This is a genomic window from Flavobacterium sp. 270, assembly GCF_004368785.1.
Classification (GTDB): domain Bacteria; phylum Bacteroidota; class Bacteroidia; order Flavobacteriales; family Flavobacteriaceae; genus Flavobacterium.
Genome location: NZ_SODM01000001.1, coordinates 692056 through 749726 on the forward strand (window position 1 = coordinate 692056; position 57671 = coordinate 749726).

The 57671-nt window shown below is 34.2% G+C and carries 48 protein-coding genes (2 of these 48 only partly in view); 10 read left to right on the top strand and 38 right to left on the bottom strand.

What is annotated here, in order from left to right; translation table 11 throughout:
- Positions 1–398, bottom strand: partial view of a beta-galactosidase GalA gene (galA, locus tag EV144_RS02950; protein ID WP_134146025.1) — the start only. 2422 nt of this gene lie to the left of the window's left edge; only the first 398 of its 2820 coding nucleotides appear in the window; it begins with the start codon at positions 396–398; the stop codon falls past the left edge of the window.
- Between the two features lie 206 nt (positions 399–604).
- Between galA and EV144_RS02955 the strand changes: the two genes are divergently transcribed.
- Positions 605–985, top strand: coding sequence for a hypothetical protein (locus tag EV144_RS02955; protein WP_134146027.1), 381 nt, complete (start codon positions 605–607; stop codon positions 983–985).
- Between the two features lie 325 nt (positions 986–1310).
- Here the strand turns inward: EV144_RS02955 and EV144_RS02960 are convergent, their stop codons facing one another.
- Positions 1311–1796: a TlpA family protein disulfide reductase gene (locus tag EV144_RS02960; protein ID WP_134146029.1), complete on the bottom strand. Its 486-nt coding sequence runs from the start codon at positions 1794–1796 to the stop codon at positions 1311–1313.
- Positions 1797–2072: 276 nt separating this feature from the next.
- On the opposite strand from EV144_RS02960, the gene EV144_RS02965 reads away from it, so the two are divergent.
- Both EV144_RS02965 and EV144_RS02970 read left to right on the top strand, forming a co-directional pair.
- Positions 2073–2375, top strand: a complete 303-nt coding sequence (locus tag EV144_RS02965) for an ArsR/SmtB family transcription factor (protein WP_134146031.1) — start codon at positions 2073–2075, stop codon at positions 2373–2375.
- A 7-nt stretch (positions 2376–2382) separates the two neighbouring features.
- Positions 2383–3489, top strand: a complete 1107-nt coding sequence (locus EV144_RS02970; RefSeq protein ID WP_134146033.1) for an NADH:flavin oxidoreductase — start codon at positions 2383–2385, stop codon at positions 3487–3489.
- Between the two features lie 136 nt (positions 3490–3625).
- On the opposite strand, the gene EV144_RS02975 is transcribed toward EV144_RS02970, so the two are convergent.
- The 7 genes from EV144_RS02975 to EV144_RS03005 all read right to left on the bottom strand — a co-directional run bounded on the left by EV144_RS02975 (position 3626) and on the right by EV144_RS03005 (position 14316).
- Positions 3626–4135 carry a hypothetical protein gene (locus tag EV144_RS02975; RefSeq protein WP_134146035.1) on the bottom strand — a complete coding sequence of 170 codons (510 nt, stop codon included), beginning with the start codon at positions 4133–4135 and terminating at the stop codon, positions 3626–3628.
- 106 nt (positions 4136–4241) lie between these two features.
- Complete coding sequence (locus EV144_RS02980; RefSeq protein WP_134146037.1) at positions 4242–5360, bottom strand: acyltransferase family protein; 1119 nt, start codon at positions 5358–5360, stop codon at positions 4242–4244.
- 208 nt (positions 5361–5568) lie between these two features.
- Positions 5569–6216 carry a DUF1349 domain-containing protein gene (locus EV144_RS02985; protein ID WP_134146038.1) on the bottom strand — a complete coding sequence of 216 codons (648 nt, stop codon included), beginning with the start codon at positions 6214–6216 and terminating at the stop codon, positions 5569–5571.
- Between the two features lie 283 nt (positions 6217–6499).
- Entirely contained in the window at positions 6500–8716 is a 2217-nt protein-coding gene (locus EV144_RS02990) for a glycoside hydrolase family 3 C-terminal domain-containing protein (RefSeq protein ID WP_134146040.1), read from the bottom strand.
- 204 nt (positions 8717–8920) lie between these two features.
- Positions 8921–10564 (bottom strand): DUF6377 domain-containing protein, encoded by a 1644-nt coding sequence (locus EV144_RS02995; RefSeq protein ID WP_134146042.1) that lies wholly within the window; start codon positions 10562–10564, stop codon positions 8921–8923.
- 339 nt (positions 10565–10903) lie between these two features.
- Positions 10904–13165 carry an acyl-CoA dehydrogenase gene (locus EV144_RS03000; protein WP_134146044.1) on the bottom strand — a complete coding sequence of 754 codons (2262 nt, stop codon included), beginning with the start codon at positions 13163–13165 and terminating at the stop codon, positions 10904–10906.
- A 233-nt stretch (positions 13166–13398) separates the two neighbouring features.
- Positions 13399–14316: an EamA family transporter gene (locus EV144_RS03005; protein ID WP_134146046.1), complete on the bottom strand. Its 918-nt coding sequence runs from the start codon at positions 14314–14316 to the stop codon at positions 13399–13401.
- 104 nt (positions 14317–14420) lie between these two features.
- Between EV144_RS03005 and EV144_RS03010 the strand changes: the two genes are divergently transcribed.
- A complete protein-coding gene (locus EV144_RS03010; RefSeq protein ID WP_134146048.1) occupies positions 14421–15851 on the top strand; it encodes a PLP-dependent aminotransferase family protein in 1431 nt (476 codons plus the stop codon).
- 318 nt (positions 15852–16169) lie between these two features.
- On the opposite strand, the gene EV144_RS03015 is transcribed toward EV144_RS03010, so the two are convergent.
- The 5 genes from EV144_RS03015 to aspA form a co-directional block, all read right to left on the bottom strand.
- Positions 16170–17117, bottom strand: coding sequence for a bestrophin family protein (locus EV144_RS03015; RefSeq protein WP_134146050.1), 948 nt, complete (start codon positions 17115–17117; stop codon positions 16170–16172).
- Positions 17118–17266: 149 nt separating this feature from the next.
- Complete coding sequence (locus EV144_RS03025) at positions 17267–17989, bottom strand: hypothetical protein (protein ID WP_134146052.1); 723 nt, start codon at positions 17987–17989, stop codon at positions 17267–17269.
- A gap of 77 nt (positions 17990–18066) precedes the next feature.
- On the bottom strand, positions 18067–19455 hold the full coding sequence (locus tag EV144_RS03030; protein WP_134146054.1) for a sensor histidine kinase: 1389 nt from the start codon (positions 19453–19455) through the stop codon (positions 18067–18069).
- Between the two features lies 1 nt (position 19456).
- Positions 19457–20131: a response regulator transcription factor gene (locus EV144_RS03035; protein WP_134146056.1), complete on the bottom strand. Its 675-nt coding sequence runs from the start codon at positions 20129–20131 to the stop codon at positions 19457–19459.
- 207 nt (positions 20132–20338) lie between these two features.
- Positions 20339–21748, bottom strand: a complete 1410-nt coding sequence (gene aspA / locus EV144_RS03040) for an aspartate ammonia-lyase (protein ID WP_134146058.1) — start codon at positions 21746–21748, stop codon at positions 20339–20341.
- A 267-nt stretch (positions 21749–22015) separates the two neighbouring features.
- Here aspA and EV144_RS03045 point away from each other — a divergent pair, with 267 nt between their 5' ends.
- Positions 22016–22594 (top strand): pentapeptide repeat-containing protein, encoded by a 579-nt coding sequence (locus tag EV144_RS03045; RefSeq protein WP_134146060.1) that lies wholly within the window; start codon positions 22016–22018, stop codon positions 22592–22594.
- Between the two features lie 179 nt (positions 22595–22773).
- Here the strand turns inward: EV144_RS03045 and EV144_RS03050 are convergent, their stop codons facing one another.
- The 4 genes from EV144_RS03050 to glyA form a co-directional block, all read right to left on the bottom strand.
- Positions 22774–23277, bottom strand: a complete 504-nt coding sequence (locus tag EV144_RS03050; protein WP_134146062.1) for a GNAT family N-acetyltransferase — start codon at positions 23275–23277, stop codon at positions 22774–22776.
- Between the two features lie 21 nt (positions 23278–23298).
- The gene (locus EV144_RS03055) at positions 23299–24342 is read right to left on the bottom strand and encodes a GMP reductase (protein ID WP_134146064.1); all 1044 of its coding nucleotides are present in this window, start codon (positions 24340–24342) and stop codon (positions 23299–23301) included.
- Between the two features lie 292 nt (positions 24343–24634).
- Positions 24635–25228 (bottom strand): tRNA-(ms[2]io[6]A)-hydroxylase, encoded by a 594-nt coding sequence (locus EV144_RS03060; RefSeq protein WP_134146066.1) that lies wholly within the window; start codon positions 25226–25228, stop codon positions 24635–24637.
- 133 nt (positions 25229–25361) lie between these two features.
- The gene (gene glyA, locus EV144_RS03065; RefSeq protein WP_134146067.1) at positions 25362–26636 is read right to left on the bottom strand and encodes a serine hydroxymethyltransferase; all 1275 of its coding nucleotides are present in this window, start codon (positions 26634–26636) and stop codon (positions 25362–25364) included.
- A 108-nt stretch (positions 26637–26744) separates the two neighbouring features.
- On the opposite strand from glyA, the gene fahA reads away from it, so the two are divergent.
- Entirely contained in the window at positions 26745–28028 is a 1284-nt protein-coding gene (gene fahA, locus EV144_RS03070) for a fumarylacetoacetase (RefSeq protein ID WP_134146069.1), read from the top strand.
- Positions 28029–28353: 325 nt separating this feature from the next.
- Here the strand turns inward: fahA and EV144_RS03075 are convergent, their stop codons facing one another.
- Positions 28354–29394, bottom strand: coding sequence for an agmatine/peptidylarginine deiminase (locus EV144_RS03075; RefSeq protein WP_134146071.1), 1041 nt, complete (start codon positions 29392–29394; stop codon positions 28354–28356).
- Positions 29395–29580: 186 nt separating this feature from the next.
- Here EV144_RS03075 and EV144_RS03080 point away from each other — a divergent pair, with 186 nt between their 5' ends.
- Both EV144_RS03080 and EV144_RS03085 read left to right on the top strand, forming a co-directional pair.
- Positions 29581–31095, top strand: coding sequence for a choice-of-anchor I family protein (locus EV144_RS03080; protein ID WP_134146073.1), 1515 nt, complete (start codon positions 29581–29583; stop codon positions 31093–31095).
- A gap of 201 nt (positions 31096–31296) precedes the next feature.
- Positions 31297–32562 carry an OmpA family protein gene (locus EV144_RS03085; protein ID WP_134146075.1) on the top strand — a complete coding sequence of 422 codons (1266 nt, stop codon included), beginning with the start codon at positions 31297–31299 and terminating at the stop codon, positions 32560–32562.
- Between the two features lie 114 nt (positions 32563–32676).
- Here the strand turns inward: EV144_RS03085 and EV144_RS03090 are convergent, their stop codons facing one another.
- The 6 genes from EV144_RS03090 to clpB all read right to left on the bottom strand — a co-directional run bounded on the left by EV144_RS03090 (position 32677) and on the right by clpB (position 39964).
- The gene (locus EV144_RS03090; RefSeq protein ID WP_134146077.1) at positions 32677–33564 is read right to left on the bottom strand and encodes a carbon-nitrogen hydrolase; all 888 of its coding nucleotides are present in this window, start codon (positions 33562–33564) and stop codon (positions 32677–32679) included.
- 196 nt (positions 33565–33760) lie between these two features.
- A complete protein-coding gene (locus EV144_RS03095; RefSeq protein ID WP_134146079.1) occupies positions 33761–34171 on the bottom strand; it encodes a hypothetical protein in 411 nt (136 codons plus the stop codon).
- A 188-nt stretch (positions 34172–34359) separates the two neighbouring features.
- Positions 34360–35238: a DUF808 domain-containing protein gene (locus EV144_RS03100; protein WP_134146081.1), complete on the bottom strand. Its 879-nt coding sequence runs from the start codon at positions 35236–35238 to the stop codon at positions 34360–34362.
- Positions 35239–35680: 442 nt separating this feature from the next.
- Complete coding sequence (locus tag EV144_RS03105; protein ID WP_134146083.1) at positions 35681–36715, bottom strand: hypothetical protein; 1035 nt, start codon at positions 36713–36715, stop codon at positions 35681–35683.
- 20 nt (positions 36716–36735) lie between these two features.
- Positions 36736–37227, bottom strand: coding sequence for a T9SS type A sorting domain-containing protein (locus EV144_RS03110; RefSeq protein ID WP_134146085.1), 492 nt, complete (start codon positions 37225–37227; stop codon positions 36736–36738).
- A gap of 136 nt (positions 37228–37363) precedes the next feature.
- Entirely contained in the window at positions 37364–39964 is a 2601-nt protein-coding gene (gene clpB / locus EV144_RS03115) for an ATP-dependent chaperone ClpB (protein WP_134146087.1), read from the bottom strand.
- Positions 39965–40173: 209 nt separating this feature from the next.
- Between clpB and ytxJ the strand changes: the two genes are divergently transcribed.
- Positions 40174–40563, top strand: a complete 390-nt coding sequence (gene ytxJ / locus EV144_RS03120) for a bacillithiol system redox-active protein YtxJ (protein ID WP_134146089.1) — start codon at positions 40174–40176, stop codon at positions 40561–40563.
- Between the two features lie 188 nt (positions 40564–40751).
- Here ytxJ and EV144_RS03125 read toward each other — a convergent pair whose 3' ends face one another.
- Positions 40752–41927: a hypothetical protein gene (locus tag EV144_RS03125; RefSeq protein ID WP_134146091.1), complete on the bottom strand. Its 1176-nt coding sequence runs from the start codon at positions 41925–41927 to the stop codon at positions 40752–40754.
- Positions 41924–42919, bottom strand: coding sequence for a DUF2157 domain-containing protein (locus tag EV144_RS03130; protein WP_134146093.1), 996 nt, complete (start codon positions 42917–42919; stop codon positions 41924–41926). Before EV144_RS03130 ends, EV144_RS03125 begins: the two co-directional genes overlap by 4 nt.
- Positions 42920–43165: 246 nt before the next feature.
- Here EV144_RS03130 and EV144_RS03135 point away from each other — a divergent pair, with 246 nt between their 5' ends.
- On the top strand, positions 43166–44482 hold the full coding sequence (locus EV144_RS03135; protein WP_134146095.1) for a polysaccharide lyase family 1 protein: 1317 nt from the start codon (positions 43166–43168) through the stop codon (positions 44480–44482).
- A 62-nt stretch (positions 44483–44544) separates the two neighbouring features.
- Here EV144_RS03135 and argH read toward each other — a convergent pair whose 3' ends face one another.
- The 11 genes from argH to EV144_RS03190 all read right to left on the bottom strand — a co-directional run.
- A complete protein-coding gene (argH, locus tag EV144_RS03140; protein WP_134146097.1) occupies positions 44545–45831 on the bottom strand; it encodes an argininosuccinate lyase in 1287 nt (428 codons plus the stop codon).
- A 191-nt stretch (positions 45832–46022) separates the two neighbouring features.
- Positions 46023–47093 (bottom strand): M20 family metallo-hydrolase, encoded by a 1071-nt coding sequence (locus EV144_RS03145; protein WP_134146099.1) that lies wholly within the window; start codon positions 47091–47093, stop codon positions 46023–46025.
- Between the two features lie 257 nt (positions 47094–47350).
- Positions 47351–48124 carry an acetylglutamate kinase gene (gene argB / locus EV144_RS03150; protein WP_134146101.1) on the bottom strand — a complete coding sequence of 258 codons (774 nt, stop codon included), beginning with the start codon at positions 48122–48124 and terminating at the stop codon, positions 47351–47353.
- 101 nt (positions 48125–48225) lie between these two features.
- Positions 48226–49179 carry an N-acetylornithine carbamoyltransferase gene (locus tag EV144_RS03155; RefSeq protein ID WP_134146103.1) on the bottom strand — a complete coding sequence of 318 codons (954 nt, stop codon included), beginning with the start codon at positions 49177–49179 and terminating at the stop codon, positions 48226–48228.
- A 76-nt stretch (positions 49180–49255) separates the two neighbouring features.
- Positions 49256–50017, bottom strand: coding sequence for a glutamate 5-kinase (proB, locus tag EV144_RS03160; RefSeq protein WP_134146105.1), 762 nt, complete (start codon positions 50015–50017; stop codon positions 49256–49258).
- A gap of 82 nt (positions 50018–50099) precedes the next feature.
- On the bottom strand, positions 50100–51296 hold the full coding sequence (locus EV144_RS03165) for a glutamate-5-semialdehyde dehydrogenase (RefSeq protein WP_134146107.1): 1197 nt from the start codon (positions 51294–51296) through the stop codon (positions 50100–50102).
- 101 nt (positions 51297–51397) lie between these two features.
- Complete coding sequence (locus EV144_RS03170; RefSeq protein WP_134146109.1) at positions 51398–52537, bottom strand: aspartate aminotransferase family protein; 1140 nt, start codon at positions 52535–52537, stop codon at positions 51398–51400.
- Between the two features lie 82 nt (positions 52538–52619).
- The gene (gene argC, locus EV144_RS03175; protein WP_134146111.1) at positions 52620–53597 is read right to left on the bottom strand and encodes an N-acetyl-gamma-glutamyl-phosphate reductase; all 978 of its coding nucleotides are present in this window, start codon (positions 53595–53597) and stop codon (positions 52620–52622) included.
- A complete protein-coding gene (locus tag EV144_RS03180) occupies positions 53590–54783 on the bottom strand; it encodes an argininosuccinate synthase (RefSeq protein ID WP_134146114.1) in 1194 nt (397 codons plus the stop codon). Before EV144_RS03180 ends, argC begins: the two co-directional genes overlap by 8 nt.
- 62 nt (positions 54784–54845) lie before the next feature.
- Complete coding sequence (locus tag EV144_RS03185; protein WP_134146116.1) at positions 54846–55481, bottom strand: GNAT family N-acetyltransferase; 636 nt, start codon at positions 55479–55481, stop codon at positions 54846–54848.
- 545 nt (positions 55482–56026) lie between these two features.
- A protein-coding gene (locus EV144_RS03190; protein ID WP_134146118.1) for a M1 family metallopeptidase crosses the window boundary here: on the bottom strand, positions 56027–57671 show its 3' portion. It continues 626 nt past the right edge of the window; only the last 1645 of its 2271 coding nucleotides appear in the window; its start codon lies off the right edge, out of view; the stop codon is at positions 56027–56029.

Here is a 57671-nt window from a genome sequence, read left to right on the forward strand (position 1 = left end):
CCCAAATCGCTTTCCGGAATTGTTATTTTCTTTCTGTACCAGCCAATGCTTTTTTCTGGAAAGTTTTTGCCAGCGGTTTTAAAGCCGTGGCTGAAACTTGCGCTTTCGCTAAAAGACTGCTCAACAGCCCAATCGTGCGGTAAATCTAGTTTTCGCCAGGCGCGGTCGTCAAATCCTGGTGCTGCGGGACCGTCTGCAAAACCTGTTTTGGCTAAATAAGAGAAATAGCCTTCGGCATGACCAAAGTCTTTTTGAGTATCGTACAAATGACCTAACGAAAAACGCCAGTCTTTGTCTATTACTATCTTTTCTCTTTCTGGTTTATTTTGAGCGAAAGAAAAACAAGACATTAAAAAAATACAATAAAGCAATATTCCTTTGGTACAAACAGTTTTCATAAGTATAGTGGTAGTTAGTCAGGCATAAAAGTATTGCTTTTTGCCAAGCGATATTAATAGTATTTTATCAATCTATGATGAAACACTTATACAACTGGCAGAAAACAGGGTCTAAAATTTAGAATGATTCTATTGGCTTTAAATTTTATAATTCAGTTGCTTTTGCTGTAACTTTATATAAAAATTAAACAAAAAACAACGCTATCATGAGTACTATTATAAACGAAAATAGGCTTCATAGTACATTCAAAAACATTGACAATAAGATACACAAGCTTAATGATCAAAAGATTACTGCTTTCTTTGAATCTCTTGGTTTATTAGAAAGAGAAGATGTCCCTAAGGACTTTCTTAATTGGGAGAACATTATAATTGTGGTTCCGGACCGTCATGTGTCTCAGGAACTAAAGTATTACAAATATACGATTTCGAGGATTTCATTTGTCACAAATCCGTATTCAACCGGAATACATATCTATGATCAAAAAGAATGGAAGAATGCCACACAGAACAAAACGCAATTCCAGATAAGAGAAATGCTTAAAACGCAATTTGGAGGTGTTAAGAAGACACCGAATGAGGAGTAAAATCTAAATTTCAATAAAGAAATTCCAAATTCCAAAGAAGCGGAAATTTTTAAAAATAAAATTCCAAATTCCAAACTGTACTTTTAGTATAATTGGGATTTGGAATTTTTTGTTTTTTACGTGATGTTGTCATGTATACGCAATTTATTCTGTATCGTCTACGCAACGTAACCACGATTTTGTCATCCTGAGCGGAGTCGAAGGCGCTCCAATTGGCACGGACTTCGACTCCGCTCAGCCTGACAATACACTAAAAGTATATTTATATTTTTTTTTAAAACCAAATTACTTGGAATTTGGAATTTTAAAAAATTGGAATTTCCTTTTAAAGTAAACTTTGAACTTTATCTTCCAACGCTTTTCCGTGAATGTTTTTTGCTACGATAATTCCGTTTTTATCGATTAAAAAATTAAGCGGAACAGACTGCAGCATATAATCGCCCACTACAGGAGATTTCCAGTATTTTAGATCGCTTACGTTTACCCACGGCAATTTACCTTTTGCAACTGCACCAAGCCAAAGCGGTTTTTTTGTATCCATCGAAATGGCATAAATCGAAAATTTATCTGGATTAGCGTTATATAGTTTTAATAATGTCGGCTGTTCTTTTATGCAGGGTGCACACCAAGATGCCCAAAAATCTACCAAAACCAATGAACCTCTTAGAGATGAAAGTACAACATTGTTTCCTTTTGTGTCCGGAAGTTCTATTTCTGGCGCAATGTCTCCGATTTCTGTTCCTATTGTTTGGGCTTTTGTATTGGTTATTATACCACACACGAATGCTAAAATGAGTAAAGTTTTTTTCATAATTGATTAAGTTTATTTATTTGGAGCTTTCAATCTCGCAAAGACCCTAAGAGAATTAAACCATATAAGTGATATAAGATAATTTAAGCTTTTCTAAAATGAACTTATATCACTTATATGGTTAAAAAACTTTGCAAGATTATTCTAAAAGCAAATATAAATTTTCTTTGATAAAATTCCTCGTCTTTACCTCTAACTCTTCTACTCCAGTCATAAATTTTTCACAAAAACATATCGGGAAATTGGCATATCGGGAAAAGTCGATATATTTGCACCATGGAACAAATAGAAATCTTTAAGGCACTGTCTAATAAAGCCAGGCTACAAATGCTGGAATGGCTCAAAGAACCCGAAATACATTTTCCTGATCAAGGCAAACATGCCGGATTTGAACACGGAGTTTGTGTTGGACAGATACAAGAAAAAGCAGGCCTGACGCAATCGACAGTTTCTGAATACTTGTCGATTTTACAGCGTGCTGGTTTTATAGAATCCAAACGCGTTGGACAATGGACATACTACAAACGCAACGAAGGTGCCTTTGAAGCACTCAGTAAATTAATTCAAACTAATTTGTAAATTACTTATGAGTACAAAAAACCTGTTTTCGACCTTTAACTTAAAAACGTTAAATCTAAAAAACCGAATCGTAATGGCGCCTATGACGCGCTCTTTTTCTCCAAACGGAGTTCCAACTGACACTGTTGCTGAATATTATCAAAAAAGAGCTGAAGGTGAAGTTGGTTTAATATTATCTGAAGGAACTGTTATCGACAGACGTTCTTCTTCAAACGATGCTAATGTGCCTCATTTTCATGGCGATGATGCCTTAAAAGGATGGCAGAAAGTAATAAATGAAGTTCATGCTGCAGGCGGACAAATGGGACCACAAATCTGGCACATGGGGATTATGGACAATCATCATTCTGGATGGGTGCCGCCAGTTCCTTTTGAAGGGCCGTCTGGATTAAACCGACCGGATTTTAGAAATGGTATTACAATGTCTGAGAAAGATATTGAAGAGACTATTCTTGCATTCGGAAAAGCTGCTGCTGATGCCAAAAGATTGGGTTTTGATACTGTAGAAATTCACGGTGCGCACGGTTATTTGATCGATCAGTTTTTTAGAGCTGAAACTAATCTTCGTGATGATGTATATGGCGGAAAAACTTTGCCGGAACGTAATCGTTTTGCTATTGAAGTAATTAAAGAAGTTAGAAGACAAGTTGGAAATGATTTTGCAGTTATCATGCGTTTTTCTCAATTTAAACCTTCTGATTATAATTATAAACTGGCTAAAAATCCGCAGGAATTAGAAGCGTGGCTTACGCCTCTTGTTGATGCTGGTGTAGATATTATTCACGCTTCTCAAAGACGTTTCTGGGAACCTGAATTTGAAGGTTCTGATTTGAATTTTGCCGGATGGGCTAAAAAAGTTACGGGAGCGCCAACTATTACCGTGGGTTCTGTTGGTCTTTCCAGCGATTTCTTTGGTGCTTTTTCAGGAGAAAGTTCAGAACCTGCATCGTTAGACGAATTGACCAGACGTTTCGACAGAGGTGATTTTGATTTAGTTGCTGTTGGAAGACCTCTTTTATCAGATCCAAATTGGACTGCTAAAATTAAAGCTGGAAAAATGGATGAATTAAAAGGTTTTTCTAAAGAAGCTTTGGCAGAATTGGTTGTGAAATAAATTATTTTTATATAAAATAGAAAGGGATGGAAAATTGTTTTTTCATCCCTTTTTTTTATTTTTTTTCTCGCAGATTTGGCAGATTTTGCGGGATTTTCTATATAAACAACAAACGATAAACTATAAATAAAAATGATTACAAATCGTCTTCATCTTCATCTCCATATTGAAGAAAATCATTTGGATCAAACGGAATATCTTCGTCTGGATCTTTGTCGTGAGCGTGTACTCCAGGCGGATTGAATAAGCCCCAATTGTCTTTTATATAGCTCCATTTATCAAATCCGGCAACCCAGTCTATAAATAAAAACCGAAATTCTTCGATTGTGTTTCGTAATAATTCGATATAATCTTTATCGCGGATTCCTTTTTCAAAACGAAGACTTCCCACCTGTACGTATAATTCTTTGGCTGCTTTTCTAATTAATGTTGCATTTTCCATTCGAAGATCGTATAAATCTACGCCTTCTGCCCCTGCTATTTTAGCTGGAATAATCATAGCGTTTTCCAACATAAACTTAACTACAGTTTCCTGCAAAAATTCATTTTCTAATGGAACAATCTGAACTAGACCTTGTGTAAGCTGAAATATTTGTTCTGCCTTCTGAAAAATAGGCATTTTATGGATTTCTTCTAATGGTGACATTCTTATATTTTTTAACGCCATAAATTTAAATTAAAAAAGAGATGAAAAAATAAATTTTCATCCCTTTTAACATTTGCAACTTATAAAATTACAAACTCTAAAAAAATCATGGCGCCGAAACGGGTTTCTGCTTTTGAAATTTTTTCTGAAGCCAATTACGAACTGGCTCATCGTATAATTTAAGACATAAAAATGCAAGTACAATACTAGCGACTAAGACTCCAATTCCGACTAAATAACCGTCTTGTAACGATACTTTATTATCGACAACCCAAGCGGTAAACCAATAAATAAGCGGATAATGCGTAATGTAAATTGGATACGAAATATCGCCTAACATTTTGCAAATTTTTAGCGATACGGGATTTTTAATTTCTCCTCCTGCTCCAATGGAAACAATTAACGGAAATAATAAAATAATACAAACAGATTCGTAAATACCATTCATCCATAAACTGTTTTCGTCGCCAATTCTTGGTACGCACAAAATGATAAAGATCAATAAACTGCAAACCCAAAAAGCGCCTTTTATGTGAATAAGTTTTCCTAAACGCGAAAGTAAAACTCCGGCAAAAAACGGATATAATAAACGTGTAAACCCGACATTAAGTTGTTCAAAGTTTAAAGACCAGCCGCCAATTACATCTCCTTTTGGGCCAAAAACGGTGTAATTGATAAGCAATCCTGCAAAAATCACAACGAATACCGCCATTACTTTATTTGAGAATTTGCGAAAGAATAAAGCGTATAAAATATTCGCAATATATTCGAAAAACAACGACCAGGCCGGACCGTTTAGCGGATGCATTTCGCCCCAACCTCTAATTTCTGCTGATGGTGTTAAGGGAATCAGCGTAAAGCCAACAAACATTACTAATATTAATTTCCAAACGGGCATCGTCGCAATCTGCGGAAATAAAATATCGGAAGCCTGAAAATAATACAACGCCGCGCCAATAATCATTCCCATGATTACCATCGGCTGCAAACGGATTAAACGTCTTTTGTAAAACTCCCATTGTGTCATTTTTCCCCAGCGGTCGTCGTAGGCATACGCCACAACAAAACCAGATAATATAAAAAAGAAATCTACAGCCAGATAACCGTGATTGATGATTTGTACAAAGCGGTTGCCGCCTGAAAAAGTTTCAAAGACGTGAAACGCAACAACCAAAATCGCTGCAACGCCGCGTAATCCGTCTAGAATTTCGTAATGTTTTTTCATAGGTTATAAGTTGTGAGTTTTTAGTTTTTAGTTTTTAGTTTTTAGTCCTAAGTACTTAGTCATTAGTTTTTTAGTCATAGTTGTGTAATATTAAGCAAATATATTTTTAGTCATTAAAAATATACTAAAGGTTTATTATTATGATTTACATCTAGTAAAATCTCATAACTAAGTACTTAGGACTAAAAAACTAAGAACTAAAAAAACTCTATTGATGATTCTTAAGCCACTCTGCTCTTCTTTGGTCTGGTAAATGTTTTACGGTGAAGTTTTCGAATTTAGCTTCAAAGCCTTTTCCGTCTGGTGATGCGGCCATTAAACCAACCATAACGGGCGTATTGTCTTGCAGCGGTGCATTTCTGGTCAGGATATAGTTTTTGTCATCATAAGAGAAAAACACTTCTAAGGCATCTAATCTTCTAACTACTTTTATCCATACAAAAGGCGGTGCTTTTTCTAATGTTGTTACACTCCAATCACTTTTGTCGTGCGTTACAACGGTACTGATATTAAATTTTCCGTCAACAAATTCAACACCAGTTTTGATGTAGTTTTTTTCATCAACGCGAATCATTAATCCCATTTGATCAAAACGAGCGATGTAATTTCCGGTCAGTTTTACTTTGGCTTCAAATTCACCGCCGTAATTGGCGTAATAAAACGGAGCATCGTCAACCGTAAATCCGTAATGTGAGATTCGCCAGTAATCGCTGTTTGCCGTAACATTCATAATCAAAGCATTGTTTTTAATTTCCCATTTTTCAGGTTCATTAAACCATTGCATTTTATCCAGGCTTTGCGCCGAAAGATTTTGAAACAAGAAAAGAGCAAAAGCGCTTATTACAATTTTTTTCATAGCTATATTTTTTTCTACCATTAAGATATTAAGTTAATTAAGTATTTAGCTTAAGCTTAACTATTTTAGAAAGTTAAGTTTCATTAAGCTTTACAGTATAATTGTTCTAATTTCTTTATGGCTTATTTTTGTTTAAACTCTAAACTTAATTCCCTTCAGCTTTAATCCAAACCCAAAGCTTAATTAACTTAATGCCTTAATGGTAAAAAAAAAACTAAAAATAAAGCTGCAACTTTTTATCATTGCAGCTCTACAAACCAACCAAGTTTAGAAATAATAAAAACTATTTTAGTGAAAAACTCACTTTAGATTTTATGTCTGTAGAAGACGCTCCAATAATGGCTTCAAAGTCTCCAGGTTCTGCAACCCATTCGTGTTTTTTATCATCAAAAAAGCTAAGAGCCGTTTTATCAACCGTAATGGTTACTGTTTTTTCTTCTCCCGCTTTTAGCGAAACTTTTTCAAATCCTTTTAATTCTTTTATCGGACGCGGCAATGATGATTTTAAATCGCTGATGTAAAGTTGTACAACTTCAGATCCGTCACGCGTTCCTGTATTTTTAACGGTTACAGAAAATGAAATCTGATCTGCAGCTGTAATTTGTTTTTTGTCTGCCGTTACTTTTCCGTATTGAAAAGTAGTGTAGCTTAATCCGTGACCAAAAGAAAATAATGGTTTGATTTTTTGTTTGTCTGCCCAACGGTATCCAACAAAAATTCCTTCTTTGTAAACTACTTCATCTCCACCAGGGAAATCTCCTAAAGCATGTGCTCCGTTATCATTTAATTTTACCGGGAAAGTAAAAGATAATTTTCCAGAAGGATTAACATCTCCAACCAAAACAGCTGCTAAAGCGTTTCCAGCTTCTGTACCTAAAAACCATCCTTGTACTACACCCGGAACTTCTTTTATCCAAGGCATTGAAACTGCATTTCCAGAAATATTTACAAAAACAATGTTTTTATTTACTTTAGCTAATTCAGAAATTAATTTATCCTGATTGTAAGGAAGTCCAAGTTCTGTACGATCATGCCCTTCATCATCCTGATTTGGACTTTTATTTAAACCTCCGATAAAAAGAACAATATCTGCATCTTTAGCCACTTTTAAAGCTTCTGCAGTTAATTCTGCCGGAGAACGTTTTTCTTCTAAACTTACTTTTGCAATAACTCCGTTATAGTTACTTGTTGGGTCTCCAACATAACCGCGAGCGTAAGTAATCTGCGCCTCATTTCCGATTCTTTTCTTTAAACCTTCAAGCGGTGTAATCTCGTATCTTGCTTTAAGAGAAGAACTTCCTCCTCCTACTGTCATCATTTTAATCGCATTTTCTCCAATTACTGCAATCTTTTTAGTTTTAGAAAGATTGATTGGCAGAATATTATTGTTGTTTTGAAGCAATACAATTCCTTCTTCAGCAATTTTTCTTCCAGCATCTGCATGTTCTTTTGTTCCAAAAGATCCAAAAGGTCTGTTTTTATCCATTGTAGTCAAAAAAGCCAAACGTAAAACACGACGCACTTTTTCGTCTAATTCTTTAGTTCCAACTTCACCTTTTTCGATCATGGTAGAATACGGTTTTGCTAAATAATAGTTATCATAAGCATTACTTGTTCCCCAAGAAAGACCGTTTGTCCAAGAACCAAATTCCATGTCTAAACCATTGTGAATCGCTTGTTTTGTATCGTGAACTCCACCCCAGTCTGAAACTACAACACCTTTGAAACCCCATTCTCCGCGAAGAATATCATTCAATAAAAATTCGTTGTGGCAGCATTGTTGTCCTTTGTATTTATTATAAGAACCCATAATTGCCCAAGCGTCTCCTTCTTGTACAGCAGCTTTAAATGCAGGCAGGTAAATCTCGTACAAAGCACGATCATCAACTACTACATTTACGGTATTACGATTAGTTTCCTGATTGTTTAATGCAAAGTGTTTTACACAGGCAGCTACGCCGTTAGACTGTACACCTTTTATGTAAGGAACTACCATTTTTGAAGTCAAAAACGGATCTTCTCCCATATATTCGAAGTTACGACCGTTTAATGGCGATCTGTAAATATTAACTCCAGGTCCTAATAATACGTTTTTGTTACGGTAACGTGCTTCTTCTCCGATAGATTTTCCATAAAGAGAAGCCAATTCTTTGTTCCAGGTTGCAGAAAGTGCCGTAAGTGCAGGAAATGCGATACAAGAATCGTTTGTCCATCCAGCCTGATCCCATTCGTCCCATTTTACTTCCGTACGAATTCCGTGTGGTCCGTCGGTCATCCAGTTTTCCGGAATTCCTAAACGCTTCACACCCGGTGAGCTAAATTTTGACTGCGCATGAATTATAGCAATTTTTTCTGCCGTAGTCATTTTAGAAAGTGCATCTTCTACACGTTCGTTAATAGGTTTTTTATCATCAAGATAAACTGGAACTTTATTTTGGGCGTTCATCCCAACAGCACCCAACAAAAGTAAAACAACAATTGTTTTAACGTTTTTAAACATAATACATATTATTAAACCATTCTATTTACAATAAAGATACTTTGGTCAGGAGTACCTTTTAATAATATTGTAAAACTAAAACGTTATAGTACACGTTAGATTTTTGAACGGAAAAAAGTAGTAGTTTAAAAAATTAAAATATTGATTATTAATTATTTAACAAAAAATATAGGCTGAAAAAAGTAGTGATTTTAAAATAAAAAACTATGATTTTAATGAAATTAAACCAATTTTAATTACCATTTCTTCAAAATCATTTCTAGAAACTGCAGCTTTATTTCTTGCCCGGGTTCTATAATTGTAAATTGTGCTCAAAGAGTATCTTAAAAATGCCGCAATTTTTACACTGTCTGTAATTCCGAGTCGGATTAAAGCAAAAATTCGAAGTTCAGTATTTAACAATTCACCTTGTTTCAGCACAATTTGTTCTTCCTTAATTAAGAGTGCATTGAAATCTTTCACGAAAGTGGGATATAAATTCAAAAAGATAATATCGAAGTTTTTATACAATTCTTCCAATTCATTATCAACCAAAGTAGTCGATTTGAGCATTTTGTAAATCTCGTCGAATTGTTTTGCCGTTGCTTTTTTGTTTAAGATAATACGATAGTTTTCTAATTTATTGATGTAAGTCGAGCAAAGGCTGAAAAAATGCGCAATATATTCTTCTTTTACGTGATTAGATTCTGATAATTGCGAGTTTCTTTCCTGCAATTGCAGATTGGTTTCGGTAATATCTTTGTTTAATTCGGCTAATTTCTGGCTGGTTTCATACAATTCTGTTCTTATTCTCGAAACTCTTTTCATTTGTTTGTAAACGTAAACAATCGCCACAATCAAGAATAAAGAAAGCAGACTGATACACAACAGATAAAGCTGTAATTCGGTTTTTCTTTGGGCTTCGCGCTCTAAATAAACGGTATTGATTATCGAATAGACTTCTGACATTAAAAGCGTACGGAACTGGACATTGCAATAAAGCGCGTCTTCGATTGCCGATTGCGTGAGTTTATACGCCATATCGACATCACCGATTTCATAATAAACAGAAGCTAATTCCTGTAATGATGCATTGTCTTTGTTGGCGTTTTTTAAATCGGAAGTTGCCGAAAGTGCATAGTATTTCTTTTTTAATTCTAATTGATTTGTCGCTTCGTAAATTTTCCCTAAAAGATAGGTAATCATCGCATATTGCGGATTATCGTCTTTGGTAACTTTCAATAAACCGATTAATTCTTTTTGGGTATTTTCGTATTTTCTATGATAAATATCCTGCTGAATTCTATTGATTTTATAATCTAATGTTTTGGGATTTAATATCGTAAGAAGCGAATCTCTATACTTTCCAATTTGATTTCTGTCTTCTTTATTATCACTGTTGGCCGCATAATGTTCGAAAAACTCTCTGTAGGAAACATAATAATTGGCAAGTAGTGTTGGGTTTAATTTCTTTTTGTTGATGCTTTTTAGAATGGCTTCAGATTCCCGGTATTTTCCCGATGTCGAATAAAGCGTAACCAACTGTAATTGTGCCAAATTAAATAAATCGCTGTTTTGAAGTTCGTCGGCGATTTTGATGTTCTTTTTTACATATCGAATGGCAGAATCTGAATTGAATTTTTGGTATTCAAAATACAGGGTTTTGTTGTAATTGTATTCTTGTTCTTTGGTAAGATTTTCGGATTTTATTTTCTTGAAATTTAAAATACGTTCTTCTTTAAGCCTTACATAATGTGGCTTATTTTTCAATGCATCGTTTAATTTTGATATAATAGTATCTGGACTGTCCGATGCGAAAATTGGAAAGTTGATTAGAGTAAGAAAGCAAAAGAGTAATATTCTTTTCAAGTTAAAATAAATTTGAGAACAACAAATATAAAAAAGGTTCTGAGTTTTTGAGTTGCTAAGGTTCTGAGTTTTTTGTCGCGAATTAATTATCTCCAATCTTGTCATTTCGACGAAGGAGAAATCTCCGCGAGAAACTCTACAAAGATTGACGATTTGCTTGTCGAGCTGCTTACGGAGATTTCTCCTTCGTCGAAATGACAAACTGCATTTAAAAACTTTGCGCCTTTGCGTCTTTGCGAGATTCTTTAACCGCAAAGTTCGCAAAGAAATATTGCCACAGATTAAAGGATTTTCACGGATTTTTTTAATCCTTTTAATCCTTTAATCTGTGGTAAAAAATTAAGCCGTAGCAATCGGTGCCGAAATACAACTCTCCGGAATATCAAATGCATTTACAAGTGCAACAGCATCTGGACGAATATCCCAGCAAAGCTGATTAACCATTTTACGAATTGCTTTTGTTTTTACTGCTTCCATGTAGCCGTCTTCGAGATACCAGGCTTTGTTTTTTTCGATTTGCGCAAGCGCATATAATTGATTTAATCTTTTTAATACCGATTTTACTTCCTGATCTTCAACAGTTTCTATTGCTTTTTGAAATTGTTCTAAAACAATTCTTTCTAAATACGCCTGCGAAACATCAATCATTTGGTGCTGTACGACATTAAAAGCGTCGTAAGGTTCTAAACCGCCGTCAACCAGTTTTTTGATACGTTTAGCAGCCGATGCTAAAATTGTTTTTTCTCTGTGAATGAAGGCCTGAAGATGAAATTCTGAATCTAATAAATGTTCATCATCTGTTTTACGGGTTGCAATTGGGTTTTTCTCTGCAATGGCTGTTTTCGCATTTTCGTAAACATAATTGATAATTCCAAGCGAACCCATTTCTCCGAATGCTTTTCTAAATTCAGACAAACGGTTTTTGGCTGTTAATTGCATTAAAACCGTGTTGTCACCTTCAAAAGTCGTGTAGATTTCAGTGTCATTTTTTAACGCATCGATTCTGTTTTCAGATAGATATCCTTTTCCTCCGCACGCTTCGCGGCATTCTTGCAGAATGTCTCTCGTGCTCCATGTTGAATAGGATTTCATTCCGGCAGCTAAAGCTTCGATTTCCTGCATTTCTGCTTCGGTTCTGTTTAAAAATCTGCTAGTTAGATATTGTAATGCAAAATGAACAGCATACGTTTTTGCTAAATGTGGCAATAACCTGCGTTGGTGCATTCTGTAATTTAAAATCGGAACTTCAGATCCGCCTTCCGGGCCAAATTGTCTTCTTTGATCGCTGTAGCGAATGGCAATTGTAAGTCCAGATTTCGCTGCTGCCAAAGCCGAACGCGGAATCCCGATTCTACCGCCAACCAAAGTGCCTAACATGGTAAAAAAGCGTCTGTTATCACTCGGAATCGGGCTTTCAAATTCTCCTTTATCGTTTACAGAAGCAAAACGATCGAGCATATTTTCTTTCGGAATTTTAACCTGATCAAAACTAATTGTTCCGTTATCTACGCCGTTTAATCCCATTTTATGACCGCAGTCGCCAATGGTAACGCCGTCTAAAACATTTCCGTTTGTGTCGCGCAACGGTACTATAAAAGCATTTACGCCATAATCGTGATCATCAATAACCAATTTAGCAAAAACAGTCGCCATTTGTCCGTGTACGGCTGCGTTTCCAATATATTCTTTCTGCGCCATTTTGTGTGGCGTGTGTATGGTAAAAGTCTGATCGTTATGGTGGTAAGTTGCTGTAGTTTCTAAACCTTTTACGTTTGAACCGTGATGTGTTTCGGTCATCGCAAAACAACCCGGAATTTTTAGCGAACCAATATCTTTTAGATATTTTGCATAATGTTTTTCGGTTCCAAGCGATTGTACGCTCATTCCCCAAAGCCCAAACTGAACACCAAATTTGATTACCAAACTCAAATCATGGTAACTCAAAGTTTCCATAATCGCAAAATAATCAGCTATGTTTTCTCCTCCGCCATATTGCTTTGGATACGCCATATTTCCGAGATTTTCTTCGGCTAAAATTTTACACCAATTGTAAACGGTTTGACGGTAAACATTTATATCTGTAGAAGTTTCGTACGCAAATTCAGGTCTGGAAATAACCGATTTTACTTTTTTGATAATCGGAGCTTGTTTTCCGTCCAGAAGTTCGGTTATTTTCTGAATATCAAAATTTGAATTTGTCTGCGAACTTGCGGTAAACGATTCGGCTTTGGATTTGAAATTCTGAATTACTTCTTCGCCTAAAATTCCAAGATCATTTTCTAATTTTAAAAAATCGGCTTGAGACACATAAATATCAGAGTCTTTTTCTGAAAGTGCTCCGGCAAGTTCAAAAATCGTTTTTATTGAAGGTTTATTTTGAATGGTTTTCTCAATATCGGATTTCCACTGCGCGAGTTCATTTCGCGAAGGCGGATTTGAAATGTCTATTTTAGAAAACAGATATTCCTGATCTTCTGGGGAAATTCCGGTTTTGGAAACTATAAATTCTTTTAAAGTAGCGAGTTCTTTCTGAGTCAAAAGATCATCAGACCACACTAAATAAAATAACGGTATAAAGGCTTGAAGTTTGGTATTTTTCATAAAATATAGATTCGGTTGTAGTTTATTTTGCCACGAATTACACAAATTTCACTAATTTTTTTTCAATATTGTCTTTAAACTAATTCGTGAAATTTGTGTAATTCGTGGCAAACTCTTTTTCAGTTTTTCGCATAAAAAAACAGGAATGAAAAATAATCATTCCTGTTTTAATAACCTGTTAAGATTCTCGTAATTTTATAATTCTAAACCAATAAAAAATATGAAAATTACTTTTATTGACAATCCTTAGACGACAGGCTATATTTTTGTTTTATTGCCAAAAGATGATGCGAATTAAAAACCAAAACGGCAATAAAAATAATGCTGTACGCTGCAATTTGAAGTCCGCTTATATTTTCGTGATAAACGAAATTGGCCAGACCAAAAGCAATCATTGGGTTTATGTTTAAAAGCATTCCGACTGTTGAAGAATTGATTCCCGAAAGTGCATATAAATTCAAGAATAAAGGAAAAATAGTAAACAATACCGCGATGGTTTCTATACAGAAATAAAACTTAAATTCTGTTGGAACCGGCCCGCTGTAAACCGGATAAAAAGGCAGTAAAACTATCGCTGCCAATGTTATATGAAAAGTTAGTATGATAAATTTATCAAAACCTTTGTTTACACGCTGGCTTACTAAATAGGATGCATAAGTTAAACCGATTATGATACTGAAAAACATATCCATAATATCAGAATAAGACAAAAGTAAACAACCAGAAATACTTAGCCCGACAGAAATCCATTGTATTTTGGTAAGTTTTTCATGCAATAGAAAATAAGCCAGTAAAGTTGTTAAAATCGGGCATACTAAATACGCCAGCGAAGTTGCTTTTACGCTGATATGGTTCATTACATAAATAAACGTAAACCAGTTTGCCATTAGAAAAAAGCTTCCTCCAAAATTTAATAAAAGTGTTTTCTTTTTTTCTGTTTTTGATAATGCTTTAAAGGTTTCGATGGTTTCTTTTATCCTTTTTCTTTTAAAGGTAAAAGCAATTAACAACATCAAAATGCTGCAACTGAAAACGCGGTAAAACAGAATATCTAAGGATGGATATTCGTGAATTGGTTTTAGCACAAGGCTAAAAAATCCCCAAATGGTGTAAGCTGTAATTGCTGCCAGATAATACTTTGTTGTTTTCACGGGTTTCCTTTTTTGATTGGTTTTTCTGATTAAGCAAATTTCTTAAAAATAAAACAGCAATACAGATACAGTTTTTGTAAATTGCAGCATAACAGTTTTTTTTTATGAAAAATTCCAATTACTTGTATCTGCAGTTTGCAGACCGTATAGAAAAACAGATAAAATCGGGCGTTTTAAACGTTGGCGACAAACTGCCTTCTATTCGCGAAGTCTGTGCAGAAACGGGCTACAGCATGAGTACAGTAAGTAAAGCGTATTATGAAATCGAAAGCCGATCGCTGATAGAATCACGACCACAATCGGGTTATTACGTGAGTAATATTTCGGCGAGACGTCTTGAAATCTGTTCTTCGAGCAGTCCGATTTTGAGTGTTGCCAATATCGATCGTCAGGATTTAATAGATCGGGTTTACGGTAATATGACCGATCAAAATATTACAATGTTGTCTTTGGGTTTTCCTTCTAATGAGTTACTGCCGATTGCGAAACTGAATAAGGGAATGATTCAGGCGATGCGATCTTTGCCTAACAGCGGTACCAGTTATGAGCAGGTACAAGGAAATTTAAATTTAAGAAAAGAGATTGCAAGATGGTCTTTTTCGTGGGGAGGATCGCTTACAGAAAGTGATATTATTACAATGCCCGGCTGTACAAGTGCGATTTCGCATTGTTTGATGACTTTGACCAAACCGGGCGATACCATTATTACAGAAAGTCCTGCGTATTTTGGTATTTTGCAACTGGCCAAATCTTTGGGTCTTTACATCATGGAATTGCCGACTAATATGACAACGGGAATTGAACTAGAAGCGCTAAAAAAAGCACTTTCTACTAAGAAGATAAAGGCTTGTCTTTTAATGAGTAATTTCAGCAATCCGTCGGGAAGTATGATGCCTGTTGAGCATAAAATTGAAGTCGTTAAGTTGATGGAATTTTATAATGTACCGCTTATTGAAGACGATATTCACGGCGATTTGTATTTTGGCTCAAGCCGGCCAACCAATTGTAAAACGTATGACGAAAGCGGGATTGTACTTTGCTGCAGTTCGGTTTCTAAAACTTTGGCGCCGGGATATCGCGTGGGCTGGGTTTCGCCGGGAAAATTTAAAAAAGAAATTCTTCGAAATAAAATTTACCATTCGCTCTCCTCGCCTACTATTACGCACGAAGTTGTGGGCGATTTCCTGAAAAACGGACGTTATGAAAATCATCTTAGGAAAATTCGCCAAATCTTAAATCATAATTGCAATAATTACATTAATACGGTTTTAGAATCTTTCCCGAAAGGGACAAAAGTGAGTCAGCCTCAGGGCGGTTTTTTCCTTTGGGTAGAATTGGATAAAAGAATTGATACGGCTGCTTTTTATCATTTGGCGATGAAACATCATATTAGTATTGCGCCGGGCAGGATTTTTTCGCTGCAAGATCAATTTTCAAATTGTATGCGCTTGAGTTTTGGTTTGCCGTGGACGAATGAATTGAGAGAATCTATTCGAACTTTGGGTAGATTGGCTGAGAAGCAGTTGGTTAGTTAAATTCGCGATTTTGTCATTGCGAGGAACGAAGCAATCTCACTAGAAACTCCACAAAGAAAATCGCCAATCCTTGTCAGGCTTAGCGGAGTCGAAGCCACGTGCCAATTGGAGCGTCCTTCGACTCCGCTCAGGATGACAATATTGTGATTACGATACTTAGACTTACTGCTGTGCGCCTTGAAGTAACCACTCTAATAATTACAAAAAGTTTGATTTTGCAAATGAGATTGCTTCGTTCCTCGCAATCACAAAAAAAAAGGCCGGACAACCTAACCATTTGTTGTCCGACCCAGCAATTAGAAACCAAAAATTAATTACTTAAAGTACATAATAAGCGTCGTTATCGACTTTTTTCGGCTCTTCTTTCAACTGAAATTCATTTAAAATATCAAATTCACTTTGATATTCATTCAGCATCTGCTTGATATTTTTCTCAATTGTATTGGCAATTGTTGTAACTGGTGTATCTGTTGCTCTGTTTTCAAACGGATCCTGCAAGTGAATTGCCATTCTTTCGATCAAAAAGAATGCGGCGGCAATTGCTGTAATTAACGGAATTGCAAACCAGCTTAATACACTTGTTAACCCAAACGGAAGTAATAAAATAAACAAACACAACGTCAAACGAATGTACATGCTGTATGTAGTTGGGAAAATCGTGTTCTTAATTCTTTCACATTTACCCATTTCGTCACACAATCTAGACAATGTATTATCAATTTCTACTTGTTGGTACATATTGATATGTTTACTGTTTTTAGCATTTCTAAGGTCGCGCGCGTGCAGCATTAAAATGGCATTGGGTACGTTTTGATGATTTTTTATAAATCGAATTTCATCTTCGCTTACCAAACCATTAAGTGGTTTTATAGGATCTTTACCTCTTAACGACTGTCCTAAACTATAACACCATGCAATTTGTCTTTTGGCAAAATTCTCTTTGAATTCGCTTGCTTCAACAGAAAAATCCGGATCTTTATAAAAGGTCAATACCTGACGGATTAATGTTCTGGAATCGTTTACAATTGCGCCCCAGACAATTCTGGCTTCCCACCATCTGTCGTAAGCCTGATTAGATTTAAAGGCTAATAATAAGGAAATAATGGTTCCAATCATGGTTGGAATCGCAATTGGAATATCTACGGGAAGGTTGATAAAATAATAATGAAAAATTTCGAATAGTACGGTATAAGCCAATACCAGAGCAATTTCTACTTTAATTTTCCCGAGAACGTACTTCATTGGAATTCTTTTCTTTAATAACATATTTTCGGTTTTAAATTAATTTTTTTTTAAAGTTCTTAGTTCTTAGTCGCTAGTAAGTAGTCTTGTTGTAAAAACAGGCATAAAATTAAATCCTAATAAACTAAAGACTAAGGACTAACAACTAAGGACTAACAACTAAGGACTAAAGACTAAGCCAGTTCTTCATACAATGAAAGCACCGGAAGCCCCAGCATCTCATTAACGTTTTGTTTTTTTACTTTTTTAAATTTGATTTTTTCGCCTTTACGGGTTTCTACAACCATATCTATATTATGTTTGGCGATAGCTTCTGATAAATAAGGCTGTGCATTTTCGTAATCATCATCAAAATTGGGTGTCTGACTTACGATTTCGAAAGAAAAATGATCACTCAAAAATTGCTGTACATCTTTTACATGCATATTTACATTGGCATTTTCGATATAAAGTGCTTTATTAAAAACTTCTTTATTGGTTTCTGTGCTCAAATGCAAAATCGGGCATTTTTGATTTCCTGCCAATTGCACTACATATTGATGGATTTTTTTGGTTTCTTGCTTATATGAAGGTGTAAGAATCACCAATTTTGCAGTAAAAACCTCAATAATACGTTTAAAAATAGGTGCCGAAACTCCATATTGGTTGTGTACCTTTATTTTTAAATTGGGTGTGTGGTCGATGATATATCTGCATGTTTCCAGAACTTCGGTCTGACTTGCCGTAAGTCCGGTTCTGATTTCACGTAAAAAACTTGATGATGAAAAAGTGTCTGGAGCTTCTGAAACTATCATTAAGATAATTTCTGACTCAGAATCTTTTGCCTGATTGATCGCAGATTTTACAGCCGAAATTGTATCCTCTTTTAAAGTCGTAGGTATAAGAAAATTTTTCATATGTATAATTGTTTAGTTTATACATGCAAAATAACTGCGCCTACATTAATGCGGTCTTAATCTAAAATTAGAATTTTCTAAGATTCAACATTAAAATTTTTAATGTTTGTTTTTTTAAAGACAATAGTAACAATGGTGCCTTTGTTTTGTTCAGATTGTACCTGAATTTCTCCGTCATGCATCCTGATAATTTTTGATGCTAAAGGCAATCCTAAACCATAACCAATATATCTGGCGGCTACTTTTCCTCTAAAGAAAGGCTCATACAAATGCGGAATATCTTCGGGAGGAATCCCAATTCCGATATCGTTAATCGTAATCTTAATAATATCGCTATTAGCAGAAAGCGTTACGAAAACTTCATTGTTATCAGAGTACTTTACACCGTTTGTTATAATATTATTTATAGCAAGTTCTAACAATGGCTTATTACAAGGCAGTAAAAACAGGTTGGAATCTTTTGGTGCGAAGTTTAATTTAATGCTTACACGGTTATCCGGATAAATTTTATCCAGATCCGATTTTACATCCATCAGCAATTCATCGATTCGGGCAATATCAGAAACCTGTTTTTTACCATCGTAACCCGTTTGAGTTAATTTTAATAAACTCTCGGTTAAGTTTCCTAATCTTGAAGCCTGACTGTAAATATTTTCTAAAGACTGCACATATTCTGAAACTTCACGCTCTTTGAGAAGCATAATTTCAGACTCGGCAATAATAGTGGTAATTGGCGTTTTTAATTCGTGCGAAGCATTATTAATGAAGTTTGCCTGAATCTCGAATGAAGTTTCTAAACGATCCAGCATATCATTAAAAGTATTGGTAAGATCTGAAATTTCATCAGAATTCTTAACCTCTGGCAATCTGTTATGTAAATTAGAAGCCCGGATTCTATTTACTTCTTTTGTAATTCTAACTACAGGATTAATAACTCGTTTCGCCAAAAATCGTCCTAAAAAGAACGCCAGAAAAACAAACCCAATACCGCCAAACAGCATTATTTTTACAATATAAACCGTGGTATCTGTTCCTTTTCTGTCTCTTGCTCCTACAATTACAATATATTCCTGAGTGCCTTCTTTAAAAATCTGTCCTAAATAATATTTATTATCGATTTCATAAGAATCTTTTCCGGTGTTTAAAATATTGGTATAAAACTCATTCGGAAGATTCAGATTTGTATTATAATCAAAACTATTATGGCTGTTAATTTTAAGTACAAATTCCTGTTCTTCAATAAGTTCTTCAAGTCCGTCTTTTTTAAGCGCTTTGTAATACTTAATTTTTTCGGGATCTTTTTGAAGATGAATAGAAGCCACAATTTTTGCTCTGTCATCCAGTCTTTTCAAGAAATGATAACGGTTATTTTCTCTAAACAAGAAAAAAACAATCACACACAATAGCGAAGTACTAAAGGTGGAAAGCGCAACATAATTAAACGTAATTTTTTTTCTAATATCCATACTATGTTTTTATAACATAACCCAGTCCCTTCATGGTATGAATAAGTTTGACTGAAAAAGGTTTATCTATTTTTCTTCTTAAATACGTAATATATACATCGACAACGTTGGTGTTCATATCAAAATTAATATCCCACACATTGTCTAAGATTTGATCTCGGGAAACAATATTACCGCTGTTTTTAGCCAGATAATACAATAGTTTAAATTCTTTAGCCGTTAGAATAATCGATTCACCATCACGTTTTACCGTTTTGGCGCGTCCGTTTATTTCTAAATCTCCAACAACAATCGTATCAATTTTTTCTGTTTCCTGATGTGCTCTTCGGTGCAATGCATTTACTCTCGCATCAAGTTCTCCAAACTTAAAAGGCTTAACCAAATAATCATCGGCACCCGAATTAAGACCCGTTACAATATTTTCTGAAGTTCCCAAAGCCGTTAAAAGCAAAATCGGAACAAAGTTTTTACTCGCGCGAAGTCTTCTGCAGATTTCAATTCCGTTTATGTCCGGTAACATTACATCCAAGACCACAACATCAAAATTATAATTATGAATCATCTCCAATGCCGTTGTGCCATCGAGAGCCACACTAACTTCGTTGTTGTTTTCTGCAAACCCTTTTCTTAAAATTGAAAGCAAGTTTGGTTCGTCTTCGACTATAAGTAATTTCATTTGCAAAAAGTTGTATATACAACAAAAATAAGCATTGAAATCTATATAAGTATTACATATTATAGAATTATTATCAATTTTTGAAGAATAAAAAAAGCAGCCGTTTATAGCTGCTTTTTACCTATTTATAAAAGGTTATAATTTTTATTCTTTAATTTTTAAAATTGAAAACTAGGTTTGAATCAAAAAGAGACAACTATAATTACTTTATTTAGTAATAAACTTAGGATTAATTAAATTCTCTAAAGAATAAATTTCGTCCCATTTTTCCTGAGTAATCAATTTTCTTTCTTTTACCACAATATCATGTACACTTTTATTGGTTTTAAGCGCTTCGCCGGCAACACTTGCACTTTCTTCGTAACCTAAAATTGGATTTAGCTGTGTTACAATTCCGATGCTGTTCATTACCAGATTATAACAATGATCGACATTTGCCGTAATTCCAACAATACATTTATCAATTAAAGTCTGAATGGCATTAGAAAGATAATCGAGCGAAGTAAACATTGCAAAAGCAATAACAGGTTCCATTACATTCAACTGCAATTGTCCTGCTTCTGCCGCCATTGTAACGGTTAAATCCTGACCAATTACATAAAAACAAGTTTGGTTGACAACCTCTGGAATTACCGGATTTACTTTTCCCGGCATAATCGAAGAACCCGGCTGACGCGCAGGCAGATTGATTTCGTTGAAACCCGTTCTTGGCCCAGAACTCAATAATCGTAAATCATTGCAGATCTTAGAAATTTTAACTGCAGAACGTTTTAATGTTCCCATAATCTGTACATAAGCGCCTGTGTCTACCGTTGCTTCAATTAAATCTGGAGAAAGCGTAAGCGGAATACCAACTTCTTTTGCCAAATAGGCCACACAAATTTCTGGATAGCCTTGCGGTGCATTTACTTTTGTACCAATTGCAGTTGCGCCCATATTGATTTCTAACAACAATTCCTGAGCATTTTTCAAACGAATAATATCTTCGCCAATTGTTGTGGCGTAAGCTTTAAATTCTTGCCCTAAAGTCATCGGAACTGCATCTTGCAATTGGGTTCTTCCCATTTTCAGCACTTCTTTAAACTCTTCTCCTTTTTTCGCAAAAGCGACTTCAAGTCCAGCAAGCGTTTTAATAAAAGTTTCCATTTTTAAATAAAGCGCAATTCTAAAAGCCGACGGGTAAGCATCGTTTGTAGACTGTGAACAATTTACATGATTGTTTGGATGCAGAAAATTATATTCTCCTTTCTTATGACCTAAATATTCGAGACCAATATTAGCAATTACTTCATTAGCATTCATATTTACAGAAGTTCCCGCGCCACCCTGAATCAAATCGCTTACAAATTCCTTGTCAAATTTACCCGCAATAACCTGATCGCTTCCGTAGCAGATTGCTTCTGCAAGTTTTGCGTCTAGTGCACCACAATCTTTATTGGCTAAAGCAGCAGCTTTTTTTACATACCCTAAAGCTTTGATAAATAATGGTTCTTTGGAAATTGGAATTCCGGTAATATTGAAATTTTCTACAGCTCTAAAAGTTTGAATTCCGTAATATAAATGATTGGGAATCTCTAATTCTCCTAAAAAATCATGCTCTTTTCTTGTTGCTTCCATATGATAAAATGGTTGTATTTAATTTGAAAAACTGATGTAAAGCTACATCAAATAAATAGTATGAAGAAAGAAAATAGACCGAAAAAATCAGGAGGTTTTTAGGCCTGATTTGAGATCAAAAATGAATATTTTTTGCGTTTTACAATAATGCAATAAATGGTTAACTTTGCGCTATTAAAAAAAGCTTTCCATATATTGTGCTATTATTAAAATTCAGCAAAAGCTAAATTTGTAATAAATTTATTTATAGACACCTCAAAAATTATTTTGAAAAAAAAATCAGAATATTTTCTCGATAAAGAATACGACTCCTTTGTTTACGGGAGAGACGATCTTAATTTTAAAGATTTTGAATGTTGTATTTTTAATAATTGTAATTTTTCTGCCTGTACTTTTCTAGCCGTTACTTTTATCGACTGTGTTTTTAATGATTGCATTTTTAATGAAGCCAAAATTAACTATGTAGCGTTTAGAACAGCCACTTTTAATCGCTGCGAAATCAAAGAAGTCAATTTTGCAATGTGTGATAAATTGATTTTTGAAGTTAATTTTAATAACTGCATTTTGGATTTTTCTAAGTTCTATACTTTAAAAATTAAAGGCACAATTTTTACCAATTGCAGTATAATTGCCGTAGATTTTATGGCAGCAGATCTTACCAATGTTGTTTTTGAAAACTGCTATTTGTATCGTTCTGAGTTTGATAAAGCAATCGCCAATAAAGCCGATTTTAAAACAAGTTTTAATTACACAATTGATCCTTCTAAAACGAAACTTAAAAAGGCTGTTTTTTCTTTGAATGAAGTAAAAGGCTTATTGTTTAAGCATGGGATTATGGTAAGTTAAAATAAAAAAAACACAAAGTTTGTCATTGCGAGGAACGAAACAACCGTACTAGCAATAACACAAAGTTGATTTTGTAAATGTGATTGCTTCGTTCCTCGCAATGACAAAAATGGCGAGTTTCTTACGGAGATTTCTCCTTCGTCGAAATGACAAAATTGTAGAAATTTAGCAACGAAAAGCTAATTTTGTATATGCTTCTCCATCACATAATCCTCCATCAAATAACCATTTCCAATTTCGATATTAACTTCCTCAATAATTTTAAAACCTATTTTCTCATAGAAATTCAATGCTTTATTAAAGCGATTTACATTTAATAAAAGTGAAGTCGAATTGTTTTCTAAAGCTAATTCTCCAATCTTTTCAAAAGCCATTTTTCCAATTCCTTTGCCTTGCGTTTCTGGTAAAAGATATATTTTATGGATTTTTGTTGTCGTTTCTTTGTTGTAATTATGTTCAATTCCGATAAATCCTAAAACAGCATTTTCATCAGAAATCAAATAAAATAATTGTTCTCTTTTTTGAAATTGAGCTGTAAGCGCTTCATCAGAATAAATCATTTCGAGCATGTATTTTAATTGCTCTTCCGTCAAAATTTCGCCGTAAGTAATCGGCCAGGTTTTATACGTTATATCCTGAATCGTTTTAATATCGCTTACTGTAGCTTCTGAAATTGTAATCATAATTATGCTGAAATATTCTTTTTATTTATTGGTAAAAATTTGATTTTCTTGCTCGCTTACGCGGATGAAAGTTGTTCGTTTAGTCAATTCTTTTAATCTTGAAGCGCCAACATAGGTACAAGTGCTTCGCAAACCGCCCAAAATATCCAAAATAGTATTGATAACATTTCCCTTAAACGGAACCTGAACTGTTTTGCCTTCGCTTGCTCTGTATTCTGCTACACCTCCAACGTGTTTGTCCATTGCGGTTGTAGAACTCATTCCGTAAAATTGTCTGAATTTCTGACCGTTAATTTCGATCAATTCTCCGCCGCTTTCAGTGTGTCCGGCAAGCATTCCTCCTAACATCACAAAATCTGCGCCTGCGCCAAAAGCTTTGGCAACATCGCCCGGAGTTACGCAGCCACCATCGCTGATAATATGTCCGCCTAAACCGTGCGCTGCATCGGCACATTCTATAATAGCAGATAATTGTGGATAACCAACGCCTGTTTTTACTCGTGTTGTACAAACAGATCCAGGACCAATTCCAACTTTTACAATATCGGCTCCGGCCAAAAGTAATTCTTCGACCATTTCGCCAGTAACGACATTTCCTGCAATGATCACTTTGTCTGGATATTGTTTACGGGTTTGTTTTAAAAACTGTACAAAATGTTCTGAATAACCGTTTGCAACATCAATACAAATGAATCTTAGTAACGGATTTGCATTTATAATTTCTGCAATTTTTAAAGAATCTTCACTTCCTGTTCCTGTGCTAATTGCAATATAATTGTAAAATTCCGGATCGACTTTCTGTAGAAAATCATTCCATTCTTTTGGAGTATAATGTTTATGAATCGCCGTAAAAAGCTTTTCTTTTGCCAGAACTTCTGCCATTTCAAAAGTGCCGACTGTATCCATATTGGCTGCCATAATCGGAATTCCTGTCCACGAAGCGGAACTGTGCAGAAATTTAAAATTTTGTTCTAAAGTGACCTCTGATCTACTTTTTAAAGTTGATCTTTTTGGTCTAATCATTACGTCTTTAAATCCTAATTTCAAATCTGTTTCTATTCTCATGGCGTTACATTTTGATTACTCTCAAATGTAGGGATTTTAGATTTTAGAATGTTGATTTTAGATTTTAGATTTTAGATTTTAGATTTTTTTTCCACAGAGAAACACAAAGATTTCATAGAGATTCGCAAAGTTATAAAACTAGATTTTCTAATTGGAGCGCGTTTCGACTTCGCTCAACGTGAAAGACGTGAAACCTGTATTTTGACTTCGCTCAACGTGACATGTCAAGCTGAGCGGAGTCGAAGCTAACTTGAAACCTGAAACTTGAAACAAAAGAAACTTGAAAAAAAACCTATCCGTGAATAGTTTCTCCTTTTCCGTAATTTGTAATGATTGATTCTTCGAAAGCTAACCATTCTCTCCAACGTTTTTCAACGTCGATTCCTACTCCGTATTTACGTGCGTATGTGATGAAAGTTGTGTAATGTCCGGCTTCGCTTTCCATTAAATCTCTGTAGAAACTTGCTAATTCTTCGTCTTGAATGTTTTCAGACAAAACTTTAAAACGCTCACAGCTTCTGGCTTCAATCATTGCAGAAAAAAGTAATCTTTCTACAAGACCCGAAACTCTGCTTCCGTCGCCGCTTTTCTTCATATATAAATACAATTCATTTACATAATCGTCTTTGCGTTCGCGTCCTAGTTTCAATCCTCTTTTGATGATGATATTATGAACCTGTTCAAAATGATCGATTTCTTCTTTGGCTAAAGCCAATAAATCTTTTACTAAATCCTGATGTTCAGAATTATTAGTAATAATCGTAATTGCGTTTGTTGCTGCTTTTTGCTCGCACCAAGCGTGATCTGTCAGGATTTCTTCTATATTTTTTTCAACAATATTTACCCATCTTGGGTCTGTTGGCAGTTGTAGTCTTAATACGCCCATAGTTTTTCTTTTTGTTTCAGGTTTTATTTGTTTCAGGTTTCAAGTTGTTTGAAATGAAAAAAGTTTAAAGTATTGTTATACGTTATTCACGCATTGCAAAACTTTAAACTTTAAACCTGAAACTTTAAACTAATTAATAAACGAAAATCGGTCTTTCGCTCATCATTTCGTTTACTTCTTCTGCAACTGCTTCGATAACTGCTTCATTAGTATGATCAGCAAGTACTCTATCGATTAAAGCTACAATTGTTTCCATATCTTTTTCAACTAAACCACGAGTTGTGATTGCAGCTGTTCCTACACGAATTCCAGACGTGATAAATGGTGATTTATCATCAAAAGGAACCATGTTTTTATTTACTGTGATTTCTGCTTTTACTAATGCATTTTCTGCTTCTTTACCAGAAATATTTTTATTTCTTAAGTCAATAAGCATCATGTGGTTATCAGTTCCGCCAGAGATAATGTTGTATCCTCTTTTTACAAAAGCATCTGCCATTGCATTTGCATTTTTTTGCAATTGCATAGCGTATGTAAAGAATTCATCTTTTAAAGCTTCACCAAAAGCAACCGCTTTAGCAGCAATAATATGCATTAAAGGTCCACCTTGATTTCCAGGAAAAACAGCTAAGTCTAATAATGAAGACATCATTCTGATTTCACCTTTTGGAGTTTTTAAACCTTGTTTGTTTTCAAAATCTTTCCCCATTAAGATCAAACCTCCACGAGGTCCACGTAATGTTTTGTGTGTTGTTGTAGAAACAATATGACAATGTGGAATTGGGTCATTTAATAATCCTTTTGCAATAAGACCTGCAGGGTGAGAAATATCAGCAAATAAGATTGCTCCTACGCTGTCTGCAATTTGTCTGAAACGTGCAAAATCCATATCACGAGAATAAGCCGAAGCTCCTGCAATGATTAATTTTGGTTGTTCTTTTGTAGCAATTTCTTGTATTTTATCGTAATCTAAACGACCAGTTTCTGCATCTACGCCGTAAAAAACAGGACGGTATAAACGACCAGAGAAGTTTACAGGAGAACCGTGAGTTAAGTGCCCACCGTGAGATAAATCAAAACCTAAAATAGTATCGCCAGGATTTAGACATGCATGGTAAACTGATGTATTTGCCTGAGAACCAGAGTGAGGTTGTACGTTTGCATATTCAGCACCAAATAATTCTTTAGCTCTGTCAATTGCAATCTGCTCAATAACGTCAACTACTTCGCAACCGCCGTAGTATCTTTTGCCAGGATATCCCTCAGCATATTTATTAGTTAAAACAGACCCAGCTGCCTGCATTACCTCATCACTTACAAAATTCTCTGAAGCGATAAGTTCTAGTCCGTGAATTTGTCTATCTTTTTCCTCTAGGATAAGATCAAAAATTTGTTCGTCGCGTTGCATTTTTTCGTTTTTCGTTAATTTCCTGCAAAAATACAAAAAAACGTTTGTCATACAGTTAGATTATGATATATTTGACAAGTAATTTTTCAACAAATAATTAACATTAACATGCCAATAACCGCCAACGATACCAAAAGAAAATCATGGTTAGAAGTACCAGAACATAGTGACTTCCCTATTCAGAATATTCCTTTCGGTGTATTTCTTACCAAAGAAAATGTCGTTACAGTAGGAACCAGAATTGGCGATTACGCTATAGATTTAGGCGCTTTACAACAATTAAACTATTTTGCAGGAATAGAGTTAACTGATGATATGTTTATGCAGGATACGCTAAATGATTTTATTTCTGACGGAAAAAAAACATGGCGTTTAGTTCGAAATCGCATTGCCGAAATTTTCGACGCAGAGAACCCACAGCTTAGAGATTCAACAAAAGACCGTGATATTGTTATTTTTAAAATCGACGATGTAGAAATGCAATTACCAGTACTTATTGGTGATTACACTGATTTCTATTCTAGTAAAGAACATGCAACAAATGTTGGTAAAATGTTCCGCGATCCAGAAAATGCTTTACTGCCAAACTGGCTGCACATTCCGGTTGGATACCACGGAAGAAGTTCTACAATTGTTCCGTCTGGAATTCCTGTTCACAGACCAATGGGACAAACTTTACCTGTTGGTGAAAAATACCCTGTTTTTGGTCCTTCCAGATTAGTAGATTTTGAACTAGAAACTGCTTTTATTACTACAGACGTAAACGTAATGGGAGAAAATATCCCAACTTACGAGGCTGAAGATTATATTTTTGGAATGGTTTTATTGAATGACTGGAGCGCGCGTGATATTCAGAAATGGGAATATGTGCCTCTTGGACCATTCTTAGCAAAAAACTTTGCGACTTCTATTTCTCCCTGGATTGTAACTATGGATGCTTTAGAACCTTTTAGAACTAAAGGCCCTAAACAAGATCCGTCACCGCTTCCGTACCTTCAGACAAAAGGAAAAAAGACTTTTGATATTCATTTAGAAGTATCAATTAAACCGGAAGAACAAGAAGAAACGCTTATTTCTCAATCTAATTTCAAATATTTATATTGGTCAATGAGCCAGCAATTGGCACACCATACTTCTAACGGATGTCGTGTAAATTCTGGTGATATGATGGGTTCTGGAACTATTTCTGGCCCAACGCCTGATAGTTTTGGCTCAATGTTAGAATTAACTTGGGGCGGAAAAAATCCAATAAAATTAAAAGACGGAACGGAACGTAAATTTATTGAAGATAATGATACGGTAATTTTTCGTGGTTTCTGCGAAAATAAGGAAGTACGTATTGGGTTTGGAGAGGTTTGCAGTCAGTTGTTACCGCCTTTCATTAGACAATGAAGAGAAGATAGCATTCATTTATAAAATATAAAAGCTTGTTAGTTTTACGCTAACAAGCTTTTTTTATGCTTACAAGATTTAATTTTAAGTTGTTGTTGTTTTTAATCTCGCAAAGTCGCTAAGACGCAAAGTTTTTATTCTCATTTTGTCATTTCTCCTTTCAGTTGAAATGAGAAACTATACGCTAATTTACTTTAAAGAAAAACTTTGCGTCTTAGCGACTTTGCGAGATTATTAAACATGCCTCTATTTTTTGCCACAGATTACAGGATTAAAAGGATTAAAAAAACTCTGTCTTAATCTTTGTAATTTTGTAGCAAAAAAATTATGCCGGAATCTGCTGACTCAAACAATGTAATGTTCCGAATCCCCAAATAAAATCGATACAGCTTATTCCGATTACTTCGCGGTCTGGGAAACATTCCGACAAGATATTTAGAGCTACTCTATCGTTGCTGTCATTGAATGTTGGAACTAAAACACAATTATTCAAAATTAAGAAATTAGCATAACTTGCCGGCAATCTTAAATCTTCAAAATCGACACGTTTTGGCATTGGCAATGCTACAATTACAGGAGCTTTTCCGTTTTCTAATTTTGCATTTTGAAGACGTTTTAAATTGTCTTGCAAAGGTTTATAGTTCGAATCGTTTTTATCCGTTTCAACAATCGTAACGATCGTATCTTCATTTACAAATCGACATAAATCATCGATATGTCCATGCGTATCATCGCCTTCTATTCCGTCACCAAGCCAGATTACGTTGGTTACGCCTAGATATTCTTTAAAAACAGCTTCGTAATCTTCTTTTGTAAATCCGGCATTTCTAACCTGAATTGATGGATGCATCAAACATTCTTCAGAAGTCAATAAAGTACCTCTTCCGTTTACATCAATTGCACCTCCTTCTACAATTACTGGTTTTCCTTTGTACATAACCTGCGTTAACGGTACATCAATAAAGTCAGCAACTTTACCCGGAACAAATTTATCTAACTGGTAATTTTTATATTTTGCCCAGCCATTAAAATTGAAGTTTAATGCTTCTCTTTTTGACCCGTTTTTTACAATAATCGGCCCAGAATCACGCATCCAGCTTCTGTTTGTTTTATGAATTATAAAAGAAACATTTGCAGTATTTACTCTTGCTCTTTCGAGCATTTCGGCAACTTTTTCTTTTAGTTTTTCATCGGCTACGAGCAAAAACACCGTTTCAAAAGCGGCAACTTTTTTAATAAATTCTACAAAAGCCCATTGAACAGCGTCGTATTTTCCCGGCCAGTCGTTACCGTTATGCGGAAAACATAATACTATTCCTTGCTGCTTTTCCCATTCTGCTGGGAATCTTCTATTATTTGTTGACATAAAGTTGTTCTAAATTTTAAAGAGTACAAAGATAATGATTCGTAAGGATTATAAAACATCCTGAATGAAATCAACTGCATTTCTGATTAATTATCTTATAAAAATTAAGTTAAAGATTAATTAATAACTTCTTAATATATACCCAAGTTCTGCTCTCTACATTTGGCAAAACTAAAAATCAACACAATGAAAAAATTAACTATCTCATTATTAACTGCTTTATTTATTATGACGAGCTGTGAAAATAATGAATCAAAAAACGAAGAAGAAGTTTCTGTAAATGAAAATCCTGCTTCTTTTAAAGAAATTGGAAGTATTACTATTGGCGGTGAAGCTGCTGCAGAAATCTCTGCTTACGATTTAAAAACAAAAAGACTTTTTACAGTAAATAATAGTGGTGTAAATCAAATTGACGTTATTGATATTACAGATCCGTCTAAACCTATAAAAATTGGAAAAATTGATTTAGCAACTTATGAAGGTGCCGCAAACAGTGTTTCGGTTTTTGACGGAAAATTAGCGGTTGCTTTAGAATCTCTTACAGACAAACAAGGAAACGGAAAAGTTGTTGTTTTCAACACTTCAGATTATAGTTTAATTAAACAAGTTACGGTTGGTGCACTTCCTGATATGATTACTTTTTCGCCAGACGGAAAATTTATCATGACTGCTAACGAAGGAGAACCAAGTACAGATTATTTGAAGGATCCAAACGGAACTATTTCTATTATTGATACGAATACTTATGCTGTTACAACTTTAGATTTCGCTTCTTTTAGCGGTCAGGCTGCAACTTTGAAAAAAGATGGATTTAGAATTTCGACTTATGCTAAATCTTTCGCACAAGATATTGAACCAGAGTATATCACAATTTCTGATGATTCTAAAACTGCCTGGGTAACTTTACAGGAAAATAACGGAGTTGCTAAAGTAGATTTGACTTCAAAAACGATTACTGCTATTTTTCCTTTAGGTTTAAAAGATTACAATACTGCAGAAAATGCAATTGACGTAAGTGATAAAGATGATAAAATCGCTTTTAATCCGTGGAAAGTAAAAGGATTATATATGCCAGATGCGATCAGTCATTTTACAACTAACAATGTTCCTTATTTTGTTACTGCTAATGAAGGTGATTCAAGAGAATATACTGCTTACACTGACATTAAGAGAATGAAAGACATGAAACTTGATGCGACTGTTTTTCCTGATGCTGCAACTTTAAAATTAGAAACAAATTTAGGAAGACTTAATCTTGTTTCTGATATGGGCGATACGGACGGAGATGGTGATCTTGACGAAATGGTAAGTTTTGGAGCGCGTTCTTTTTCTATCTGGAATGGAAATACGGGTAAAATTGTTTACGACAGTAAAAATGATGTTGATAAAAAAATCAACGAATTAGGAACTTATGATGACAAAAGAAGTGACGATAAAGGTTCTGAGCCAGAAGCTGTAACGGTAGCAAAAATGGGGAATCAAACTATTTTGTTTGTAGGTTTAGAAAGATCTGATGCTGTTATGATGTACGATGTAACAAATCCTGCTTCTCCGCAATATTTACAAACGGTAAAAACAGGTGATGCTCCAGAAGGTTTACTTTATATTCCAGCTTCTAAAAGTCATACAAAAAGAAGCTTATTAATTGTAAGCAGCGAAGGTGATGGAACTGTAAAAATCTATCAACCAGACTTAAAATAGTAACAATACAAAATCAGGAAAAAGGGCAAAACGTTAAATTTTGCTCTTTTTTTTGCTTTATTTTGAGTTTTAATTAACTGATTTACACAATTTAAAGCCAAAAGATGGAAATTATGTAAGAGCAGATACAACACATTCCCGAACATCGTCCTCTAAATTTGTCATGAGTTTAAAATAAAAACGAATAAAAATTTGAAGATCATGAAAAAGAAATTAGCATCTGTTTCCCTATTATTACTATCAATCGCAGCAAGCGCTCAAAATATGGCAACGACCTCAACCAAAACTACTGTTGATCAACCAGACTATAACAAATGGTCTATCGAATTAAATGGTGGTGTAAACAAGCCAATGAGAGCCTTGACTCCGGGTTACTCTACTGCAACTTTAAATCCGTTTCATGCAGATTTAGGTGTGAGATATATGTTTAGCCCAAAATTTGGTGTGAAATTAGATGTTGGATACGATCAATTTACAGAACGCGATGATACTCCGGCTTTTGAAAGCAGATATGTTAGAGCAAGTGTGCAAGGTGTTGTAAATGTTGGACGTGCTTTAAACTTTGAAACCTGGACAAATACTATTGGTGTTTTGGCACATGGTGGTTTTGGAGTTTCGCAAATTAGTACTGAAACTGGTTACGGTGGTCAGGATTATATGGGTCATGGAATTCTTGGTTTGACAGGACAAATTAGATTAAGCAACAGAATAGCATTAACGGGTGACCTTACTGGTATTGTTAATGGAAGACAAAACTGGAACTTTGACGGAATGGGAACTACGCAACCAAGAGGTTTTGATGGTGTTTTATTGAACGCATCTGTTGGTTTAACTTTTTACTTAGGTAAAAACGAAAAACATGCTGACTGGTATTCTGAAGAGAATGAAAGATTAAATAAATTGGAAGACAGAGTTACAACAATCGAAACTGGACTTATAGATACAGATAAAGATGGTGTTGCTGATTTGTACGATTTAGAACCGAATACCGTTTCTGGTGTTGCCGTAAATACTAAAGGACAATCTATTGATAACAACCAAAATGGTGTTCCAGACGAATTAGAAAGTTATTTAGAAAATACTTACATCAAAAAAGGAAGCGAAACTGCAACAAACGGAACTGTTGAACAATTAATTAATGGTGGATATGTAAATGTTTACTTTGATTTCAACTCTTCTAAACCTACAAATGCTTCTTTATCTGGTGTTGATTTCTTAGTGAAATACTTGAAAAACAATCCAGGAAAAACAGCTGATATCATTGGATATGCTGACGAAATTGGAGGTTCAACTTATAACACTGAATTGTCTAGAAAAAGAGCTGAAGCTGTGAAAAAAGTAGCGCAAAATGCAGGAATTGATGCTTCTAGATTAAATGTAATTGCTAACGGTGAAGATACTTCTGTGAATAAAAATTCTAAAGAAGCGCGTCAAATCGTAAGAAGAGTTACTTTCCAAGTAAAATAATTCTATTAGAAATATTAGAAAATCCGGTTTCAGATTGAAACCGGATTTTTTTATGCAATAAAAAAGGACAAAATATAAATTTTGTCCTTTTTGCTTTTATACAAATTGATTGAATTAATCAATTGCTCTTTTTGTAATATCTCCAAAAGCGTCAATTCTTCTATCTCTAAAAAACGGCCAGTTCTGACGAACGTTTTCCTGAAGGTCTAAATCTACTTCGGCGATTAATATTTCTTCCTGATCGTGAGACGCTTGTGCCAAAATTTCACCTTGAGGTCCTGCAATAAATGATGCTCCCCAAAATTGAATTCCATCAGTTCCGTCAATATATTGTTCTAAACCAATTCTGTTTGCTGCTGCAACAAAAACACCGTTTGCAACTGCATGGCCTTTCATTACGTTCATCCAAGCGCCGTATTGGTTTTCTCCGTATTGTTCTTTTTCTTTAGGATGCCATCCAATTGCTGTTGGATAAAAGAGTACTTCTGCACCTTTAAGAGCAGTAATACGAGCTGCTTCCGGATACCATTGATCCCAGCAGATAAGCGTTCCTACTTTACCTTTTTTAGTTTCAATTGCCTGAAAACCTAAATCTCCCGGCGTAAAATAGAATTTTTCGTAGAAATGTGGATCGTCCGGAATGTGCATTTTACGGTATAAACCAGCTTCTGTTCCGTCAGTATCAATAATATAAGCACTATTGTGATAGATTCCAGCCATTCTTTTTTCAAAGAAAGGAACAATAATTACAACTCCTAACTCTTTTGCTAACGCACTAAAAGCTATAAATGAAGTACTGTATAATGGTTCTGCTAATGCAAAATTATCTACATCTTCGCTTTGGCAGAAATAATGACTGCTGTATAATTCTGGTAATAAGATTACTTCAGCTCCTTTATTCGCTGCATCTCTTACCCAACTGATACATTTTTTAAGATTATTTTCGGCTACGTCATTCAGGTTTAACTGAACAACTGCTATTTTATATTTTCTTTTCGGCATGACATAAAATTTAGAGTGCAAAAATAGTGATTTTTATAGGAATGACAAAGTAGACAAAAGGTTCTTAACAAAACTACAACTTCCCTCCTAACCCCGATAGAAAATGATCTTTGAAAATATATTTTCTTTCTTTCTAAAAACAAAAAACACCAGTCCTTAGATTGGTGTTTTAATTTGATGAATAATAGCAATAGTCTTATTCTGAAATAACTACTTTTTGAGTTATAAATTCTGTTTCTGATTTTTTGAATTTAATTTCGAAAGTTCCCTTTACGGCAGATTTAAATTTATAAACTGCGATTTTAGCCGTTGGCACTTGCTGTGTGCAAACTTCTGGGTATTTTACTTCGATTTGTAAACCTTTTACACCCCCAATAGTAACATCTGTAAATTTACTGAATTCCCCACAAGCCGTTTCTGGCATAAAAGTTACATCGTAACTTAACTCCACATTTACTTTTCCTGTTGCCGGGCCTTTAACTTCTGTTGCCAAAGCATTTTTTGTTGTTACAGGAGCTGGTGATTTATCATCGTCATTGCTACATGATGCGAAACCAATTGCTACGAATAATACTACCAAAACTGTTTTTAATCTAAAATTTTTCATACTAAACATTTATATTGTTATTTTATTATGAAGAGTACGATTGATGAATATGGTTGCTTAGCCAAAATGTTAAAACTTTTCGAGATAACATTAAACAATTGTATATCAAAATATTATTCTTTTAAAAAAAGCATAAAAAAACACCAGCATTAAGCTGGTGTCCTGATATTTTATAAATACGTATTGATTTAATGTGCTTTTTTTCCAAATAGCTTTTTGAACAGATTAACAATTCCTAAAACTATAAAACCTGAAATAAATGCAATTACAAATTCTTTTATAATTGATGGCACATTTGGAAACAAGTGATGAAAATATTCTATTTTGTGTACAAAAATGCCGCCCGCTACAGATAATAAAGCAATTGTACCAATTACGGTTAAGGCTTTGATGATTACAGGAAGCGCTTGTACTAAAATATTTCCTATAGATTTTAAAAGACTTTTTTCTTTTTTACTGTGCTGAATCATTTTAAATCCAACCTCGTCCATGCGCACGATAAGGGCAACTATTCCGTAAACTCCAATTGTTGCAATTACAGCAATAATAGAAACGGTAATAATCTGAGATAATAATGGTTTTCCGAGAACGGTTCCTAAAGCAATAATTACAATTTCTACTGATAAAATAAAATCGGTTACAATAGCCGATTTTACTTTTCCTTTTTCTATTTCAAGAATTTCTTCTTCGGTAAAAGTTTCATCAGTTATTCCTTCAGATTGTTCATGTTCGTGCGGAACAAAATACTCGTATATCTTTTCGGCAGCTTCGTAAGCTAAAAATAGCCCTCCAAGCACTAAGATTACATTTATGGCAATCGGGAAAAAAGCACTTAATACAAATGCAATTGGCAGAATGATTATTTTATTCAGTAAAGATCCTTTACTAATTGCCCATAATACCGGCAATTCTCTTGAAGAAGCAAATCCCGAAGCTTTTTCTGCGTTTACCGCCAAATCATCTCCTAAGATGCCTGCTGTTTTTTTTGCTGCAATTTTACTCATTACAGCAACATCATCCATAATTGCTGCGATATCATCTAATAGTACAAAAAAACCTGAAGCCATTTAATTTAATTTTAAAATTACGCCTAAATATCTGGTAGTAAGCACCAAATTCAGCCTGCGTATTTAGTTATTTATTGGATGCGAAGCTACCACTTTTTACTTAAATTTATTCTATAATTTCTTATCAAATTAGCGGTTTTTAGTACCAATTTGTATTTTATATTAGTGGCATTGTCCTAATAATACCCAGATAATTATAAAAACGAATATTGTACCGAAGCATCCGCCTCCTAATTTTTTTGCACCGTAACCTGCTATTAATCCTCTAAAGATATTGTTCATGATTTTATGTTTTTATGTTAAAGTAAATTTCAGAATTTAATTAAGATTCTCATTTATATTACTTTAAAAAAAAGTTTCATGATTTAAAGATTATGATTTTAAAAACAAAAAAAACACCAGCCTAAAGACTGGTGTTTAATACTATTAAAACAAGATTTAATTAATCCGTAGTAACAATATCACCTCTATTTACTAAAAATGCTTTATCAGTAATTCCTTGTCCTGTTGGCGGAGCTGGAGGCGTTTGTTTGTCTATGTCGATATAATTTCCTTTGGAAGTTAAATTTTTTAATCTGCTTAAGATCAAATTAATTTGAGAACTTGGAAGAGCATTATATCTAAAATTAAAACCTTGGTTATTATCAACCGAAGTTAATAAAGGGATATCAATAGAAGTAAGAACAGGATTATTAGAAAAATGAAGTTCTATGGTTTTGGTTAGTAAAGGAAAAGAAATAGATGTTAAAGAAGAATTTTTTGAAATATTTGTCTCATCTCCATGTATGGTTTTTAAAACAGGAAATATAATTGATACTAATTTATCATTATTAGCTATATTTAAATCATCATAAATTTCACTTAAACTACTAAAGTTTACAGTAGTTAATTTTGAATTATCACTTATATTCAGATTTATTATTTTTTTTATAGTACTTAAATCTACAGTTGTCAAATTTACAGTGCTCATAATATAAATATTCTCTGTATAAGGACCATATTCAGCTGCTATTTGTGCTGTTGCCTGCGCATCTGTAATATCACCCGTTAATATTATACTTGTTTTTCCTTTGTTTGAACTACTTCCTGCGTATAGAGCATAAGGCACACTTAAAAGCTGGCTTGTCCCGCTGATACTGTAATTACTTCCGCCTGTTGGGTCAATTTCGGTTTTAATAAAATGTGATCCAGCGCCCCAATTTATGCCGGCAAAAGTTCCGGTAGAAGGAGTTCCGCTACCAATTTCTATTGTAGCTAATCCGTTATTGTTTGTTGTTGTATTTTGTGATTCTACATAAACGGCTGTGCCAGTTGCAGAACCTAAAAGAATACTAATTTTTATATTTACTAAAGTACCTGCAACCAATGTTCCGTCTGCTTTACGAATAACAGATTGGTAATTCATTTTCTGCGGTGCTTGTGCAAATAAAATGGTAAAAGAACTTAATAATAGTAATGCTAAAGTAATTTTTTTCATGTATTTCTGCTGTTAGAATATTATTTTTTAATGATTTTAAAAGTCTTGATTGTTTTGTTGCCGTTTGTTACTGCCAGAAAATAAATTCCTTGATTTAATTCCTGCATCGATACGCTTGTTTCTGTGGCAGTAATTTTTAAATTCTTTGAAACTAATTTTCCGCTGCTGTCAAATAAACTACAAGATAAATTATCCGATTTATTATCTGAAACAACCAAATTAAGTACATCAACCGTAGGATTTGGATAAGCATTCATTACGAGATTAATCTCCGTAAATTCGTCCTTTCCTAAAGCAGCTATTTCATAGGCTTGCTGCACTCCTTGTGTAACATATCCATTAGAGCCAGGCAGGCTTGTATAGGATATCTGGCCAATCGAATAACTCGCTTTTCCTCCGGCTCCTGCAGCGTCTCCACCTGTAACTACAATGCTTTCCTGTGAATAACTGTTGGTGATAAATGAAATACTAATTGCAAATAAAATCAAAAATGTTTGTTTGTTTCCTTTCATATAAATGATTTAAATATTTACTCAAATATATAGTAATTCTTATTAAATATCATTTTAAAAATAGACTAAAAACAAAAAAACACCAGCCTTTCGACTGATGTTTTCTTCAATTAATAATTAACTAAACAAACAATTATTAATCTTTATGCGCTTGATTTCTAAATACTAAATTTCCGTCGAAAGCATCAATCAGAATAATGCTGTCGGTTGTAATATTATTAGCCAAAATTTCTTTCGACAACTGATTGAGCACTTCTCTCTGAATAACGCGTTTTACTGGTCTCGCACCAAATTGACTGTCATATCCTTTTTCAGACAAGTACTGAATCGCTTCGGGAGTTGCATCCATTGTAATACCTTGTAAAGCCAGCATTTTGCTAACGCTCTTAAGTTGCAGGCTCACAATTCTCGAAATATTATCAACTGTTAATGGCGTAAACAATACAATCTCATCAATACGGTTGATAAACTCCGGACGAACCGTTTGTTTCAATAATCCTAAAACTTCCACTTTTGCAGCTTCTGTTGCAGCTTCAATACTTCCTTTAAGGTTATCAAATTTATCTTGTATAATCTGACTTCCCATGTTTGAAGTCATAATGATAATGGTGTTTTTAAAATCAGCCAGACGACCTTTATTATCAGTCAACCTTCCTTCATCCAAAACCTGCAATAAAATATTAAAAGTGTCCGGATGCGCTTTTTCGATCTCGTCTAACAAAATCACAGAATACGGTTTTCTACGAACAGCTTCCGTCAATTGTCCGCCTTCATCATAACCTACATATCCCGGAGGCGCACCAACTAAACGGCTCACACTGTGACGTTCTTGGTATTCGCTCATATCGATACGTGTCATGGCATTTTCATCATCAAAAAGATATTCTGCCAAAGCTTTTGCAAGTTCCGTTTTACCAACTCCAGTAGTTCCTAAGAATAAGAAAGTTCCAACAGGTTTTTTCATATCCTGAAGTCCGGCACGGCTTCTTCTTACCGCATCACTAACCGCTTCGATCGCTTCTTCCTGACCAACCACACGTTTGTGCAATTCGTCTTCCAGATGCAACAATTTTTCTCTTTCGGTCTGAAGCATTTTCATTACCGGAATTCCTGTCCATTTTGCTACAACTTCAGCAATGTCTTCTCTGGTTACTTCTTCTTTAATCAAAGAATTACCTTGTTGAAATTCTTGCAGTTGTTTTACTAAAACATCAAGACGTTCCTGTGCTTCTTTGATTTTTCCATAACGAATTTCGGCTACTTTTCCGTAATCGCCTTCACGTTCTGCGCGTTCTGCTTCGTGTTTAAAATCTTCAATTTCTAATTTTACAGCCTGAACTCCATCTACAACATCTTTCTCCGATTTCCATTTTGCGTAAATTTCATTTCGTTCTTCTTTTAGGTTGGCCAAATCCATACCTAAAATTTTAAGTTTACTTTCTTCTTTTTCGCGTTTAATGGCTTCAATTTCAATTTCCAGCTGCATGATTTTTCGATCCAAAACATCCAGTTCTTCTGGTTTCGAATTGATTTCCATTCGCAGTTTAGAAGCCGCTTCGTCCATCAAATCGATTGCTTTATCCGGTAAGAAACGATTTGTAATATATCTCTGCGAAAGTTCTACCGCTGCAATAATGGCTTCATCTTTAATTTGAACTTTATGATGAGTTTCGTATTTTTCTTTGATACCACGTAAAATCGAAATCGCACTTTCTGTATCTGGTTCATCAATTAAAACCTTTTGAAAACGACGTTCTAAAGCTTTATCTTTTTCAAAATATTTTTGATATTCATCTAAAGTCGTTGCTCCAATGGCTCTTAATTCTCCACGCGCCAAAGCTGGTTTTAAGATGTTAGCCGCATCCATAGCGCCTTCACCTCCACCCGCGCCCACAAGCGTGTGAATCTCATCAATAAACAAAACGATATCACCTTCGGCGGCTGTAACTTCTTTTACAACCGATTTTAAACGTTCCTCAAATTCTCCTTTAAATTTTGCACCCGCAATAAGTGCTCCCATATCAAGTGAGAAAACAATTTTATCTTTTAAGTTTTCTGGAACGTCTCCATCAACAATTCTGTGTGCTAAACCTTCTGCAATTGCAGTTTTACCAACTCCAGGCTCACCGACCAGCATTGGGTTATTTTTTGTTCTACGAGTAAGAATCTGCAATACACGGCGAATTTCTTCGTCACGACCAATAACAGGATCTAGTTTTCCGGTTCTCGCTAATTCGTTTAGGTTTTTAGCGTATTTATTTAATGAATTATAAGTTTCTTCGGCAGAAGCAGAAGTCACTCTTTCGCCTTTACGCAATTCTTCTATTGCAGCTTTAAGACCTTTTCCAGTTACACCCTGATCTTTTAAAATCTGCGAAACTTTACTTTTTGAATCGTAAATTGCTAATATTAAATGTTCGATAGAAACGTATTCATCGTTCATTTTTTGTGCAATAATCTCAGCTTCATTCAATGCTTTGTTAGCGTCTCTGGAAAGCAAAATATCTCCTCCTGAAACTTTTGGAAAACTCTGAATTGTGCTGTCTAAAATTTGCAAAAACAAAGGCACATTTACATTTAGTTTTTTCAAAATAAAAGGCGCTACATTTTCGTCAACTTCAAAAATTGCTTTAAAAATGTGTTCGTTTTCTATTTGTTGTTGTCCGTTGCGCTGCGCCAATTGCTGTGAGAGCTGTATGGCTTCCTGCGACTTAATTGTAAATTTATTTATGTTCATATTTTTATTTGATTTGAGATTGATTTCTATTTTCTTTTTTAGTCGATATCATTAAAATTAGATTTTATTGCATCAAATTTTAACTTTAAATGATTTAACTTTGTTGCAATATTCAAATTACATTCCATATTAAAATTACGGACAAAATGACACTTAAAACAGCTTTTTAACTGGTTTTTAACGTCAAAAAGTCATAAAACAAGACAAATATGAGCTTTTTTAATTCAATCTTCGGAAATTCAGAAAATACAGAGTCTCCTAAAAGCAATATAAACTGGACAGAATTAACAGATATCGTTCAATTAATGGAAATTGATGCTATTTCTAATGAAAAGCCAGTTGCCATTTTTAAACACAGCACAAGATGCAGCATCAGCCGTATGGCTTTGAAACAATTTGAACGTGAATATGATTTAAATGAAGTTGTTGATGCTTACTTTTTAGATCTTATTGCACATCGCGACATTTCAAACGAAATTGCCAGAAAATATAATGTGTACCATGAGTCACCTCAATTGATTTTGATCAAAAACGGAAAAGCGGTTTACGATGTTTCTCACAGCGATATTGATGCAGAAGCGTTGAAAAGCAAAGTTTAATTTTTAAGTTATGAGTTATTAGTTAAGTGACTAGTAATATAAACTAAACAAAAACAACAAACCCCGAATTATATAATTCGGGGTTTGTTGTTTTTATATCAATGTTATAAAATATTTTATATCAAATACAGGAATTTCACACTTATAACTTATGACCCGTAACCCTTGACTCTTAACTCAATAACTAATTAAAAACTTCCGCCAGAGCCTCCGCCACTAAAGCCTCCATCTCCAAATTTCATTGGCGAATCTGGAATTTTTGCTTCTGGTTTCATTCCAAAAGTTGAAGCTATAACCAGTGCTTCTGCGTTTAAAAGTGAATCAGAATTATTAATTCGATCTGGTTTAAAGGTGATTCCACTCTCGTTATTTTTTAATCTTTTTATTGAAAAATAAGCAATGGCAAACAAAACCAATCCGCCTAGAGTTAATGCTGCTTCTGCAGGTAAAACGTGAAAGTAATTTCTAAAAGTAAAGATTGAAAATCCAAGTGATAAAATCACGATCCAAAGTAACACTTTGTCTTTGTTTTTTAAGGCAAAATACAAATACACCATTGGAACAATAAAGGTAAAACACCAAAAGAACCATGCAAACGGAATTTCCGGACTTACTTCGCTATAATCTTCTGAAAGAGTTGCAGAAAGTTCTCTTACTATAAAATAATTTCCTGATAAATAAAAGAGTATTAATGCAGCGTTTTTTATCAAATATATGCCATCATAATAGTAAGTTTCTTTTAGCCCGTTGATTAGATTTCTGCAAACATAGTAAGTCAGCATGCTGTAAAGCATCATAAAGAATGGAAGAATCGCTTGCCCAAATTCTAAAAATTTGAATATTATATATCCTAAAGAAGCAGTCAAAGCCAAATAAAAAACCAATAACGACAGCAAATGTACATAACGCAGATACATAATAAGCGAAACGATTGCTATTGTAATGGAAAAAGCTAAAAAATTATTCCCTTCTGTAGAAATTCCTATTGCAAAACCAGCATGTAATATTGTACCTAAAATAAATGCGTCGTCTAAGCCGTGTCTAAAATAATGGTTTTGTGCTAAGAATTCTGAACCTGCAAATCCAACTATTGCAAAAAGATAGCAGCATACATACAAGAAATCATCATTGTTTGAAGCAGTAAATCCTAATAAGGAAATAGCACCGCTTATAGACGAATACAGTAATGAGCCTAATAGAAAGAAACCTATGCGTACCAAGATATTACGATGAATCTTAAAGGAAGGCAATTCTTTTTTTATCAAATTAAATTGTTCCTTATTTATAAAACCTCCATTTTGTAATGATTCTGCTTCTTCTAGCAAAGCCAAATTATGCAGCAAACTTTTATCATGCACTATCATAACGCGATTTCTTTATTAAATTTTTTAATCAGTTTTATAAACCACACTATTGAACCGATAAAATAAATTGGAAGCATTAAAATAAACAACTCCCATATATCATTAAAATCAACATTTTCAAAAACTCGTAAAATCAATATATTTATTCCAATGTAAGCATAAAGAATAGTGAATACATACAACGAAATCGCCTTTAATTTATAGCTTATTTTATAAAAGTAGTAAACTGCACCAGCAAGAATGGCAGAAAAAATAAACCAAAAAACCTGATGTTCATAAATCATATTACTAAGAGCCGCAATGCTGATAATGTGCAATGCAAATGTCAAGTAAATGAGTTTAAAATGATTTTTTAAGTTAATTCTATCACTGTAAATCGTCCATAAAATCAATAGAACACCCAGCATTATTGCCGAATAACTTAAACTTTGATTTAAATAAAAATCGTTGCTCAAAAGATTTTGCGGTGTTACCGAAAAACCTACATAAGCTCCTAAACCAGTAATTGCAATAGTGAGAACGCCTTTGTGATCAAAATAATATGCACAAAAGAAACTGACGATTGTGGGAATTAAAGTTGCCAAACCGTAATGTGTGCCAAATGGCTGGTATTGAAATTGCAGATAACCAATAAAAATACAAGTGAGAATATTAGCAGCTAAGACCAAATATTCTAAAACCGGGTTTTCAAAAACAGTTTCTGATTTTTGGAATCCTTTTGAATTTTTAAAACAATAATAAAAGCAAATCACAATGACAATTAATAACAATGACAAAATTGCGATATGCCCGATGGTATCAATATTGTCGTAAATTAAAATTCCGATACCAGATGTAAATGCCAATACAGATAAATACAAAAGCATTTTTAATTCGGCATGCAGCGAAAATATACCTAAACTGCGATATTCTTTTACCTGATCGAATTGTTCTTGTGTAATAAAATTTTTCTCAAAAAGATTTTGAGTCGCCTCAGCTTTAAATTTTGACATAAAAAATAAATAACTTATTCTCAAATATATAGATTTTACATGATTTTTCTGTCTTATATCAAAGATATTTTTAATATTTCAAATCTATTTTAGTGTAAAAAATACACTTATAAAACTAAAGATCAAACCTTTAAAACTTATAAATATTTGCAAAATTAATTTGAATTAAACGAAATTCTTTTACATTTGTGTAATCGATTACATTTACAACTAAACCACAAAAAACCACTTTTATACACAAACAAAATGAAAACAAAACTGCTTTTACTGGCTCTCTTACTGCCGGTTATTTCGATTTTTTCACAAAATTATTATCTTTCCTCACCAGAAGGATTTGGCGTTGCTGCAACAGGCGGCGGAACGGCATCAGCTGTAACCGTTTCTACTTATACTGATTTGGTAGCAAAACTGAAATTAACAACGCCACAGGTAATTTTAGTTTCAGGAACTATTACCTGTACGTATACAAGCTTACAACTGAACGACAAAACAATTATTGGACTTCCCGGAGCGAGATTGGTCAGTCTTGATCAAACGGCAAGCGGTTCTGGAATTTTAAATATAAAACCAGGCTCAAATAATGTTATTATACGAAATTTAATTTTTGAAGGTCCTGGCGCGTATGATGTTGACGGACATGATAATCTAACTTCTGAAGCTACAAATCTTTGGGTAGATCACTGCGAATTTCAGGACGGAATGGACGGCAATTTTGATAATAAAGGTGCTGCAGATAATGTTACTATTTCGTGGTGTAAATTTACTTATCTAAAAGCGCCGAAATCCGGCGGTTCTGGCGGTGCAGACGATCATCGTTTTACTGATTTAGTAGGTTCTTCTAAAAGCGATGCTCCTGCAGATGGTCATTACAGTATTACTTTTAAAAACTGTTATTGGGCTGACGGCTGTAAAGAGCGTATGCCGCGCGCAAGAAATGCAGAACTTCATATTCTGAATTGTTATTATAATACTTCGGTTTCTGGTTCTTTGGCAATTGGTCTTGGCGGTGGCAATAACAATACAACTTGTTATGTTGAAAGCACTGATTTTGCCAAAATTGGAACGGCTTTTAAAAGCTATGTAAGCACTGACGGAGGAACTATCGGAATTGCATTTGCTGATTGTTTTAATGGTGCTGCTAATTCTGGAACTACAGTAACCAAACCAGCTTATACTTACACGGTCTCTCCTACTGCAAATGTTGCGGGTTATGTTTCAAACCCTACTTGCGGAGCCGGTGCAACACTTCAGGTTTCTGCGCAAGGTGCGATGTCTACAAGCTGTAATAATTTGGGTATGAAAGAAAATGCAACTAATTTAGACTTAAAATATTATCCATCTGTAATCAATCGTCTTTTAAACATTGATTTTTCGAGTATTGATAGTGGTTTAGCTCAGGTAAATTTATTTTCTGCAAGCGGTGCAAAAGTATATTCGCATTCTGAAAATATTTCTGCCGATGAAAAACTGGAACTGAATGTTGGCAATCTTTCGAAAGGAATTTATATCTGTAAAGTTCAAATCGAAAACAAACTCAAAACATTTAAAGTGATAAAAAACTAAATAAAAAAAGGTTACTGAAATAAAATCAGTAACCTTTTTTAGTTGTATTTCACTTTTAGATTTTACATCAAAAAGCTTTTATCCATTTTTTCTTTTATATTACTTAAACACAAATTGTTTATACTTCCTTCGTGCGTATGTTTTGTTTCTTTTGGAGATTTGTACGTTCCAGCTTCCAATTGTTCTGCAACAGCCTTATATGCATCTCTAAACGGCATTCCGGCAACAACCATTTCGTTTAAAGTATCTACCGTAAACAAATAATCGTATTTTTTATCTTCTAAAATATGATCTTTTACCGTAATATCTTTTATTGAAAAAATTGCAATATCTAAACAAGATTTTAAGGTTTGAATCGCTGGAAATAATCCTTCTTTTAATAACTGTAAATCTCTATGATAACCGCTTGGAAGATTATTGGTGATTAAAGTAATTTCGTAAGGAAGCGCCTGAATCTTGTTGCATTTCCCTCTGATTAACTCAAAAACATCTGGATTTTTCTTGTGAGGCATAATACTCGAGCCTGTTGTAAGATGAGACGGCAAACCAATAAAATTAAAGTTCTGACTCATATACAAACAAACGTCCATTGCAAATTTTGACAAAGTTGCTGCAACACTGCTCATAGCAAAAGCAACTGTTTTCTCGGCTTTTCCGCGACTCATTTGCGCTGCAACCGCATTGAATTTTAAAGTTTCAAAACCTAATTCCTGAGTTGTAAATGTTCTGTTGATTGGAAATGAACTTCCGTAACCCGCAGCGGAACCCAACGGATTCTGATCTACAATTTTTCCTGCTGCATTTAGCATGGTAATATCATCAATCAAACTTTCAGCATAAGCAGAAAACCACATTCCGAAAGAAGATGGCATTGCAATCTGCAAATGCGTATAACCCGGCAATAATATATTTTGATGTTTTTCTGCCGATTCCATCAACAAATCAAAAAGTGTTTTTACCTGTTCTTTTAAAGCTTTTACTTCGTCTTTTAGATATAAATGAACGTCTACTAAAACCTGATCGTTACGAGAACGCGCGGTGTGGATTTTTTTTCCAGCGTCGCCCAGTTTTACTGTTAAAAGATATTCGATTTTAGAATGTACGTCTTCAAAACTGTCTTCGATTTCGAAATTTCCAACAACAATATCTGCAATAATATCATTTAATGCATCAACCAAAGAAGTTGTTTCTTCTGAAGTTAATAATCCGATTTGACCCAGCATTTTGGCGTGTGCAATAGATCCTAATGCGTCGTATTTTGCTAAAACTAAATCGAGTTCTCTGTCGTTTCCAACTGTGAATTGTTCGATTTGTTTATCGGTTGGTATTCCTTTTTCCCAAAGTTTCATAACTTAGATTTTTAGACTTCTTAGATTTTAGATTTTTAAATCTTCTAACCTTATAATCGTCTTGATTTATACTGTTGGTTCTAGCCCCGATAGAAGTGGAAATCCTTTTATTTTTTTCCTTTAAAAAAATAAAAGATTGGAACGGATAGCGGGATTAGCTCCTAATCCTTCGACTTCGCTCAGGACAATAATTATAATTTAAAGAAATCAGTCAATATTTTAATATAAAGATCAACTCCTTCTTCTATTTCATTTACAAAAATAAATTCGTCTGCTGAATGTGACCGCAGTGTTTCTCCAGGTCCAAGTTTTAAAGACTGACAGCTTAAAACCGATTGATCTGAAAGCGTTGGCGAACCATAAGTTGTTCTTCCTAAAGCGATTCCCGCTTGTACTAAACCGTGCTCAACCGGAATTGATGACGCATTTAAATGCATTGATCTTGGCGTAACTTCTGCGTTTACGTTTGCTTTTACAACTTCTAAAATTTCAGAATTGGTATAACAATCAGTTACGCGAATATCCACAACTAAATCACATTCTGACGGCACAACGTTGTGTTGTTTTCCGGCACTAATTTGCGTTACGGTCATTTTTACAGGACCTAAAACGTCTGAGATTTTATCGAATTTATAGTTTTTAAACCATTCCATTACCGGAATTGATTTGTATAATGAATTATCATCGTTTTGGTGCGCGGCGTGGCTTGCGGTTCCTTTTACTTTTACGTCTAGAACCAATAACCCTTTTTCTGCTACGGCTAATTGCATTAATGTTGGCTCGCCTACAATCGCGCAATCTAATTCTGGTAAATGTTGTAAAACGCTGTTTAGACCATTTTTACCACTGCTTTCTTCTTCTGCGGAAGCTACAATAACAATATTATGAGAAAGATTTTGATTTTCGTAGAAATGAACAAAAGTTGCTAATAAAGAAACTAAACATCCTCCGGCATCATTGCTTCCTAATCCGAAAAGTTTACCGTCTTTTTCGATTGCTTTAAACGGATCGTTAGTGTAAGCTTGATTTGGTTTTACGGTATCGTGGTGAGAATTTAGTAAAAGTGTTGGTTTGTTTTCGTCAAAATATTTGTTGAAAGCCCACACATTATTGTTTTCTCTTTTAAATGGAATTTGATTTTGATTGAACCAATTTTCTATTAATAGTGCTGTTTGGTCTTCTTCACTTGAAAATGAAGGGGTTTCAATCAGGTTTCTTAATAAAGCGATGGCTTCTTTGGTAAGCGTATCTATATTTTTCATTTTGATAAGGTTCAAAGGCTCAAAGGGACAAAGCAACAACGTTTTTGAAATGCTTTTCTTGACCATTTTTACTTGCGCAAATTTATTTAAAATACCTTGCGCACTCTATTTTTTTGCCACGAATTACACGGATTTCCACAAATTGTTTTTTTGTTACAGATTTAAAATCAAAATATTTTTTTTAATGCGTAACTAAAATTATTTTCTCTTTTAACAGAGAAATTAGTGTCAATTTGTGTAATTCGTGACAACATGTTTTATAACGTAATCGTTGTATGCGGAACATCAGAATTTTGAAGCATTTTGTGATGCCCAATTTTGATTTTCTGCACACCTCTTGCTAAACTATTAAAGCAATTATCCAACTTTGGAATCATTCCGGAATGGATTACTTTTTCTTCTTTTAGTTTATTGTATAATGTCTCGTTGATTTCAGTAATTACAGACGAATCATCTTCTGAATCCATCAAAACGCCTTGTTTTTCAAAGCAATATATCAGCGTTACATCAAAAACTTCTGATAAAGCAATTGATAACTCACTTGCAATGGTATCGGCATTTGTATTTAGTAATTGTCCATTTTTGTCGTGTGTAATCGCGCAGAAAACAGGAAGAATTCCAGTTTCTAATAAAGTTGCCAGTAATTTGGTATTAACTTGTTTTACATCGCCTACAAATCCGTAATCAATTGTTGGGTGATTTCTTTTAGTTGACTGAATTAAATTTCCGTCAGCACCAGAAAAACCAATTGCATTGTTGTCTTTTGCCTGCAATTGCGCTACAATATGTTTGTTAATCTGTCCGGCGTAAATCATCACGACAACATCAAGCATTGGAGCATCTGTAATTCGGCGTCCGTCAATCATTTGCGGAACCAAACCAATACTCTGCGCCATTTTCGTAGCCGATTTTCCACCTCCGTGAACTAATACTTTATGCCCTTCAATTTTAGAAAAATCAGTTAAAAACTGTTCTAATTCTGCCGGATTATCGATGATGTTTCCACCAATTTTTATTACTGAAACGTTCATTTCTTTTAAGGTTCAGAGGCTCATAGGTGCAAAGGCACAAAGGTTTTTTCAAGGTTATAAAACCTTTGTGCCTTTGAGCCTTTGTAGCTTTGAACCTTAATTTACAATTTTTTCAAAATCTTCTGTAAAACTAATTGTGCAGAATACGTTCTGTTATTTGCCTGCTCAATTACAATTGAGTTTTCTCCGTCCAAAACTTCGTCGCTTACGATTACGTTACGACGAACCGGAAGACAGTGCATGAATTTTCCGTTATTCGTTAAAGCCATTTTTTCGGCTGTAACTGTCCAATTTGGATCTGAGTTGGTTACTTTTCCATAATCGTTGAAATTACTCCAGTTTTTAACGTAAACAAAATCAGCATTTTCGAAAGCTTTATTTTGATCGTATTCGATTTTACAGTCTTGCGTGATTTCTGGACTCAATTCGTAACCTTCTGGATGTGTGATTACAAAATCCATATCTTTTTGCAATTGCATCATTTCTACGAATGAATTTGCAACTGCTTGTGGCAATGCTTTTGGATGCGGCGCCCAAGACAAAACTACTTTTGGTTTGTTTTTGTGTCTAGGTTTGAATTCTTCCATTGTAATAGCATCCGCCAAAGATTGAAGCGGGTGACGTACAGCACTTTCCATATTTACGATTGGCACTGTCGCGTATTTCAAAAATCCTGAAATCACAGTTTCCTGATAATCTTTTTCTTTATCTTCTAATCCTGCAAAAGCACGAATTGCGATGATATCACAGTATTGAGAAACTACTTCTGCCGCTTCTTTAATATGTTCTGAAGCGCCAGAATTCATTACAGCTCCGTCTTCAAATTCTAAAGTCCAGCCTTCGTTAGTAAAGTTCATTACCATAACGTTCATTCCTAAATTTAAAGCCGCTTTCTGAGTACTCAAACGCGTTCTTAAACTTGGGTTGAAGAATAACATCCCTAAGGTTTTATTCCTTCCTAAACTTTGATTTTTAAGCGGATTTTTTTTTATTTTAATCGCTTGATTTACCCATTTTGATAATGAGTTGATTTCTTTTATTGAGATGTAGTTCATTTGTTTTAATTAATTAGATAATGTGGTAATTCATAATTAGATAATTGTGACACTATCTAATTTTCTAATTGACTCATTATATTATTTTTGTAAATGGAATTTCGTTCTTTAATGCTTTCAAAATAAAATTATCATTTAATCCGTTAACAATCCAGGTTTCTATATTTGCTGCTTTCGCAATTCCTGCCGCTTCGATTTTCGACTGCATTCCGCCTGTTCCGTGAGATGATTTTGATTCTCCAATTTCTTTTTCCAATGATTTTAAATCTTCTACTAATTGAATCGTTTTTGGATTTTCATCATGAATCGATTCTTTCGTATAAATTCCGTTTGTATTGGTTGCAATTATCAGAATATCAACATTTAATAAAACTGCCGTTAGCGCTGCCAACTTATCATTATCTCCGAATCGAATTTCATCTGTTGCGACAGTATCATTTTCATTAATGATCGGAATGTAATTGTTTTTAACCAATACATTAATGGTATTTACAATGTTCTTTTTGGTCTGTTCTTTTTCGAAATCAGAATAAGAAAGTAAACACTGCGAAGTATTTAATCCTAAATCTTTAAAATTTTCGTTGTAAATCCGCATTAAATGAGGCTGTCCGATCGAAGCCAAAGCCTGCTTTACAAAAACATCTTTATCCTGATTATCCAGTTTTACAAATTGTTTTGCGGCTGCAATTGCTCCAGAACTTACGATAATAAACTCATATTCGTCGTTTAAAGCCGCAATCTGTATTCCAAGATCTTCAATCTTTCCCCGGGAAATATGATTGGTTTCTTTTGTCAGCGTGTTGCTTCCTATTTTTAATAAAATCCTTTTTTTTGCCATTTCTTTTTCTAAGCTACTAAGGTTCTAAGATGCTGAGATTCTAAGTCTTTTTTAGAATTTTCTAATTGACTAATTATCTCAATTAACGTATTTGTCCTTCTCCGTAAACGTACCATTTGTTTGTAACCAAATGCTGTAAACCAATTGGGCCTCTTTGGTGGAGTTTATCTGTACTTATGGCTAATTCGCCGCCAAGACCAAACTGTCCGCCGTCTGTGAAACGTGTTGATGCGTTTTGATATACTGCTGAAGCATCTACGTTATCCATAAATTCTTGTGCAACAGTCTTATTTCTTGTAATAATTGAGGCCGAATGTCCGCCGCAATATTTGTTTATTTTTTCGATAGCATGCTCTTCCGAATCTATTGTTCCGATCACAATTTTATAATCTAAGAACTCTTCGTACCAGATATTTTCATCTTTTAGAACACTTGTATTTTGGAAAGACGCTAATGTTTCGTCAACTATAATTTCTACATTTGATTCTACTAAAGCTTCATTTAAAAGAGCTACAAAACCTTCAAAATTAGGAAGTCTGGAATCGATTAAAACTTTATCCAATGCATTACAAGCCGAAATTTTAGAAGCTTTTGCGTTGATAATTACTTTTAATGCAATATCCGTATCTGCTTCTTTATGAACGTAAACGAAGTTATTTCCGCGTCCGCTTACAATTACGGGGCAAGTAGCGTGCGCTTTTACAAACTCAATTAATTTTTCACCTCCACGTGGTACAATTAAATCTACTTTTTGTGTTGGTTTTTCTAAAAAAGCCTGAGTTTCTGTTCTATTGAAGTTTAAATATTCAACCCAATCTTTTGAAACATTATTCTCTTCTAAAGCTTTGTGCCAAAGACTTACAATCTTTAAGTTGGATTTTAAAGCTTCTTTTCCTCCTTTTAATAAAATTTTATTTCCAGATTTAAAAGCGATTCCGCCCGCTTCGATAGTTACGTCGGGACGAGATTCATATATAATTAAGATTGTTCCAAAAGCTGCAGTTTTGTTTGTGACTTTGATTCCGTTATCATGCACAAAATGAAACCTTTCTACTCCAACAGGATCTTCTTGCGAAGCCAATTGGTTCAACGATAAAATCATTTCGTCAACTTTTTTATCATCTACTTTTAGGCGCTCTTCCATGGCAAGATCTGAGCCGTCATAAGCCAGTAAATCAGCTTGATTGGTAAGAATGATTTGGTTTCTTTCCTGCTCGACAAGCTTTGCCATCGAGAGTAAAACCAAATTTCGCTTTTCAATTGATAATTGGTGGTTCATAATTTTATAGTTGGTTTGTTTTTTGGTTGTTTCTTTTTTATTGAAACATTATTTTATAAACCTGACGGGTTTTAAAAACCCGTCAGGTTTAGCGCTAAGAATTAGTTTTTTAATTCTTCTAAACTTTCTTTTAAGGCTACAATAAATGTATCAATATCAGTTTTTTTCACTGTTAGCGGCGGTAAAATTCTCAATAGATTTTTGTTGTTGGCGCTTCCTGTAAAAATGTGTTTTTCGATAATTAATTTCTTTCTTAAAGCTGCAACATCAAAATCAAATTCCACTCCAAGCATTAATCCTTTTCCTTTTACTTGTTTGATACCTTGAACTTCTTTGATTTTTTCTAAGAAATATTCGTAAACTTCATTTACATTTTTCTGCAAATCTAGTTTTTCAATTACATCCAAAACTGCGATTGAAGCTGCGCAAGATAAATGGCTTCCGCCGAAAGTAGTTCCTAATAATCCGAAACTTGCTTCAAATTTTGGCGAAATTAAGATTGCTCCAACAGGAAAACCGTTCCCCATTCCTTTCGCTACTGAAATAATATCAGCGTTGATTCCGTGATGTTGGAAAGCGAAGAATTTCCCGCTTCTTCCGTATCCTGACTGTACTTCGTCTAAAATTAAAACTACATCGTGTTTTTTACATGCTTTTTCTAAAGCCTGAAAAAATTCTGTTGTTCCTTGGTCTAAACCTCCAACTCCTTGAATTCCTTCGATAATTACAGCTGTAACATCGCCTTTTGCCAATTCAGCCTCAACTAATTCGATTTGATTTAGAGGAAGAAAAGTAACTTCTTGCTGTGCATTTATCGGCGCAACAATTTTTTTGTTATCAGTAACGGCTACGGCTGCAGAAGTTCTTCCGTGAAAAGAATTATGAAAAGCTACCACTCTTGATTTTCCGTTATGGAAAGAAGCTAATTTTAAAGCATTTTCATTTGCTTCAGCTCCAGAACTGCATAAAAACAATTCATAATCTTCTAATCCTGAAAGTTTTCCTAATTTCTGTGCCAATTCAACCTGCAAAGGATTCTGAATTGCATTCGAATAAAATCCTAAATGATCCAATTGATTTTTCAATTTGGCAACATAATCAGGTTGTGTATGTCCGATAGAAATTACACCGTGACCGCTGTATAAATCTAAATATTCTACTCCTTTGTCATCTGTAATTGTGCAATCAACAGCTTTTACTGGAGTGATGTCGTATAATGGGTAAACGTTAAATAAGTTCATTTGTTTTTTTGTTTAAAGTTTCAGGTTTCATGTTTCAAGTTACGTACAGAACTTGAAACTTAAAACATGAAACAAATTTTTTCTAAAATCCGCTTGGTTTCAAATGTAAACCTGTGGTTTCTTCTAATCCGAACATTAAATTCATGTTTTGAATCGCTTGTCCTGAAGCACCTTTGGTTAAGTTATCGATAATTGATGTTATTAAAACCCGGTTTCCTTTTTTCAATAAACTAATGATACATTTATTCGTCTGAACTACTTGTTTCATATTAATGTTTGTAGTTGTAACCGTTACAAAAGGTTCATTTTTGTAGAACTCTTCATATTTTGCAACTAATTGCTCCAAACTATCATCACATAAAGTATACAGCGTCGCGAAAATTCCTCTTGGAAAATCTCCTCTATTTGGAATAAATAACAATTCACTGTCAAAATCATCCTGAAGCTGTACCAAACTTTCTCCAATTTCACCTAAATGCTGGTGTTCAAAAGCTTTATAATGCGAAAAATTATTATTTCTCCAGCTGAAATGAGATGTTTCTGAAAGACTTACTCCTGCTCCTGTCGAACCCGTTGTCGCATTAATATGAACATCATTATTCAACAGATTATTTTTTGCTAAAGGCAATAATGCCAATTGAATAGCAGTTGCAAAACAACCTGGATTGGCAATATAATCTGCTTTTTTAATTTCTGTCTTGTTGATTTCAGGTAAACCGTAAACAAAATCTTTCTCTTCAAAATGAGCATCTTTATTCAATCTGAAATCATTTCCTAAATCAATGATTTTGGTATGACCTGCGAATTGATTTTCTTTCAAAAATGAAATCGATTTTCCGTGACCTAAACACAAGAAAACCACATTTACATTTGGATTAATTTCATCAGTAAAGTTCATTTCGATATCGCCCATCAAATCGTGGTGCGCCACAGAAAGTGGTTTTCCGGCATTTGTGGTACTGTAAACAAAATCGATGTTTACTTTTGGGTGATACATTAAAATTCTGATGAGTTCTCCGGCCGTGTAGCCCGAACCACCAATAATTCCGACATTAATCATGATCTAATTTATTTACAGATGAAAAGATGTTTTGAGCATTTCCTAAAATCTTAATAAATCCTTTTGCATCGTCTGATGTCCAGGCATTATTCATTTCGCCGTACTGACCAAAACCTGTGTTCATTAAATCATTTTCAGATTCGATTCCGTCAAGTGAGAAATGATATGGTTTTAAAGAAACTGTTACAGTTCCGTTTACTGTTTTTTGAGTGTCTTGCAAGAAAGTTTCGATGTTTCTCATAACTGGATCAAGGAATTGACCTTCGTGAAATAACATTCCGTACCAGTTTCCTAGTTGTTCTTTCCAATATTGCTGCCATTTTCCAAGAGTATGTTTCTCTAATAAATGGTGCGCTTTGATGATAATTAAAGGTGCTGCGGCTTCAAAACCAACTCTACCTTTAATACCGATAATCGTATCACCTACGTGAATATCTCTTCCGATTGCGTAAGCGTTTGCTAATTTTTCTAATTCAACAATATTATTTGAAGGTTTATCTGTTTTTCCGTTAAGACCAACTAATTCTCCTTGTTCAAAATGAAGCGTTACTTTTTCTTCACCCTCTTTTTGCAATTGAGAAGGATAAGCTTCACTTGGCAATGGTTTTGAAGAAGTCAAAGTTTCTTTTCCTCCAACGCTTGTTCCCCAAAGTCCTTTATTGATAGAATATTGTGCTTTTTCCCAAGAATAGTGTACTCCGTTTTGAGCCAGATAATCTACTTCTTCTTGTCTAGATAATTTTAAATCTCTAATTGGCGTAATAATTTCGATTTCCGGAGCAATAGTCTGGAAAATCAAATCAAAACGAATCTGGTCGTTTCCTGCACCTGTACTTCCGTGTGCGATTGCGCTTGCTCCCACTTTTTTAGCGTATTTTATAGCTTCAATTGCTTGAAAAACACGCTCTGCACTTACAGATAATGGATAAGTATTGTTTTTTAATACGTTTCCGAAAATCAAATATTTTATTGCTTTATCATAATATTTGTCTACGATGGTTAGGTTCGCGTGTTGTGCGCTTCCTAATTCGTAAGCTCTTGATTCAATAGCTGTTAATTCTTCAGCAGAAAATCCTCCTGTATCTACAAGTACAGTGTGAACTTCGTATCCTTTTTCATTTTTTAAATATTTCAAACAATACGAGGTATCTAATCCTCCGCTATAAGCTAATACTACTTTTTTCATTTTTTATAATTTAGGCTAATACTTTCGTATGCAGCAGTTGAGATTTTTTCTATTTTATTTTATTAAAAAAATAATGCCATTATTTTATTTAAAAATAAAGCTTGTTTAATTTTTTTCAGCCTTTTTAAAACAGCTTCGTTAAAAGGATGTCTTGGCGGATTTTTTTGTTTTTCTTTTGGGTCGTATAACATTCCGGTACAAAGGCACATTTTGTTTTCTTTGCTTTGCAGGATTTGAAAATTGGTACAGGTTTTACAGCCCGCCCAAAAACTCGGATCGGTTGTTAACTCTGAGAAAGGAACTGGTTTGTACCCTAACTCAGAATTGATTTTCATAACTGCCAAACCAGTAGTAATTCCGAAAATTTTAGCATCTGGAAATCTTTCTAAAGAATAATCAAAAACTTTTGATTTTATCTTTTTGGCCAAACCTAAACTTCTGTAATCCGGGTGTACAATCAATCCTGAATGTGCCACGAATTTTCCATGTTGCCAGCTTTCTATGTAGCAAAAACCTGCAAACTTTCCATCAGCCAGTGCAATCATTGCATCACCGTTTGCCATTTTTTTCTGAATGTACTCAGGAGTTCTCTTAGCAATCCCCGTACCTCTTAACAAGGCAGACGATTCTATCGTATCGCAAATTTCCTGTGCGAATTTGAAGTGTTCTTCTTGAGTTACAACAATAGATATCTTCATTTCAATAATTGAAGTTAGAGTTAAAAATTAAAACTTGTTGTTTAGCTTGAAATCCTGAAATCAATCCAATAAAAATAGACAAAATAGAAGTAACATTCTCAAAATCAAAAGATTGATCAAGAAAATTTACAAAAAAATAAATACTTTTAGGATATGTTTGTCCAATGGACAAATTATATGATTTCAAAATGAAAAATGGATATGAATAAATATACGGGCGAAAAACTCAGTGAATACTATAGAGATAGCATCCGTACCTCGGGAGAGGTAATCGGTGAGTTTGTCCGTGACAAAGAAGTTATATGTAAACTTATTTTATTCATCGCTGCAAATGTACACTATTTTTTATTTTTTAAAACAAAAAATATATTTTCTAACATTTTTTTAATGTTTTGTTGTTTTTTTGAAGACACTAAGATTATAAGTTGCTAAGGTTCTGAGCTTTTTAAATTTAAAACCTAAGATATGGAACTTTAAAAATGTAGTTATAAAAGAAAACCCGATAGTTTAGACTATCGGGTTTTAAGAACTTTATGATTATAAAACTATTTTTTAGTAAACGGTATTGTCTGACCATTTCCTATAACAATCATATCAAAACTTGTTTTCGCTTCATTAAATTTAAATTTTAATCCAGCGCTTTTAGATTCGAATGTGTCTTTTTCGTTTTCTACAGGTTTAACCGAAAACTTTGGATAATCTGTAATTTCAACATTCAAAGTGCTTGCTTTTTCTGTAATGTCAATTGTTATAGGAGCTAATTTCGTACTGTAATTTCCTAAATAAGCATCTAAAACAACATCTTTTTCTACTTTACCGTTTCCCGAAGTCCACACATTGTTTTTTTCGTTATTATCCGGGAAAACGTGATCTGGATCTAATGTTATGCTTTCAATTTCTTCTGTAGAATTATGTTTGAATGACCAAACGTTGTTACGCTGCCAAATTTCTACTGGTAATTTTACTCTTGTTACTTTTCCGCTTTTTGTTTTTACATCCAAAACAATTGGCATTGGCATTTTATCGAAATTTTCAACTGTAATTATTACTCCTTTTGCCGGGTCATTTTTTACATATTTAATACTATTGATACCTTGATCAAAACGCCAGTTGTTTATAAACCAACTTCTCCAGAACCAGCTTAAATCTTCTCCTGCAACATTTTCTATTGTTCTAAAGAAATCGTCTGGAGTTGGGTGTTTGTATGCCCAACGCTCTACATAAGTGCGTAATGCTTTATCAAAACGTTCTTGTCCTAAAATTTGTTCTCTCAGGATTACTAATCCAGCACTTGGCTTAGAATAACATAAAGTTCCAATATTTGCCTCTTTCATATTATCTGGAGAACTTAAAATAGGCTCTAATTCAGGACTTGTAAAATCTTCTGATTCTTCGTGTAAATCTGCCGGTTTTTGTTTGTATTCTCCGTTATTAAAATCAAAAGAACTTACAGAATTGATAAATGTATTAAAACCTTCATCCATCCATGCAAAATAGCGTTCGTTTGACCCCACAATCATTGGGAACCAAATGTGTCCAAATTCGTGGTCTGTAACTCCCCATAAATCGTCTCCTTTAGATTTCCATCCGCAGAAAACAATTCCAGGATATTCCATTCCGCCTTCGTTTCCTGCTACGTTTGTTGCTGCTGGATAAGGATATTCAAACCATCTTTTTGAGTAATTTTCTATCGAACTTTTTACATATTCTGTAGAACGTCCCCAAGCATCATTTCCGTTACTTTCTACAGGATATGCAGATAATGCAAATGATTTTTTACCGCTTGGTAAGTTTATTTTTGCTCCATCTAAAATAAAAGCTGGAGAAGATGCCCAAGAAAAATCACGAGCATTTTTTATTTGGTAATGCCACGTTTTCTCTCCCGAAGCATTAGTTTTTGCAGCACCAGCTACTTCATCAGCAGAACGAATAATTACCGTTTTATCACTTTGTGCTGCATCTTTGCATCTTTTAAATTGCTCTGCAGAATATACTTCGGCACCATTTAAAAGTTCTCCAGATCCTACAACATAATGATTTGCAGGAACTGTAATTTTTACGTCAAAATTTCCGTATTCTAAGTAAAACTCAGAAGCGCCCAAATAAGGAGCAGTATTCCAACCTCTTACATCATCATACACACACATACGCGGGTACCATTGTGCTATGGTGAAAATTTTTCCGTTTTTA

Bases quoted from the DNA above. Each gene is read 5' to 3' on its own strand.
- EV144_RS03080 (WP_134146073.1), top strand. From the start codon at position 29,581: ATGAAAAAATTAACTATCTCATTATTAACTGCTTTATTTATTATGACG.
- argC (WP_134146111.1), bottom strand. From the start codon at position 53,597: ATGATTAATGTCGGAATTATTGGTGGTTCGGGCTACACGGCCGGAGAA.
- argB (WP_134146101.1), bottom strand. From the start codon at position 48,124: ATGAACGTTTCAGTAATAAAAATTGGTGGAAACATCATCGATAATCCG.
- EV144_RS03125 (WP_134146091.1), bottom strand. From the start codon at position 41,927: ATGATAGTGCATGATAAAAGTTTGCTGCATAATTTGGCTTTGCTAGAA.
- EV144_RS03100 (WP_134146081.1), bottom strand. From the start codon at position 35,238: ATGGCTTCAGGTTTTTTTGTACTATTAGATGATATCGCAGCAATTATG.
- EV144_RS03015 (WP_134146050.1), bottom strand. From the start codon at position 17,117: ATGTTATTAAAGAAAAGAATTCCAATGAAGTACGTTCTCGGGAAAATT.
- EV144_RS03010 (WP_134146048.1), top strand. From the start codon at position 14,421: ATGAAAAATTCCAATTACTTGTATCTGCAGTTTGCAGACCGTATAGAA.
- EV144_RS03145 (WP_134146099.1), bottom strand. From the start codon at position 47,093: ATGAAAAATATAGATACGCTTACCAAAGAAGCCATCGCTTTATTAAGA.
- EV144_RS03180 (WP_134146114.1), bottom strand. From the start codon at position 54,783: ATGAAAAAAGTAGTATTAGCTTATAGCGGAGGATTAGATACCTCGTAT.
- EV144_RS03075 (WP_134146071.1), bottom strand. From the start codon at position 29,394: ATGTCAACAAATAATAGAAGATTCCCAGCAGAATGGGAAAAGCAGCAA.
- proB (WP_134146105.1), bottom strand. From the start codon at position 50,017: ATGGCAAAAAAAAGGATTTTATTAAAAATAGGAAGCAACACGCTGACA.
- EV144_RS03110 (WP_134146085.1), bottom strand. From the start codon at position 37,227: ATGAAAGGAAACAAACAAACATTTTTGATTTTATTTGCAATTAGTATT.
- EV144_RS03105 (WP_134146083.1), bottom strand. From the start codon at position 36,715: ATGAAAAAAATTACTTTAGCATTACTATTATTAAGTTCTTTTACCATT.
- EV144_RS03060 (WP_134146066.1), bottom strand. From the start codon at position 25,228: ATGGGCGTATTAAGACTACAACTGCCAACAGACCCAAGATGGGTAAAT.
- EV144_RS02965 (WP_134146031.1), top strand. From the start codon at position 2,073: ATGGAACAAATAGAAATCTTTAAGGCACTGTCTAATAAAGCCAGGCTA.
- EV144_RS02955 (WP_134146027.1), top strand. From the start codon at position 605: ATGAGTACTATTATAAACGAAAATAGGCTTCATAGTACATTCAAAAAC.
- EV144_RS03025 (WP_134146052.1), bottom strand. From the start codon at position 17,989: ATGAAAAATTTTCTTATACCTACGACTTTAAAAGAGGATACAATTTCG.
- EV144_RS03055 (WP_134146064.1), bottom strand. From the start codon at position 24,342: ATGAGAATAGAAACAGATTTGAAATTAGGATTTAAAGACGTAATGATT.
- glyA (WP_134146067.1), bottom strand. From the start codon at position 26,636: ATGCAACGCGACGAACAAATTTTTGATCTTATCCTAGAGGAAAAAGAT.
- EV144_RS02980 (WP_134146037.1), bottom strand. From the start codon at position 5,360: ATGAAAAAACATTACGAAATTCTAGACGGATTACGCGGCGTTGCAGCG.
- EV144_RS03090 (WP_134146077.1), bottom strand. From the start codon at position 33,564: ATGCCGAAAAGAAAATATAAAATAGCAGTTGTTCAGTTAAACCTGAAT.
- clpB (WP_134146087.1), bottom strand. From the start codon at position 39,964: ATGAACATAAATAAATTTACAATTAAGTCGCAGGAAGCCATACAGCTC.
- EV144_RS03135 (WP_134146095.1), top strand. From the start codon at position 43,166: ATGAAAACAAAACTGCTTTTACTGGCTCTCTTACTGCCGGTTATTTCG.
- EV144_RS03130 (WP_134146093.1), bottom strand. From the start codon at position 42,919: ATGTCAAAATTTAAAGCTGAGGCGACTCAAAATCTTTTTGAGAAAAAT.
- EV144_RS02970 (WP_134146033.1), top strand. From the start codon at position 2,383: ATGAGTACAAAAAACCTGTTTTCGACCTTTAACTTAAAAACGTTAAAT.
- EV144_RS03185 (WP_134146116.1), bottom strand. From the start codon at position 55,481: ATGAAGATATCTATTGTTGTAACTCAAGAAGAACACTTCAAATTCGCA.
- EV144_RS03095 (WP_134146079.1), bottom strand. From the start codon at position 34,171: ATGAAAAATTTTAGATTAAAAACAGTTTTGGTAGTATTATTCGTAGCA.
- argH (WP_134146097.1), bottom strand. From the start codon at position 45,831: ATGAAACTTTGGGAAAAAGGAATACCAACCGATAAACAAATCGAACAA.
- ytxJ (WP_134146089.1), top strand. From the start codon at position 40,174: ATGAGCTTTTTTAATTCAATCTTCGGAAATTCAGAAAATACAGAGTCT.
- EV144_RS02960 (WP_134146029.1), bottom strand. From the start codon at position 1,796: ATGAAAAAAACTTTACTCATTTTAGCATTCGTGTGTGGTATAATAACC.
- fahA (WP_134146069.1), top strand. From the start codon at position 26,745: ATGCCAATAACCGCCAACGATACCAAAAGAAAATCATGGTTAGAAGTA.
- EV144_RS03035 (WP_134146056.1), bottom strand. From the start codon at position 20,131: ATGAAATTACTTATAGTCGAAGACGAACCAAACTTGCTTTCAATTTTA.
- EV144_RS03155 (WP_134146103.1), bottom strand. From the start codon at position 49,179: ATGAACTACATCTCAATAAAAGAAATCAACTCATTATCAAAATGGGTA.
- EV144_RS02985 (WP_134146038.1), bottom strand. From the start codon at position 6,216: ATGAAAAAAATTGTAATAAGCGCTTTTGCTCTTTTCTTGTTTCAAAAT.
- aspA (WP_134146058.1), bottom strand. From the start codon at position 21,748: ATGGAAGCAACAAGAAAAGAGCATGATTTTTTAGGAGAATTAGAGATT.
- EV144_RS03050 (WP_134146062.1), bottom strand. From the start codon at position 23,277: ATGATTACAATTTCAGAAGCTACAGTAAGCGATATTAAAACGATTCAG.
- EV144_RS03165 (WP_134146107.1), bottom strand. From the start codon at position 51,296: ATGAACCACCAATTATCAATTGAAAAGCGAAATTTGGTTTTACTCTCG.
- EV144_RS03170 (WP_134146109.1), bottom strand. From the start codon at position 52,537: ATGAACTTATTTAACGTTTACCCATTATACGACATCACTCCAGTAAAA.
- EV144_RS02990 (WP_134146040.1), bottom strand. From the start codon at position 8,716: ATGTTTAAAAACGTTAAAACAATTGTTGTTTTACTTTTGTTGGGTGCT.
- EV144_RS02975 (WP_134146035.1), bottom strand. From the start codon at position 4,135: ATGTCACCATTAGAAGAAATCCATAAAATGCCTATTTTTCAGAAGGCA.
- EV144_RS03085 (WP_134146075.1), top strand. From the start codon at position 31,297: ATGAAAAAGAAATTAGCATCTGTTTCCCTATTATTACTATCAATCGCA.
- EV144_RS03030 (WP_134146054.1), bottom strand. From the start codon at position 19,455: ATGGATATTAGAAAAAAAATTACGTTTAATTATGTTGCGCTTTCCACC.
- EV144_RS03000 (WP_134146044.1), bottom strand. From the start codon at position 13,165: ATGAAAAATACCAAACTTCAAGCCTTTATACCGTTATTTTATTTAGTG.